General features: G+C 70.5%; 50 protein-coding genes, 1 tRNA gene and 1 pseudogene (2 of these 52 only partly in view). 33 read left to right on the top strand and 19 right to left on the bottom strand.

What is annotated here, in order from left to right; all coding sequences use genetic code 11:
* From pepN to AB0903_RS11485, 3 genes are all read left to right on the top strand, one after another.
* On the top strand, positions 1–244 hold the final stretch of the coding sequence (pepN, locus tag AB0903_RS11495; protein WP_366701423.1) for an aminopeptidase N. Its footprint begins 2,249 nt before the window's first position; the window shows 244 of its 2,493 coding nt (coding positions 2,250–2,493); its start codon lies off the left edge, out of view; it ends in the stop codon at positions 242–244.
* Between the two features lie 542 nt (positions 245–786).
* Entirely contained in the window at positions 787–2,163 is a 1,377-nt protein-coding gene (locus AB0903_RS11490) for a pyridoxal-dependent decarboxylase (protein ID WP_366701421.1), read from the top strand.
* Complete coding sequence (locus tag AB0903_RS11485; RefSeq protein WP_366701419.1) at positions 2,160–3,575, top strand: SidA/IucD/PvdA family monooxygenase; 1,416 nt, start codon at positions 2,160–2,162, stop codon at positions 3,573–3,575. Before AB0903_RS11490 ends, AB0903_RS11485 begins: the two co-directional genes overlap by 4 nt.
* A gap of 41 nt (positions 3,576–3,616) precedes the next feature.
* Here the strand turns inward: AB0903_RS11485 and AB0903_RS11480 are convergent, their stop codons facing one another.
* The gene (locus AB0903_RS11480) at positions 3,617–5,428 is read right to left on the bottom strand and encodes a 5'-nucleotidase C-terminal domain-containing protein (RefSeq protein WP_366701417.1); all 1,812 of its coding nucleotides are present in this window, start codon (positions 5,426–5,428) and stop codon (positions 3,617–3,619) included.
* Between the two features lie 156 nt (positions 5,429–5,584).
* Between AB0903_RS11480 and AB0903_RS11475 the strand changes: the two genes are divergently transcribed.
* Both AB0903_RS11475 and pyk read left to right on the top strand, forming a co-directional pair.
* On the top strand, positions 5,585–6,319 hold the full coding sequence (locus tag AB0903_RS11475; protein ID WP_366701415.1) for an SIMPL domain-containing protein: 735 nt from the start codon (positions 5,585–5,587) through the stop codon (positions 6,317–6,319).
* A 134-nt stretch (positions 6,320–6,453) separates the two neighbouring features.
* On the top strand, positions 6,454–7,881 hold the full coding sequence (gene pyk, locus AB0903_RS11470) for a pyruvate kinase (RefSeq protein WP_366701413.1): 1,428 nt from the start codon (positions 6,454–6,456) through the stop codon (positions 7,879–7,881).
* Positions 7,882–7,891: 10 nt separating this feature from the next.
* Here the strand turns inward: pyk and AB0903_RS11465 are convergent, their stop codons facing one another.
* A complete protein-coding gene (locus AB0903_RS11465) occupies positions 7,892–8,662 on the bottom strand; it encodes a transcriptional regulator (RefSeq protein ID WP_366701411.1) in 771 nt (256 codons plus the stop codon).
* Between the two features lie 109 nt (positions 8,663–8,771).
* Positions 8,772–8,846: transfer RNA gene (locus tag AB0903_RS11460), tRNA-Leu, on the bottom strand.
* Between the two features lie 96 nt (positions 8,847–8,942).
* Between AB0903_RS11460 and AB0903_RS11455 the strand changes: the two genes are divergently transcribed.
* The 6 genes from AB0903_RS11455 to AB0903_RS11430 all read left to right on the top strand — a co-directional run bounded on the left by AB0903_RS11455 (position 8,943) and on the right by AB0903_RS11430 (position 15,565).
* A complete protein-coding gene (locus AB0903_RS11455) occupies positions 8,943–9,599 on the top strand; it encodes a response regulator (RefSeq protein ID WP_366701409.1) in 657 nt (218 codons plus the stop codon).
* A gap of 531 nt (positions 9,600–10,130) precedes the next feature.
* Entirely contained in the window at positions 10,131–11,288 is a 1,158-nt protein-coding gene (locus AB0903_RS11450) for a branched-chain amino acid ABC transporter substrate-binding protein (protein WP_366701407.1), read from the top strand.
* A 134-nt stretch (positions 11,289–11,422) separates the two neighbouring features.
* Entirely contained in the window at positions 11,423–12,346 is a 924-nt protein-coding gene (locus AB0903_RS11445; protein ID WP_366701405.1) for a branched-chain amino acid ABC transporter permease, read from the top strand.
* Positions 12,343–13,701: a branched-chain amino acid ABC transporter permease gene (locus AB0903_RS11440; protein WP_366701403.1), complete on the top strand. Its 1,359-nt coding sequence runs from the start codon at positions 12,343–12,345 to the stop codon at positions 13,699–13,701. The genes AB0903_RS11445 and AB0903_RS11440 overlap by 4 nt, the downstream gene beginning before the upstream one ends.
* Positions 13,698–14,801, top strand: coding sequence for an ABC transporter ATP-binding protein (locus tag AB0903_RS11435; protein WP_366701401.1), 1,104 nt, complete (start codon positions 13,698–13,700; stop codon positions 14,799–14,801). Before AB0903_RS11440 ends, AB0903_RS11435 begins: the two co-directional genes overlap by 4 nt.
* The gene (locus tag AB0903_RS11430; RefSeq protein ID WP_366701399.1) at positions 14,798–15,565 is read left to right on the top strand and encodes an ABC transporter ATP-binding protein; all 768 of its coding nucleotides are present in this window, start codon (positions 14,798–14,800) and stop codon (positions 15,563–15,565) included. Before AB0903_RS11435 ends, AB0903_RS11430 begins: the two co-directional genes overlap by 4 nt.
* Positions 15,566–15,633: 68 nt before the next feature.
* On the opposite strand, the gene AB0903_RS11425 is transcribed toward AB0903_RS11430, so the two are convergent.
* Positions 15,634–16,095 carry a hotdog fold thioesterase gene (locus AB0903_RS11425; RefSeq protein ID WP_366701397.1) on the bottom strand — a complete coding sequence of 154 codons (462 nt, stop codon included), beginning with the start codon at positions 16,093–16,095 and terminating at the stop codon, positions 15,634–15,636.
* A gap of 72 nt (positions 16,096–16,167) precedes the next feature.
* Positions 16,168–18,447, bottom strand: a complete 2,280-nt coding sequence (locus AB0903_RS11420; protein WP_366701395.1) for an FdhF/YdeP family oxidoreductase — start codon at positions 18,445–18,447, stop codon at positions 16,168–16,170.
* 134 nt (positions 18,448–18,581) lie between these two features.
* On the opposite strand from AB0903_RS11420, the gene polA reads away from it, so the two are divergent.
* On the top strand, positions 18,582–21,290 hold the full coding sequence (gene polA / locus AB0903_RS11415) for a DNA polymerase I (RefSeq protein WP_366701393.1): 2,709 nt from the start codon (positions 18,582–18,584) through the stop codon (positions 21,288–21,290).
* A gap of 263 nt (positions 21,291–21,553) precedes the next feature.
* Here polA and AB0903_RS11410 read toward each other — a convergent pair whose 3' ends face one another.
* A complete protein-coding gene (locus AB0903_RS11410; protein ID WP_366701391.1) occupies positions 21,554–22,408 on the bottom strand; it encodes a DUF4184 family protein in 855 nt (284 codons plus the stop codon).
* Between the two features lie 210 nt (positions 22,409–22,618).
* Between AB0903_RS11410 and AB0903_RS11405 the strand changes: the two genes are divergently transcribed.
* The 3 genes from AB0903_RS11405 to AB0903_RS11395 all read left to right on the top strand — a co-directional run bounded on the left by AB0903_RS11405 (position 22,619) and on the right by AB0903_RS11395 (position 25,652).
* A complete protein-coding gene (locus tag AB0903_RS11405; protein ID WP_366701389.1) occupies positions 22,619–24,370 on the top strand; it encodes a lytic transglycosylase domain-containing protein in 1,752 nt (583 codons plus the stop codon).
* 142 nt (positions 24,371–24,512) lie between these two features.
* A complete protein-coding gene (locus AB0903_RS11400) occupies positions 24,513–24,650 on the top strand; it encodes an SPW_0924 family protein (RefSeq protein WP_366701387.1) in 138 nt (45 codons plus the stop codon).
* A 9-nt stretch (positions 24,651–24,659) separates the two neighbouring features.
* Positions 24,660–25,652 (top strand): DUF3068 domain-containing protein, encoded by a 993-nt coding sequence (locus tag AB0903_RS11395; protein ID WP_366701385.1) that lies wholly within the window; start codon positions 24,660–24,662, stop codon positions 25,650–25,652.
* A gap of 234 nt (positions 25,653–25,886) precedes the next feature.
* Here AB0903_RS11395 and hrpB read toward each other — a convergent pair whose 3' ends face one another.
* Both hrpB and AB0903_RS11385 read right to left on the bottom strand, forming a co-directional pair.
* The gene (hrpB, locus tag AB0903_RS11390) at positions 25,887–28,391 is read right to left on the bottom strand and encodes an ATP-dependent helicase HrpB (protein WP_366701383.1); all 2,505 of its coding nucleotides are present in this window, start codon (positions 28,389–28,391) and stop codon (positions 25,887–25,889) included.
* Positions 28,392–28,643: 252 nt separating this feature from the next.
* The gene (locus AB0903_RS11385; protein WP_366701381.1) at positions 28,644–29,483 is read right to left on the bottom strand and encodes a class I SAM-dependent methyltransferase; all 840 of its coding nucleotides are present in this window, start codon (positions 29,481–29,483) and stop codon (positions 28,644–28,646) included.
* Between the two features lie 365 nt (positions 29,484–29,848).
* On the opposite strand from AB0903_RS11385, the gene rpsA reads away from it, so the two are divergent.
* The 4 genes from rpsA (at position 29,849) to AB0903_RS11365 (ending at position 33,821) form a co-directional block, all read left to right on the top strand.
* Positions 29,849–31,351, top strand: coding sequence for a 30S ribosomal protein S1 (gene rpsA, locus AB0903_RS11380; protein WP_366701379.1), 1,503 nt, complete (start codon positions 29,849–29,851; stop codon positions 31,349–31,351).
* Positions 31,352–31,802: 451 nt separating this feature from the next.
* Positions 31,803–32,741, top strand: coding sequence for a PAC2 family protein (locus AB0903_RS11375; protein WP_366701377.1), 939 nt, complete (start codon positions 31,803–31,805; stop codon positions 32,739–32,741).
* Between the two features lie 47 nt (positions 32,742–32,788).
* Positions 32,789–33,406, top strand: coding sequence for a dephospho-CoA kinase (coaE, locus tag AB0903_RS11370; RefSeq protein ID WP_366701375.1), 618 nt, complete (start codon positions 32,789–32,791; stop codon positions 33,404–33,406).
* Between the two features lie 49 nt (positions 33,407–33,455).
* The gene (locus AB0903_RS11365) at positions 33,456–33,821 is read left to right on the top strand and encodes a tetratricopeptide repeat protein (RefSeq protein WP_366701373.1); all 366 of its coding nucleotides are present in this window, start codon (positions 33,456–33,458) and stop codon (positions 33,819–33,821) included.
* A gap of 35 nt (positions 33,822–33,856) precedes the next feature.
* On the opposite strand, the gene AB0903_RS11360 is transcribed toward AB0903_RS11365, so the two are convergent.
* Positions 33,857–34,117 (bottom strand): DUF6343 family protein, encoded by a 261-nt coding sequence (locus tag AB0903_RS11360; RefSeq protein WP_366701371.1) that lies wholly within the window; start codon positions 34,115–34,117, stop codon positions 33,857–33,859.
* Positions 34,118–34,383: 266 nt separating this feature from the next.
* Here AB0903_RS11360 and AB0903_RS11355 point away from each other — a divergent pair, with 266 nt between their 5' ends.
* The 4 genes from AB0903_RS11355 to AB0903_RS11340 all read left to right on the top strand — a co-directional run bounded on the left by AB0903_RS11355 (position 34,384) and on the right by AB0903_RS11340 (position 39,048).
* A complete protein-coding gene (locus AB0903_RS11355) occupies positions 34,384–34,638 on the top strand; it encodes a DoxX family protein (RefSeq protein WP_366701369.1) in 255 nt (84 codons plus the stop codon).
* Positions 34,635–34,784 carry a hypothetical protein gene (locus AB0903_RS11350; RefSeq protein WP_366701367.1) on the top strand — a complete coding sequence of 50 codons (150 nt, stop codon included), beginning with the start codon at positions 34,635–34,637 and terminating at the stop codon, positions 34,782–34,784. The genes AB0903_RS11355 and AB0903_RS11350 overlap by 4 nt, the downstream gene beginning before the upstream one ends.
* Before the next feature lie 152 nt (positions 34,785–34,936).
* Entirely contained in the window at positions 34,937–37,771 is a 2,835-nt protein-coding gene (locus tag AB0903_RS11345) for a DEAD/DEAH box helicase (protein WP_366701365.1), read from the top strand.
* Positions 37,768–39,048, top strand: a complete 1,281-nt coding sequence (locus tag AB0903_RS11340) for an SWIM zinc finger family protein (protein ID WP_366701363.1) — start codon at positions 37,768–37,770, stop codon at positions 39,046–39,048. The genes AB0903_RS11345 and AB0903_RS11340 overlap by 4 nt, the downstream gene beginning before the upstream one ends.
* A gap of 67 nt (positions 39,049–39,115) precedes the next feature.
* Here the strand turns inward: AB0903_RS11340 and AB0903_RS11335 are convergent, their stop codons facing one another.
* Positions 39,116–39,580 (bottom strand): DUF3574 domain-containing protein, encoded by a 465-nt coding sequence (locus AB0903_RS11335; RefSeq protein ID WP_366701361.1) that lies wholly within the window; start codon positions 39,578–39,580, stop codon positions 39,116–39,118.
* Positions 39,581–39,914: 334 nt separating this feature from the next.
* On the opposite strand from AB0903_RS11335, the gene AB0903_RS11330 reads away from it, so the two are divergent.
* A complete protein-coding gene (locus AB0903_RS11330; protein ID WP_366701359.1) occupies positions 39,915–40,274 on the top strand; it encodes a hypothetical protein in 360 nt (119 codons plus the stop codon).
* Positions 40,275–40,390: 116 nt separating this feature from the next.
* Positions 40,391–41,152: a chaplin gene (locus AB0903_RS11325; RefSeq protein WP_366701357.1), complete on the top strand. Its 762-nt coding sequence runs from the start codon at positions 40,391–40,393 to the stop codon at positions 41,150–41,152.
* Here AB0903_RS11325 and AB0903_RS11320 read toward each other — a convergent pair.
* Positions 41,149–41,811: a DUF2293 domain-containing protein gene (locus AB0903_RS11320; protein WP_366701355.1), complete on the bottom strand. Its 663-nt coding sequence runs from the start codon at positions 41,809–41,811 to the stop codon at positions 41,149–41,151. The two genes, AB0903_RS11325 and AB0903_RS11320, sit on opposite strands and share 4 nt — an antisense overlap.
* Positions 41,812–42,032: 221 nt before the next feature.
* On the opposite strand from AB0903_RS11320, the gene AB0903_RS11315 reads away from it, so the two are divergent.
* Both AB0903_RS11315 and AB0903_RS11310 read left to right on the top strand, forming a co-directional pair.
* On the top strand, positions 42,033–42,533 hold the full coding sequence (locus AB0903_RS11315; protein ID WP_366701353.1) for a cupin domain-containing protein: 501 nt from the start codon (positions 42,033–42,035) through the stop codon (positions 42,531–42,533).
* A gap of 7 nt (positions 42,534–42,540) precedes the next feature.
* Positions 42,541–43,179, top strand: a complete 639-nt coding sequence (locus AB0903_RS11310; protein ID WP_366701351.1) for a uridine kinase — start codon at positions 42,541–42,543, stop codon at positions 43,177–43,179.
* A gap of 60 nt (positions 43,180–43,239) precedes the next feature.
* Here the strand turns inward: AB0903_RS11310 and AB0903_RS11305 are convergent, their stop codons facing one another.
* The 5 genes from AB0903_RS11305 to AB0903_RS11285 form a co-directional block, all read right to left on the bottom strand.
* Positions 43,240–44,121, bottom strand: coding sequence for a PfkB family carbohydrate kinase (locus AB0903_RS11305; RefSeq protein ID WP_366701349.1), 882 nt, complete (start codon positions 44,119–44,121; stop codon positions 43,240–43,242).
* Complete coding sequence (locus AB0903_RS11300) at positions 44,118–45,029, bottom strand: pseudouridine-5'-phosphate glycosidase (RefSeq protein WP_366701347.1); 912 nt, start codon at positions 45,027–45,029, stop codon at positions 44,118–44,120. Before AB0903_RS11300 ends, AB0903_RS11305 begins: the two co-directional genes overlap by 4 nt.
* A 56-nt stretch (positions 45,030–45,085) precedes the next feature.
* Entirely contained in the window at positions 45,086–46,342 is a 1,257-nt protein-coding gene (locus AB0903_RS11295) for an MFS transporter (RefSeq protein WP_366701447.1), read from the bottom strand.
* Positions 46,343–46,409: 67 nt separating this feature from the next.
* Positions 46,410–46,940 carry a methylated-DNA--[protein]-cysteine S-methyltransferase gene (locus tag AB0903_RS11290; RefSeq protein WP_366701345.1) on the bottom strand — a complete coding sequence of 177 codons (531 nt, stop codon included), beginning with the start codon at positions 46,938–46,940 and terminating at the stop codon, positions 46,410–46,412.
* Between the two features lie 49 nt (positions 46,941–46,989).
* Entirely contained in the window at positions 46,990–47,808 is an 819-nt protein-coding gene (locus tag AB0903_RS11285; protein WP_366701445.1) for a glycerophosphodiester phosphodiesterase family protein, read from the bottom strand.
* A 353-nt stretch (positions 47,809–48,161) separates the two neighbouring features.
* Here AB0903_RS11285 and AB0903_RS11280 point away from each other — a divergent pair, with 353 nt between their 5' ends.
* The 6 genes from AB0903_RS11280 to AB0903_RS11255 all read left to right on the top strand — a co-directional run bounded on the left by AB0903_RS11280 (position 48,162) and on the right by AB0903_RS11255 (position 56,283).
* Positions 48,162–49,037 carry an MHYT domain-containing protein gene (locus AB0903_RS11280; protein ID WP_366701343.1) on the top strand — a complete coding sequence of 292 codons (876 nt, stop codon included), beginning with the start codon at positions 48,162–48,164 and terminating at the stop codon, positions 49,035–49,037.
* Positions 49,038–49,097: 60 nt separating this feature from the next.
* On the top strand, positions 49,098–51,224 hold the full coding sequence (uvrB, locus tag AB0903_RS11275) for an excinuclease ABC subunit UvrB (RefSeq protein ID WP_366701341.1): 2,127 nt from the start codon (positions 49,098–49,100) through the stop codon (positions 51,222–51,224).
* A gap of 153 nt (positions 51,225–51,377) precedes the next feature.
* Positions 51,378–51,956, top strand: coding sequence for a TerD family protein (locus AB0903_RS11270; protein WP_005318943.1), 579 nt, complete (start codon positions 51,378–51,380; stop codon positions 51,954–51,956).
* Between the two features lie 210 nt (positions 51,957–52,166).
* Positions 52,167–54,119 carry a TerD family protein gene (locus tag AB0903_RS11265; RefSeq protein ID WP_366701339.1) on the top strand — a complete coding sequence of 651 codons (1,953 nt, stop codon included), beginning with the start codon at positions 52,167–52,169 and terminating at the stop codon, positions 54,117–54,119.
* A gap of 250 nt (positions 54,120–54,369) precedes the next feature.
* Positions 54,370–55,359, top strand: a complete 990-nt coding sequence (locus tag AB0903_RS11260; RefSeq protein ID WP_366701443.1) for a TerC family protein — start codon at positions 54,370–54,372, stop codon at positions 55,357–55,359.
* Positions 55,360–55,572: 213 nt separating this feature from the next.
* On the top strand, positions 55,573–56,283 hold the full coding sequence (locus AB0903_RS11255; RefSeq protein WP_366701337.1) for an alpha/beta fold hydrolase: 711 nt from the start codon (positions 55,573–55,575) through the stop codon (positions 56,281–56,283).
* A gap of 15 nt (positions 56,284–56,298) precedes the next feature.
* Here AB0903_RS11255 and AB0903_RS11250 read toward each other — a convergent pair.
* The 3 genes and pseudogenes from AB0903_RS11250 to AB0903_RS11240 all read right to left on the bottom strand — a co-directional run.
* Positions 56,299–56,487: pseudogene (locus tag AB0903_RS11250) on the bottom strand (MBL fold metallo-hydrolase); the annotation flags it as partial.
* Positions 56,488–56,779: 292 nt separating this feature from the next.
* Entirely contained in the window at positions 56,780–57,079 is a 300-nt protein-coding gene (locus AB0903_RS11245; RefSeq protein ID WP_366701335.1) for a DUF6342 family protein, read from the bottom strand.
* A 415-nt stretch (positions 57,080–57,494) separates the two neighbouring features.
* Positions 57,495–57,671 carry the end of an MBL fold metallo-hydrolase gene (locus tag AB0903_RS11240; protein WP_366701333.1) on the bottom strand. It continues 477 nt past the right edge of the window, so 177 of the gene's 654 nt are visible here — the last part of the coding sequence; the start codon falls outside the window, past its right edge — the gene reads right to left on this strand; it ends in the stop codon at positions 57,495–57,497.

Genomic DNA, 57,671 nt, shown 5'->3' with positions numbered 1-57,671 from the left:
CGATCTCGTACGGGAATACGTGCCGCGCTTCTACCCCGAAGCGGTTGCCCTCGCCGCCCGCCGCGGCCCGGCCATCGCCGAAGCCTGCGGCCGCTACGCCTTCCCCGCTCACGCGGTCGACGCGGAGGCGCTCCAGCTGGGCGAGGCATGCCTCGCCCAGCCGGACATCCTCCCGGCACTCCGCCGCAAGCTCGCCGACCAGGTCGACGACCTGCGCAGGGCGCTGCGCGTCCGGGGGATGTGACGCGTCCCCAACCCCCGTCCCTTCCCGCCGTACCGAAACCTGTGACCCCGCCGCACGGCGGGGGAGGCCACAGACCCATGGACTCCCCGCACCCGGGCTCGGACCCGGATCCGGGCTCGGGCCCGGCGCCCCGCTTCGCGGGCGTGCGGGGTTCGCTCGGATCCCGGGACGGCCCAGCCGGGGCCGTCCCGGTGGACCGATACGCGCCTCCGCCGCGCGGGCGGATCACCCTGGGCCCGTAAGGCCGCCCCCGCGGCCGGTGCCCTGCTCCGCGGGCGCGCGGGGAGTCCCCCCGGCCGGGCAGCGCAGTTCGGGCGGTGCCGGGGTTGCACCCCGGACCCGCCCACCGTGCCCTGCGCGGTGACGCCTACCGGCGCAGCGGCCCCGGCCAACGCCACCCATACCGCACCGGCCCCTCCCAACCACCCCCTCCCGCAAGGCAATACCACTTTCGGGTTCCGATCGTTGAGATCTGCGGGCGCCCCACCGGGCCCCTCGTCACCGTTGGGTGACATCCCGCGCCTCGCCCAAGGACCCGACTCATGCCGCACACGCCGCCCCTCGCGGGAGGAATCACCGGCCCCGACGCCCTGCGACCTCTCCTCGCCCTCGTGCTGGACGCCCTCGGCGAGGGCGCCGTCGCGCGTGGCGGGCCGGTGCCCGCCGGCGGGCCGGGGGCCGTCGCCGCACGGGTGCGGCACGCCGCCGGCGACGTACTGCCCGAGCACGGCGACGGCGCCGTCCACGCCCTGCGCACCCTCGTCCGCGCCGTCGCCCACGGCGCCGCCGACCCCGCCGACCCCCTGTGCGCGGCGCACCTCCACACCCCGCCGCTCGCGCTCGCCGTCGCCGCCGACCTCGCCGCCTCCGCGCTCAATCCGTCCATGGACTCCTGGGACCAGGCACCCGCCGCCTCCGAACTGGAGGCGCAGGTCACCCGCGTCCTCGCCCACGAGGTGTACCCGCGGGGAGCCGCCCCCGACGCCCTCGTCACCACCGGCGGCACCGAGTCCAACCAGCTCGCCCTGCTCCTCGCCAGAGAGCGCCACGGACCGTTTCGAACCGTCTGCGGCAACACCGCGCACCACTCGGTCCGCCGCGCCGCCTGGCTCCTCGGCCTCCCCGAACCGGTCATCACCGACGTCCACGACCAGGCCGCACTCGACGCCACGCTCGCCGGCCTCACGGCCCACGCCGACAGCCCTCTTCTCGTCGTCGCCACGGCGGGCACCACCGACACCGGCCGTATCGACCCGCTCCCCGCGATCGCCGACACCGTCGGCCGGTACCGGGCCGAGCTGCACATCGACGCCTCCTACGGCGGGCCGCTCCTCTTCAGCGCCGACCGACGCCATCTCCTCACCGGCCTCGACCGCGCCGACTCCGTAACGCTCGACCTGCACAAACTCGGCTGGCAGCCGGTCGCCGCCGGTCTGCTCGCCGTACCCGACACGGCCCGCCTCGCACCGCTGGAGCACACCGCCGAATACCTCAACGCCGACGACGACACCGACGCCGGCCTGCCCGACCTCCTCGGCCGCTCGCTGCGCACCACCCGCCGGCCCGACATCCTCAAGATCGCCGTCACCCTCAGAGCCCTCGGCCGTACCGGACTCGGCGCCCTCGTCGACCGAACCTGCGCCGCCGCGCACGACCTCGCCGACCTCGTCGAGAAGCACCCACGGCTCGAACTGTACGAACGGCCCCCCCTCTCCACCGTCCTGTTCCGGCCCACCGGAGCCACCGACGACGAGACCGCCGAGATCCGCCGCAGCCTCCTCACCCAGGGCCGCGCCGTCCTCGGCCGCGCCCACGCCGACGGCAGGCTCTGGCTCAAGGCGACCCTGCTCAACCCCCACACCACCCCCGAGGTCCTCGAAACTCTGACCCGACTCGTGGAAGGCAGCACACCCCGATGACCGGCACGCCCCCGAACGAAGAACTCGACCGCCCCCACGACCTCGTGGGCATCGGCATCGGCCCGTTCAACCTGTCCCTCGCCGCCCTCGCCCACGGCGTCCCCGGCGGCCTCGCCGCCACCTTCTACGAACAGCGGCCCTCCTTCCGGTGGCACCCCGGCCTCCTCATCGACGGCGCCACCCTCCAGGTCCCCTTCCTCGCCGACCTCGTCACCCTCGCCGACCCGGCCAGCCCCTGGACGTTCCTCAACCATCTGCGCTCCCGCGACCGGCTCTTCCCCTTCTACTTCGCCGAGCGGTTCCACATCCAGCGCGCGGAGTACGACGCCTACTGCCGATGGGTCGCCGACGGTCTCCCCGGTCTCCACTTCGGCCATCAGGTCGACGCCGTCCGCTGGAACGCCGAACGAGATCTGTTCGAAGTCGACTTCACCCAGCTCGACGCCGACGGCGAGGCCGAGGCCCTCGGCCGCGCCTACACCCGCAACATCGCCCTCGGCGTCGGCACCGAGCCCTACGTCCCCGAGCCGCTGCGCCCCCTCGCCGACGCCGCCGCCGTCCCGGTCATCCACTCCGCCGACTACCTGGAACACCGCGACCGGCTCCTCGCCGCCGAACACGTCACCGTCATCGGTTCCGGCCAGTCCGGTGCCGAGGTCTTCCTCGACCTGCTGCGTGCCCGGCCCGCCGGAGCCGAGAAGCTCCACTGGCTGGCCCGCACCGAAGCCTTCGCACCCATGGAGTACTCCAAGCTCGGCCTGGAGCACTTCACGCCCGACTACACGCGCTACTTCCACGCCCTGCCGGAGAAGGTCCGCGGCGAGCTCGTCCCCCGCCAGTGGCAGCTCCACAAAGCCATCGACACCGACACCATCACCGCCATCCACGACGAGCTCTACCGGCGCAGCCTCCACGGAGGCTGGCCCGACGCCGTCCTCACACCCGGCGTCACCGTCCGCACCGCCGGCCGGGTCGCCACCACCCGGGTCGAGCTGCACCTCGAACACACCCAGCAGGGCACCCGCTCCCGGCTCACCACCGACGCCGTCGTCCTTGCCACCGGCTACCGCGAACGCCCGCTCGGCTCCCTCCTCGCCGGCCTCGACCCGTACATGCGCCGCGACGGCGCCGGACGGCACGCCGTCGACGCCGAGTTCCGGATGAAGCTCGATCCGGCCGTCACCGGCTCCGTGTACGTGCAGAACGCCGAACGGCACACCCATGGCGTCGGCGCACCCGACCTGGGCCTCGCCGCCTGGCGCAGCGCGAGCATCCTCAACTCCCTCACCGGAAAGGAGCCGTACCCGCTACCGCGCCGCACCGCCTTCACCAGCTTCGGCCTCGAACGGCGCGAGGCGCCCGGCATCCCCGGCCAGGCACCCGCACTCGTTCCTCTCGAATCGGAATGCTGACCGGCCCGGGAACCGGACCGGCTCCGCCCCGGTAACCGGCCCTAGAAGACGGGCACGCCGTCCCGCGTCAGCTTCCAGCCCACCGACGCGAACTCCGCCGGATCGACCGAGCCCTTCGCCTGCACCCAGCCGATGATCGTGTTCCGGATCTCCTCCGAGTTCGCCCACAACTGCTGGGCCGTGGCCACATGCGGGAAGTTCCCGCCACCACTCGCCCGGTAGTTGTTGACGGCCAGCACGAACCGCCCCGCCGGATCCACCGGCGCACCGTCGAACGACAGATTCACGATCCGGGAACCCGCCGGCTTCGCGATGTCGATGTCGTACGTCAGCCCGGACACCGCGTCATAGTTGTAGTCCGGCGTCCCGCCCGCGTTCGTCAGCTCCGACGTGTCGACCGGGGCCCCTGCCGCGGTCTGCACGTAGTACCGCGCGGAGAACTCCAGGTACTCCTTCAGCTGCGCACCCGTCATCAGCCGCGCCTCGAGGGTGTTCTCGAACGGGTAGAGCCCCGCCGCGTCCTTGAGCGTCACCTCGCCGGCCGGGATCACCGCCGAACGGGAGAAGCACGACGCCTGCGACAGCACCGGAAGCGCCGCGTGCTCACCGCCCGCCAGCGCCGCTCGCACCGTCTCGGCCTGGACATGGTTGATCAGGTCGATGATCGGCTCGTCCTTCCACGGCGCCCGGGCCGTGGACATCGAGACGGTGGACGTGCCGATGACCTGATTGACGTACGCGACGACCTTCGCGTGCTCGTCGCCGAGCAGTCGGGTGATCCGCGGGTCCTCCGCGACCGTGTTCGAGTTCAGAACCTCCGCCCCGACCCTCTCGACCGTCCAACGGCCCCTCTCCCACACCAGGTCGAAGTCGAACAGCGTCAGTCGCTGGCCCCACTTCAGCGGCTCGGAGAGCACGACCTGCTCGCCCGTCTCCTTGTTGGTGACGAAGTACTCCGGGATCTCGGTGTGCGCGTGACCGACCAGGATCGCGTCGATGCCCGGCACCTGCTCCGCCACCAGACCCGCCGCGTTCTCGACGTAGGGAAGCTGGTCACCGTACGACGACGTGCCACTCGAACCCGAGTGCGCCGACACGATCACCACGTCCGCGCCCATCGACCGCAGCCTCGGCACCCACTTCGCCGCCTGCTCCTCCAGCCCCGGGAACACCATCCTCCCGCTCACGTTCAGCTTGTCCCAGATCGCGATGCCCGGATTCGTCAGACCCAGGACCGCCACGCGCACGTCCCGGCCCAGCGGTGTCCGCAGCCGGTGCATGCTGTACGGCGGGAACGCCGGACGCAGCGTCTTCGCGTCCAGCGCGTTCGCGCCCAGCAACGGGAAGTCGCACTGCTCCTCGAACTTGCGCAGCACCGGAATGCCGTAGTTGAACTCGTGATTGCCGAGCGCCGCGGCGTCATAGCCGATCGCGTTCATCGCCTGCGCCATCGGATGCACCGGACCGCGCCGCGCCGTGATCGGATCGACCTTGGCGTAGTAGTACGACAGCTGCGTGCCCTGGATCGTGTCACCGGCGTCGATCAGCAGCGTGTTGCACCGGCCCCTCTCCTCACGCACCCGGTTCACCAGCGTCGAGATCTTCGCCAGACCGACGTCGTTGTGCGCCTTGTCGTCGAACTCCCGGTCGGTGAAATAGTCCCAGTTGAAGATATTTCCATGCAGATCGGTCGTGCCCATGACCGTGAACGAGTACCGCTTCCGCGGACGCCCGTGCCCATGGCCCTTGCCCTGCTCCTCTGCCGCCGCAGGCGCGGCAGCGGCACCCGCGACAGCGACACCCGCCCCGGCTGCGGCGGTCCGCTCCAGGAACGTCCTACGGTTCAGCGGCATTTCGTCTCCCTCGGTCAACCATGCACAACGCGCGTAGATTCTGACCCACGAGCCACTCCGGCAACACCCCTGCCAGGTTGCGATCGGATGTCCGGCGCGACTGTCGGACCCGGATGCGAGAGTGGAACGACCAGCCCTCGCCCCAGGGAGCCACCCATGACCGACGCCGCGCCCCCCACCCCCGCAACGGCCCCGTACACCACGGCCACCGCCCCGTACGCCACCCCCGAACAACCACGAGTCGCCGTACGAGGCGAGGCGCGCCTCGAATTCGATGCCGAGATCGCCCGCATCAGCATCACCGTCAGCGCCCGCGGCAAGGACCGCCGCGCGGCCCTCGAAGACCTCACCCGCCGCAACTCGGCCGCCCTCGAACTCGTCAAGTCGTACGGGCAGGCAGTCGAGAAGCTGGAGACCGGCGCCTTCTCCGTCACCCCCGAACTGACCAGGAACGGCCGCACCGAACGTGTCCACGCCTACCACGGCCGCGTCCACATCACCGCCGTCCTGGCCGACTTCACCGCCCTCGGCGAACTCACCACCCGCCTCGCCGACCTCGAACTCACCCATGTCACCGGCCCGTGGTGGTCACTGCGCCCTCACTCACCCGCCCACGGCGAGGCCCGGCGCCAAGCCGTCCGCGAAGCCGTCCAGCGCGCCCGCGAATACGCCGAGGCGATCGGCGGCAGACTCTCCGCGCTCGTCGAACTCGCCGACATCGGGGCCGAAGCACCCGCGCCCGCCTACCCGATGCCGGCCCCGCCGGGCGCCGTACGCGGCTTCGCCGGAGCCGCCGCGGAGGCGGCGCCCGCCCTCGACCTCGAACCGAAACGCCAGACCGTCTACGCCCAGGTCAACGCGCGCTTCACCATGACGCCGCCGCAGCTGTGACCGCATTCCGGCGGGTGCTCATCAGAGCACCTCCGCGCACAATTCAACACTTGTCAATAGCCCTTCATACAAAGGTTGTTGAGTAGTAACGCGCGACCAATTCTCTACCGGTCGGTAAGACTTAGGCTCGAAACATGCGCCGAGCGAAAATCGTCTGCACCCTGGGCCCCGCCACCGACACATACGACCAGATCAAGGCACTGGTCGAAGCCGGAATGGACATCGCCCGCTTCAACCTCAGCCACGGCATCTACGCCGACCACGAGGAGCGCTACCGGCACGTCCGCAAAGCGTCGGACGAAACCGGCCGCAGCGTCGGCATCCTCGCCGACCTTCAAGGTCCGAAGATCCGTCTCGGTCGCTTCCGAGAAGGACCCGTACTGCTTGAACGGGGCGACACCTTCACCATCACCACCGAGGACATGGAGGGCGACCGCCATATCTGCGGCACCACCTACCAGGGCCTCGCCGCCGATGTCACCCGCGGCGAGCGCATCCTCGTCGACGACGGCAAGGTCGCCCTCGAGGTCACCGGCATCGACGGCCCCCGTGTCCGCACCACCGTCGTCGAAGGCGGCATGGTCTCCGACCACAAGGGCCTCAACCTGCCCGGCGTCGCCGTCTCCGTCCCCGCCCTCTCCGAGAAGGACATCGAAGACCTCCGCTGGGCCCTCGGCATCGGCGCCGACGTCATCGCCCTCTCCTTCGTCAGAAGCGGCCGCGACATCGAGGACGTCCACCGCGTCATGGACGCCGGAGGCCGCCGCCTCCCCGTCATCGCCAAGGTCGAAAAGCCCCAGGCCGTCGACAACATCGACGACATCGTCGCCGCATTCGACGGCATCATGGTCGCCCGCGGCGACCTCGGCGTCGAAATGCCCCTCGAACAGGTCCCCCTCGTCCAGAAGCGCGCCATCAAGCTCGCCAGACGCAACGCCAAGCCGGTCATCGTCGCCACCCAGATGCTCGACTCGATGATCGACAACTCCCGCCCCACGCGCGCCGAGGCATCCGACGTCGCCAACGCCGTCATCGACGGCACCGATGCCGTGATGCTCTCCGGCGAGACCAGCGTCGGCAAATACCCCGTCGAAACCGTCCGCACCATGGCCCGTATCGTCACCGCCGCGGAAGCCGACGTCCTCGCCAAGGGCCTGCCCCCACTGACCGAACGCAACAAGCCCCGCACCCAGGGCGGCGCCGTCGCCCGCGCGGCCGCCGAGATGGGCGACTTCCTCGGCGCCAAGTTCCTCGTCGCCTTCACCCAGTCCGGCGACACCGTCAAACGCCTCTCCCGCTACCGCTCCCCGATCCCCCTCCTCGCCTTCACCCCCGACCCCGCCACCCGCTCCCAGCTCAACCTCACCTGGGGCGTCGAGACCTTCCTCGGCCCCCACGTGGAGTCGACCGACGCGATGATCGCCCAGGTCGACGAGGAACTGCTCCGTATCGGCCGCTGCCGCCCCGGCGACATCGTGATCATCACCGCCGGCTCACCCCCCGGCGTCCCCGGCTCGACCAACCTGGTCCACGTCCACCACATCGGCGAGAGCCTGAAGTAACGGGCGGCATTCAGTACTTGGCCCCGACGTGCGCGTCCATGAGCGCGACGGACGCGCGGCGGGCCACGGAGATGTTGACGCCGCCGCGTGGGCGGCTGGTGGACTTCCACGCCACACCCACCAGGTCGAGCGCACCGGTGAAGAGGCCGACGATGTCCAGGGATACGTTGGTGAGGAAGTACCGGGGGTACTCGTAGCGCTTCTGAACGCCGCCGACCAGCCGTGTCGTCCAGTTGGTGATCCGGCAGCCATCAGAGTGGATCAGCCCGCGGACGAAATCCCACGGGCGCGTTTCCACGATCTCCTGCTGCCACGGTTCGAGTGAGATCTCGCGCTGGTGCTTTCTCCCGGTGCCGTGCTGCGGGAACTGACATGGCCAGTGCTTGCTGGCCACTGTCACGTACTGGCAGCCCTGGCTCTGGACGTGGAACACCTTGTTGTCGGGCCTGATGATCCGCATCGCTTCGGCACAGGCATCGATGAGCCCCGGCCAGTCATCGGCGCAAGCAATACGTAGGACATCAACGCCCCGGCGGGAGGAGCTGATGCAGCCATCACCCAAGTAGAGGCCGAGCAGGTAGCTGTACGCGGCGAGGTCCTCCGGCAGACGCGGGGAGGCTTCGCAGCGGAGGCATGGAGTGCCTCTTCCGAGCGGTTCGAGTCGCGATTGCCACGAGCGTATCGCTGCTCGAGAGACGCCGGTCTCCTGACTCACGGAGTTTGGGCTGCGGCCTTGGCCGACGAGTGCGAGCGCGCGTTTCCGAGTGTCGAGGTCGTACATGCTGTCGAGCATGTTTCACTCGGGACCCTGGGGGAGTCGCTATTCGACTCGATCACCCGATCGCCTGAACTCCGCGACCCGACATGTGACCTTGGAATCGAAGGTGAAGTGCCCCGGGTCGGACTCGAACCGACACTGTATGGGTTTTGAATCCATTGCCTGCTGCCAATTGGGCTACCGGGGCTTGCGAAATCGAAGGTTGTCCTTGATCGGCTGAGCACTACCTTACCGCAGCTGGGTAGGCTCAGGGGTAGCACCCCGCATTGGAACAAGGAGCCCCGTGACCGCCCCCGAGTCGCCCCAGCCCACCCCCGAAGACGACGACCAGTCGCATGTCCCGCCGCTGACGACCCGTGTCGTCATCGCCGAGGACGAGGCCCTGATCAGGCTCGATCTCAAAGAAATGCTCGAGGAGGAGGGCTACTCGGTCGTCGGTGAGGCGGGCGACGGACAGCGGGCGGTGGAGCTGGCGCGGGAGCACCGGCCGGACCTCGTGATCCTGGACGTGAAGATGCCCGTGCTCGACGGGATCTCCGCGGCGGAGAAGATCGCCGAGGAGTCGATCGCGCCGGTTCTGATGCTCACCGCCTTCTCGCAGCGCGATCTCGTGGAGCGGGCGCGGGACGCCGGGGCCATGGCGTATCTGGTGAAGCCCTTCAGCAAGAGCGATGTCGTGCCGGCGATCGAGATGGCCGTGTCGCGGTTCACGGAGCTGAAGGCGCTGGAGAAGGAGGTCGCTGATCTTTCGCAGCGGCTGGAGACGCGCAAGCTGGTGGACCGGGCGAAGAGCATTCTGCAGACGCAGTACGGGCTGACGGAGCCGGCGGCGTTCCGGTGGATCCAGAAGACGTCGATGGACCGGAGGCTGTCGATGCAGCAGGTCGCGGAGGCGGTCATCGAGGACGCCGAGGAGAAGAAGGCCGCGAAGGGGCAGTAGCGGCGAGCGGACTCGGGCAGGGCCCTCGGTCACAGGGTGGCCGGGGGCCCTGTGAGGTTCCGGGGGATGTTGTGAAGGTCGTTTTCGATTCGGGCGTGTGGCGGTTGGTCGCGCGCTACGGTGTCGCGTCCCGGCACGATGGGGTTGTCAGGTGAGACGCCGGAGCCGTTCCCGAGGTGTGGGGCGGGGTGCGCAGGGGCATGGTGAAAGCGGTTCGTCCGGGTGGCAGCGGCCGGAGATTGCCTGCTCAGGGCCTTGTCGGCGGCTCGAGGAGCGTGGCGGTGAAGATCACGTAAGGGTATGTCGGGAAGTTCTGGATCATTGCTGAGATGTCCGGTCGCCGGTAAGGAGTGTTCTGTTTCCGGCGCATGACTCAGGTCACAGGGCGATCACACATCGTTCGGTCACCTATCCGTGTGCCCGAACGCGCGATTACATTCCCCGCACACCGCACCGATTGGCGGTGTCCTGCGAGGGAAGGGCAACTTCCTCCGCAGACAAGATCGTTCGGGCGGCTCCAAGGGGTTCGTAGTGCTGAACAAGAACATCGTCAGGCTTGCCATACCGCTGGCAGTGGGCGCTCTGGCGCTCACCGGTTGCGCGAGTGACTCCGGCGGCAGCGGCGACACGCTGAAGATCGCCTTCCAGGGCCCGCTCTCCGGTGACAACGTCGCGCTGGGCCAGAACATGGAGCGCGGCATCCAGCTTGCCATCGAGCAGGCCAACGCCAAGGGCGACCTCGGCGTGAAGCTCGAGTACTTTGCCGCCGATGACCAGGGGCTGCCTGAGAAGGCGACGGCCGCGGCGCAGAAGGCGATCGATGACCCGGATGTCATCGCGCTGGTGGGTCCGGCGTTCTCCGGTCCCACGAACTCGGCGGCTCCGCTGCTGGGTGACGCGGGTCTGACGGCGATTTCCCCGTCGGCGACCAACCCGGGCCTCACCGACCAGGGCTTCAAGACGTTCCTGCGTGGTGTGCCCAACGACAGCGCGCAGGGCGCCGGCATGGCGGACTACTACGCCAAGAAGCTGAAGGCCAAGAAGGTCTACGTGGTCGACGACAAGTCCGACTACGGCGTGGGCCTGGCCGAGGTGGCGAATGAGAAGCTGACGGCGGCCGGTATCGAGGTCGTCAAGAAGTCCGTTCCGGCGAAGACCCCGGACTACAGCGCCACCGCCAAGGACGTCGTCAACTCCAAGGCCGACGCGCTGATCTACGCGGGCTACTACCAGGACGCGGCTCCGTTCGCGGTGAAGCTCGCCGAGGCCGGTTACAAGGGCGCGGCGATCTCCGGTGACGGTACGAACGACATGAAGTTCGTCGAGCTCGCCGGCAAGGCGGCGGAGAACTGGTTCCTGACCTGCCCGTGCACGGACGCCACGGTGGAGGCGAGCACCAAGCAGTTCACCGCGGACTACAAGAAGAAGTTCAAGGTCGACCCGGGTACCTACTCGGCGGAGGCGTACGACCTGACCAACTACGTCGTCCAGGAGCTGAAGAAGCTGGGTGACAAGGCGGACCGTGCGAGCGTCTACGACGCGCTGGCGAAGGGCTCGTACAAGGGTCTGACGAAGGAGTTCTCCTTCGACGACAAGGGCGAGCTGAAGATCTCGAACATCTACCTGTACCAGATCAAGAGCGGCAAGATCGGGTACCAGGGGTCGATCCAGGAGCTGGCCGGCAGCTGATCCGGGTGCCGGGCCGCGTCCACTCTCCGTAGGACGCGGCCCGGTGCCGTCCCCGCACACATGGCGCGGGTCCCAGTCGTGTGCCGATCGCACCGCCGGCCCGCCCGCACAGCTCCCACAAGGAAGTACGTTCGATGTCCCTTGTTGAATTCTGGGACTATCTGGTCCTAGGGGTGGTGCTCGGCTCCATCTATGCCGTCATCGCCATCGGTTACACCCTCGTCTACGGTGTGCTCCAGCTGATCAACTTCGCGCACAGCGAGGTGTTCATGCTGGGTGCCTACGGCGGTCTCATCGCTCTCACCGTAGTGGCGCCGGGGGAATCTCCCTCGGGTCTTGCCTCGGCCGGATTCGTGGTGCTCGGCCTTGTGGCCGGCGCGGCGTTCGGTGCTCTTACCGCGTACGGCCTGGAGAAGGCCGCCTATCGGCCGCTGCGTCGCAGAGGCGCTCCACGGCTCATCTTCCTGATCACCGCGATCGGTGCCTCCTTCTTCCTCTACAACCTCGCGGGCAAGCTCTTCGGCCGCGACCCGCTGCCGATGCCCGCGGCGTACGAGAACAAGAAGGTTCTCTCGGTCTTCGGTGCCGATCTGAATGTGACGCAGCTGCTGCTGCTCGCGTCGGCCGTGGTCATGATGGTCGGTCTCGACCTGGTGGTGAACCGTACGAAGCTCGGTTCCGGTATCCGGGCGGTGTCGCAGGACGCCGAGGTCGCCGGTCTGATGGGCGTGGACATCGACAAGGTGGTCTCGCGTACGTTCGTCATCGGTGGTCTGCTCGGTGGCGCGGCGGGTTTCCTGTACGGCACGTTCACGCAGGTCAAGTTCGACATGGGCTTCATTCCCGGCATCACCGCGTTCGCGGCGGCGGTTGTCGGGGGTATCGGCAACATCCGCGGTGCCATGCTCGGTGGTCTGATGCTGGGCATCGTGGAGACTCTGACGGTGCCGATCTTCGGCGGTGAATGGCGCCACGTCGGTGCGTTCGTCGTGCTGATCGCCGTTCTGATGTTCCGGCCGACCGGCATTCTCGGCGAGCGTGTGGGGAGGACGGCATGAGCGCGAACACGTCGGTGAAGTCGCCGTCCGCGGCGGCGAAGCTGCGCAGGACCGCGTGGTACCAGCAGCCCCGGTTCCAGCGGCTGGGTGCCTTGTTGGCGCTGGGTGTGGTGCTCACCTTGATGGTGGGCGAGCAGGGCAACACCCGTGATCTGTTCTACTCCGTGAGGACCAGCTTCACCGGGGTGAACCTCTGGGTCTGCCTGGGTATCGCCGTGGCCGTCTGGTGCGTGCGGGAGTTCGGCTCCCGGTATGTGTCGAAGGCGGCGGGAGGTGCCAAGGCGGCGGCCGGCTGGGGCCCGTGGGTGCAGGCGCGGAACGCCGTGCGTACCCAGCCGAAGGCCAAGTGGGCGGCGATGATCGCGCTGCTGCTCGCGGTGCTGTTCGTCCCCGGTCAGCTGACCGGTTTCTGGCAGACGGTGCTGATCGACCAGATCGCCACCTACGCGCTGCTGGCGATCGGCCTGAACGTGGTGATCGGCTGGGCGGGCCTTCTGGACCTCGGTTTTGTGGCGTTCTTCGCGGTCGGCGCGTACAGCGCGGCGTTCTGGACGGGCAGTCTTCCGGTGGAGCCGCCGATCGTTCTGAACAACTTCCTGATCATTCCGGTGGCCGTGGTCACCTGTCTGCTCGCGGGTGTGCTGCTGGGTGCGCCGACGCTGCGGCTGCGCGGTGACTATCTGGCGATCGTGACGCTGGGCTTCCACGAGATCGTGTACCTGGTGGCGAAGAACGCCGACGGGATCACGGGTGGTCCGGCCGGTGCGCGGCAGGTGCCGAAGTTCTCCGCCTTCGGGTACGAGTGGACGCTCGAGAAGATGCCGTACTGGTATCTGCTGGTCACGTTGATCGTCATCCTGATCATCGTCTTCGCACGGCTGGAGCACTCCCGGGTGGGCCGTGCGTGGACGGCGATCCGTGAGGACGAGGTGGCCGCTGCGGCCAACGGTGTCGACACGGTCCGCTTCAAGCTGATGGCGTTCGCGATCGGTGCGTCGACCTCGGGTGTCGCCGGTGTCGTCTACGCCAGCAAGGTGGGGTACTTCAACCCGGAGAACTTCATCATCCTGAACTCCATTCTGGTGCTGTCCTACGTCATCTTCGGTGGCATGGGATCGATCCCGGGTGTCCTGTTGGGTGCGGCGATCCTGGTGTGGCTGCCGGAGGTGCTCCGCGACTATGTGGACCCGGCCGACCGCTACATGTACCTGGGTGCGCTGCTGGTGGTCATGATGATCTACCGGCCGCAGGGTGTGTGGCCTTCCCGGCGCCGTCAACGCGAGTTGAAGAATGTGCAGGAAGGCGTCGGTGATGCCGATGCGATGACGGAGCCGGCGGGAGGTGCGGTCCGATGACGACGGATGTGACGAAGGGCGTGGTCACTGAGGCCGGCGGCTCCGGCGCGGGTCAGGACAATGTCCTGGAGGCGTCGGGGGTGACGCTCCGGTTCGGTGGTCTGACATGTCTGGACAACGTGGAGCTGGGGATGCGCCGCGGCGAGGTTCTCGCCGTGATCGGTCCCAACGGTGCGGGTAAGACGTCGCTGTTCAACTCGCTGACCGGTGTGTACAAGCCGCAGGAGGGGCGGATCGCGTTCCGTCCCAAGGACGGTGGCGAGAAGCAGCTGCTCGGCAGCAAGCCGCACCTCGTCAACCGGCTGGGTCTGGCGCGTACGTTCCAGAACATCCGGCTGTTCTCCGCGCTGACGGCACTGGAGAACGTGAAGATCGCGGCGGAGACCCGGCAGAAGGTCGGGCCGGTGTCGATCATGCTCGGTCTTCCGAACGCCCGTAGGGCCGAGCGTGAGAGCGACGAGAAGGCTCACCGGCTGCTGAAGTTCGTCGGGCTGGAGAGCAAGCTCAACGAGATCGCGGGCAGCCTCTCGTACGGTGACCAGCGCAGTCTGGAGATCGCCAGGGCCCTTGCCACCGATCCGCAGGTGCTGCTGCTCGACGAGCCGGCCGCAGGTACGAACCCGACGGAGAAGCTGGAGCTGGAGCAGCTGATCCGCCGGATCAACGTGGAGCTGGGCGTCAGTGTGCTGCTGATCGAGCACGACATGCGTCTGGTGATGTCGGTGGCGGACCGGGTGATGGTTCTCAACTTCGGCAAGAAGATCGCCGAGGGGTCGCCCAGTGAGGTGCAGCAGCATCCGGCGGTGATCGAGGCGTATCTGGGTGCGTCGGCGGAGACTGTGGCCGAGGCCGGGGCTGAGGCGGTCGTGGCTCAGGCGGTGATCGCGGAGCAGCGTGGGCCGGTGGACGAGTCCGATGAGGTGGTGGCTGCGGCCGGTGCTTCTGTCGAGGAGCCGGTCGCCGAGGATTTTGTCGCCGGGGAGCCGGAGGAGTCCGGTTCGGGCGAGCAGTCCGGTTCGGACGAGCAGTCCTCGGACCAGTCCGCGTCGGACGAGACGGTGTCGGGCGGGTCCGCGCCGGACGAGGAGAGCGGCAAGTGAGCACGACGACCGAACTCGAGAAGGACGCCGGCGGCGCCGGTGCTTCGCAGGACACGCTGCTTGAACTCAGGGGTGTCCGGGTGTTCTACGGCGCCATCGAGGCGATCAAGGGCATCGACCTGACGGTCCGCAAGGGCGAGATCGTGGCCCTGCTCGGCGGCAACGGCGCCGGGAAGACGACCACGCTGCGTACGATCTCCGGCATGCTCCAGCCCCGCCACGGCGAGGTGCGGCTGCACGACGAGCGCATCGACGGCATCAAGTCGCACGAGCTGGTGCAGTTCGGCATCGGGCATGTGCCGGAGGGCCGCAGGGTCTTCTCGCGGATGACGGTGCGTGAAAACCTGGAGATGGGCGCCTACCGGTTCAAGTCGCCGGATTCGGCCGAGATGGACCGGGTGTACACACTCTTCCCGCGGCTGGCGGAGCGGCGTTCGCAGCTCGCCGGCACCCTGTCGGGCGGTGAGCAGCAGATGCTGGCGATCGGCCGCGCCCTGATGGGCAAGCCGGAGCTGCTGCTGCTGGACGAGCCGTCGATGGGTCTGGCGCCGTTGATCGTGCAGCAGATCTTCGACATCGTCGAGGAGATCAACAAGCAGGGCACGACGGTGCTGCTCGTGGAGCAGAACGCCACTCAGGCTCTGGGGCTGGCCAACCGCGGCTATGTCCTGGAGACGGGGGCGGTCGCGATGTCGGGTCCGGCGACGGAGCTGTTGGCGGACTCCAGGATCCGGGAGGCGTACCTCGGCGAGGGTGCGGCCTGACGGTTTGTGAGTCGAGCGGGGCCGGGAAGCCTTCGGGCTTGCCGGCCCTGTGCCGTCGTGCCGGTGGCTCAGCCCTGGGGGGCGTCGCGCAGCAGGCAGGTGAGGCGTGCCGAGCAGACCCGCTTGTCGTGCTCGTCGGTGATCACGATCTCGTAGGTGGCCGTGGAGCGGCCGCGGTGGACGGGGGTGGCGATCCCGGTGACGATGCCGGAGCGGGCGCCGCGGTGGTGGGTGCAGTTGAGGTCCACGCCGACGGCGATCTTCGAAGGGCCGCCGTGGAGCATGGAGCCGATGGAGCCGAGGGTCTCGGCCAGCACGGCGGAGGCGCCGCCGTGCAGCAGTCCGTAGGGCTGGGTGTTGCCCTCGACGGGCATGGTGCCGATGACGCGGTCCGCGGATGCCTCGACGATCTGGACGCCCATGCGGTCGCCCAGGTTTCCAGCGGAGAACAGTGCGGGGAGGTCCACGCCGAGCTCTGCGTACTCCTCGATGACCCCTTGCGGGAACTTCACGGTGGTCTGCTCGCCCATGGGGCCGGCTCCGATCGTCGTGGCGTCTGGTCCTGGTGATGGTCCGCTCATCCTGCTTGCCTGAGCGAACGCTTAGACGGACGGTGATTGTTCCAGACGTACGATCACGGACTTGCTGGCGGGGGTGTTGCTGGTGTCCGCGGTGGAATCCAGCGGGACCAGCACATTGGTCTCGGGGTAGTACGCGGCGGCGCAGCCGCGGGCCGTGGGGTAGTGGACGACGCGGAAGCCGGGGGCGCGGCGCTCGACGCCGTCCTTCCACTCGCCGACGAGGTCGACGTACGAGCCGTCGGCCAGGCCGAGTCCGCGGGCGTCCTCGGGATTGACCAGGACGACCCTGCGGCCGCCCTTGATGCCGCGGTAGCGGTCGTCGAGGCCGTAGATCGTGGTGTTGTACTGGTCGTGCGAGCGGAGCGTCTGCAGCAGCAGCCGGCCCTCGGGGATCTTCGGGTACTCGACGGGTGCGGCGGTGAAGTTGGCCTTGCCCGTGGCTGTGGGGAAGCGGCGCTCGTCGCGCGGGGCGTGCGGCAGGGTGAAGCCGCCGGGGCGGGCGATCTTCGCGTTGAAGTCCTCGAAGCCGGGTACTACACGCGCGATGCGGTCACGGATCGTGCGGTAGTCCTGCTCGAACTCCTCCCAGGGCGTCGCGGAGGCGGGGCCGAGTACCGCACGGGCCATCCGCGCGACGATCGCGGGCTCCGACAGGAGATGCGGGCTCGCCGGCGGCAGGTTGCCGCGGGAGGCGTGGACCATGCCCATCGAGTCCTCGACGGTCACCACCTGCCGGCCGCCGGCCTGGACGTCCTTGTCGGTGCGGCCGAGGGTGGGCAGAATGAGCGCCCGCCGGCCGGTGACGGTGTGCGAGCGGTTCAGCTTGGTGGACACGTGCACGGTCAGCCGGGCATGGCGCATCGCGGCCTCGGTGACCGCGGTGTCCGGGCTCGCCGACACGAAGTTGCCTCCCATCGCGAAGAACACCTTCGCCTTCCCGTCGCGCAGTGCCTCGATGGACCGGACGACGTCCAGGCCGTGGCGGCGGGGCGGGGCGAAGCCGAACTCCTTCTCCAGGGCGTCGAGGAAGGCGGGGGAGGGCCGCTCGAAGATGCCCATGGTCCGGTCGCCCTGGACGTTGGAGTGGCCACGCACGGGGCAGACGCCGGAGCCGGGGCGGCCGATGTCGCCGCGGAGCAGGAGGAAGTTGACCACCTCGCGGATGGTGGCGACGGAATGCTTGTGCTGGGTGAGGCCCATCGCCCAGCAGACGATGGTCCGGCGCGAGTCCAGCACCATCCGCAGAGCCTGCTCGATCTCGCCTCGGCAAAGGCCGGTCGCGGCGAGCGTGGTGTCCCAGTCGGCGGCCCGCGCCGCGGCGGCGAAGTCCGCGAAGCCATGGGTGTGTTCGCGGACGAACTGCTCGTCGACCGCGCCCTCGGTCTCGAGGATCAGCTTGCCCAGGAGTCGGAACATTGCCTGGTCGCCGCCGATGCGGATCTGGAGGAACAGGTCGTTCAGCGCGGTGCCCTTGAGCAGGCCGCGGGCGGTCTGCGGGTTCTTGAACCGTTCCAGGCCCGCCTCGGGCAGCGGATTCACCGAAATGATCCGGGCGCCTGCGGCCTTGGCCTTCTCCAGGGCACTGAGCATGCGCGGGTGGTTGGTGCCCGGATTCTGTCCGGCGACGATGATGAGGTCCGCCTGGTGCAGGTCCTCGAGCGAGACGCTGCCCTTGCCGATGCCGATCGTCTCCGTGAGCGCGGAGCCGGAGGACTCGTGGCACATGTTGGAGCAGTCGGGCAGATTGTTCGTACCGAACTCGCGGGCGAACAGCTGGAGCAGGAACGCCGCCTCGTTGCTGGTGCGGCCGGAGGTGTAGAACAGCGCCTCGTCGGGGGAGCCGAGCGCGCCCAGCTCCTCCGCGATGATCGCGAAAGCACGCTCCCAGCTCACGGGTTCGTACCGGTCGGCGCCCTCCGGGAGATACATGGGCCGGGTGATCCGGCCTTGCTGGCCCAGCCAGTAGCCGCTGCGGCTCGCGAGGTCGGGCAGCGGGTGTGCCGCGAAGAACTCGGGCGTCACCCGGCGCAGCGTCGCCTCCTCGGCGACGGCCTTCGCACCGTTCTCGCAGAACTCCGCGACGTGGCGGTCCTCGCCCTCGGGCCAGGCGCAGCCGGGACAGTCGAAGCCGTCCTTCTGGTTCACCTTCAGCAGGGTGCGCGCGGTGCGGACCGCCCCCATCTGCTGCTGCGCGACCCGCAGCGTGTGGCCGACGCCGGGCAGGCCGGCCGCCGCCTGCTGTGGGGCTGTGACCTGCGGGGCGTCCTGGACCGGGTCCCCTGCGGGCGGCTTGCTGGCCATCGCGCTCTCCTTTGAGCCGTGCCTGAGCTGGTACGTCCGATGCTGTGTCTCCGATCCTGTCACGGCCCTGTGACAGCCGATGCCGTCAGGTCGGGCGGTCGGGAATGTCAGTGGTGCATGGCAGGATCGGGGGCGTGGCTGAGACGGCATCGAAGAAGACGGCAGACAACCGACCGCGCCTGCTCCTCATGGACGGGCACTCCCTGGCGTACCGGGCGTTCTTCGCGCTGCCCGCGGAGAATTTCACGAGCGCGAGCGGCCAGACGACCAATGCCGTCTACGGCTTCGCGTCGATGCTCGCGAACACTCTGCGTGACGAGGCGCCCACGCATTTCGCGGTGGCGTTCGACGTCTCCCGCAAGACCTGGCGGTCCGCCGACTTCCCGGAGTACAAGGCGAACCGCTCCAAGACCCCGGACGAGTTCAAGGGGCAGGTCGAGCTGATCGGCGAGCTGCTCGACACGATGAACGCCCACCGGTTCGCCGTCGACGGCTTCGAGGCGGACGACGTCATCGCGACCCTCGCCACCCAGGCGGAGGCCGCGGGTTTCGAGGTGCTGATCGTCACCGGCGACCGGGACTCCTTCCAGCTGGTCAGCGAGCACACCACGGTGCTGTATCCCACCAAGGGCGTCTCCGAGCTCACCCGCTTCACCCCGGCGAAGGTCGAGGAGAAGTACGGCCTCACCCCGCAGCAGTACCCGGACTTCGCCGCGCTGCGCGGCGACCCGTCGGACAATCTGCCCGGCATCCCCGGTGTGGGCGAGAAGACGGCGACGAAGTGGATCAACCAGTTCGGTTCGTTCGCGGCGCTCGTCGAGCGCGCGGAGGAGGTCAAGGGCAAGGTCGGGCAGGCGCTGCGCGACCACCTGGAGGCCGTCAAACTCAACCGCCACCTGACCGAGCTGGTGCGTGACGTGGAGCTGCCCCGGTCCGTCGCCGACCTCGAGCGCGCGCCGTACGACAGGACGGCGCTGAAGGGCTTCCTCGAGGTCCTCGAGATCCGTAACCCGAGCCTGCGTGAGCGGCTGCTCTCCGTCGACCCGGGCGCCGCGGAGGACGAGCCGGCGGCCCCCGAAGCCGGTGTGGAGCTCGACGGCAGTGTGCTGGGCGCCGGGGAGGTGGCCCACTGGCTGGAGCAGCACGGCCGGCAGCCGCTCGGTGTGGCCACCGTGTCGGCGTGGGCCCTTGGCGTGGGCAACGTCAGCGAGGTGGCGCTGGCCGCCGCGGACGGCAAGGCGGCCTGGTTCGACACGACCCAGCTCGACGAGTCCGACGAGCGGGCCTTCGCCGCCTGGATCTCCGACCCGGCCCGGCCGAAGGTCATGCACAGCGCCAAGGACGCACTGCGGGTCTTCCCCGAGCACGGCTGGCAGATCGCCGGCATCACCATGGACACGGCCCTCGCGGCCTATCTGGTCAAGCCCGGGCGCCGGTCCTTCGCGCTGGACGCCCTGTCGGTGGAGTACCTGCACCGCGAGCTGGCCCCGGCCGCTGCGGACGGCCAGCTGGCCTTCGGCGCCGACGAGCAGGCCGAGGCCGACGCACTGATGGCCCAGGCCCGCGCGGTGCTCGACCTGGGCGAGGCGCTCGGCGAGAGACTGAAGGAGGTCGGCGCGGCCGAGCTGCTGCACGACGTGGAACTGCCCACCTCGCTGCTGCTGGCCCGGATGGAGCGCAGCGGCATCGCCGCCGACCGCGCCCACCTCGAAGCGATGGAGCAGCAGTTCGCGGGCGCCGTGCAGCAGGCGGTGAAGGAGGCGCACGCGGCCGTGGGACACGAGTTCAACCTGGGGTCCCCCAAGCAGCTCCAGGAGGTCTTCTTCGGCGAGCTGAACCTGCCGAAGACCAAGAAGACCAAGACCGGCTACACCACCGACGCGGACGCGCTCGCGTGGCTGGCCGCCCAGACCGAGCACGAGCTGCCGGTCATCATGCTGCGCCATCGTGAGCAGGCCCGGCTGCGCTCGACGGTCGAGGGGCTGATCAAGACCATCGCGGCCGACGGCCGGATCCACACCACGTTCAGCCAGACGGTCGCCGCGACGGGTCGGCTGTCCTCCACCGACCCGAACCTGCAGAACGTGCCGGTCCGCACCGACGAGGGCCGCGCGATCCGCCGCGGGTTCGTGGTGGGCGAGGGCTTCGAGTCCCTGATGACCGCGGACTACAGCCAGATCGAACTGCGGGTGATGGCCCATCTCTCGGAGGACGAGGGCCTCCTGGAGGCGTTCACCTCGGGGGAGGACCTGCACACGACCGTCGCCTCCCAGGTGTTCTCCGTGGAGCGCTCGGCCGTCGACGCGGAGATGCGGCGCAAGATCAAGGCCATGTCGTACGGGCTGGCGTACGGCCTCTCCGCGTTCGGCCTCTCCCAGCAGCTGAACATCGAGCCGGCCGAGGCACGGGTCCTGATGGACACGTACTTCGAGCGGTTCGGCGGAGTGCGGGACTATCTGCGGCGGGTCGTGGACGAGGCCCGGGCGACGGGGTACACGGCGACCATGCTCGGCCGTCGACGCTACCTGCCCGACCTCACCAGCGACAACCGGCAGCGGCGGGAGGCCGCGGAGAGGATGGCGCTCAACGCCCCGATCCAGGGCACGGCGGCGGACATCGTGAAGGTCGCCATGCTGAACGTGGACCGCGCGCTGTCGGAGGCGAAGCTGTCGTCCCGTCTGCTGCTCCAGGTCCACGACGAAATCGTGCTCGAGGTGTCTCCCGGGGAGCGCGCGGAGGTCGAGGCACTGGTACGCCACGAGATGGCGTCGGCGGTGTCGCTGCGGGCGCCGCTGGACGTCTCGGTGGGCTCGGGACCCGACTGGGAGTCGGCGGCGCACTGACGGGGGTGCGACCCGGGCCTGGCGGGAACCGCGGCCCGGGGGCATGCTCGCGGACGCCGGTGGTCCACGACCGGGCCGGGTGGGTGCGTGGCGGGCGGACGCGGTGAGCGCGGACGCGGCGCCCCGGGGCCGGGTGGTCGAGGGACCGGCGCCACCGGGCGATCCCGCCGGGCGCCGCGTCGAGACATGGTGCACACGGGCGCGTGCCGCCCGGTGCGTGCTTTCCGCTCCGGGCCACGGACCCGGTGGTGAACGGCGTCTGCCTAGGCGACGCCCGCGCGGTCCGGTTCGGCGGTGCCCGGCGTCTCCGCGCCGGGCGGGCGGCCGCGCTCCCGAAGGCGTACCGCGGTCGCGTACAGGACCAGGCCCACCGCAAGCCCCGCCCCCGCGCCGAAGCACGCCGTCGGGATGATGTCGAGCGGCGTGTCGATACCGCTCCAGTACCGGTACCAGCGCACACAACGGTGCACGATGCCCGCCGCCACGCACCCCCCGATCAGCCCGGCCGCCAGCAGACGGGCCGGGCGGCCGAGTGCCGGGACGGGCGCCGCCGGTGAAACCGGTGCCCGGCGCAGCGCGGTGGCCACGAACCACACCAGCGCGACGAGCGCAGCCGCCGAACTGCCGTACTGCGTGTACGTGTAGAGGGGAAAGCCGGCCACGGGCTCCGCGAGCACCGGCACCACCCGCACACCCCATCGGTCGAAGTGGGTGAACGCGTCCCACACCACATGCGTACTCGCTCCGATCACCGCCGACACGTAGAACCACAGCCCGGTCGCCAGCGGCGGCCGGCCGGTCGCGGACCGGCCCCGCAGCAGCGCGTGCGCCCGCCCCTGCCATGCGGTCGGCAGCAGCGCCACCAACGGGTCACGCACCAGCAGCCAGAGAGCTACGAGCGCCGCCGTGATGGCGACATCGACCGTCAGCACGCCGAGAGGTCCGTGCGTCACCGACCCGAACTCCATCGCACCGGGAAGGACGCTGGCCGCGAAGTAGGTCATGTCCGGTGAGAACGAACCCAGGACGAGCGCCGAGGCGACCAGTGGCCCACGGGCGGTCCCGTCTCTCCGGAGACCCGGTAGTACCGCAGCGGCGTGGCTGAGTGTGAACGGCATGATGATGCCCCCTGTGGCCGTTTTGATCAGTGCCGATCAGTATGCGTGATGCCCTGGCGGGACCCCGGGTTCGCAATCCGGGACGTGCGGGTGATGGCGAAGTGGTGAAAACGGGTCAGTGCGCGGTGTTCCGATGTCTCACCGTGCATTAGGGTCACGTGGGTCCGCGCTGGGGAGCGCGAACAGCCGCCGACGGGGAGGGAACGACGTATGGCAGCGCAATTCGGCCGCCGACTGCGCAGGGGAGCGACGACGACGGCCGTGGCCGCCGCTGCGGTGGCCGCCCTGTCCGCCTCACAGGCACCCGGCGTCACGTCCGCCGCCTCGGGCACCGGACACGAGGCGTCGGACGTCACCCTGCCACCCGGCACTCCGGTCACCGGCAACTCCCCGTACTACACGGAACTCCCCCCGCTGAACACACCCGACGATTCCGCCACTTCGGTCGAACCGGCTCTTGGCGCGGGTGAAGCCGGGATACCCGCCTCCGTCCTCGCCGCGTACAAGCAGGCCGAGCAGGCCATCGCCGCGTCCGACCCGGCGTGCCGGCTTCCCTGGCAGCTGCTCGCCGCGATCGGCAAGGTCGAGTCCGGCCAGGCGCGCGGCGGCCGGGTGGACGCCGACGGCACGACCCTCTCCCCGATCCTGGGTCCCGTGCTCAACGGTGTGGGCTTCGCGAACATCCCGGACAGCGACGACGGCGCCTACGACGACGACCCGGTGTACGACCGCGCCGTCGGGCCGATGCAGTTCATCCCGCAGACCTGGCAGACCTGGGGCCAGGACGCCAACGGCGACGGCCGCAGGGACCCCAACAACATCTACGACGCGGCGCTCGCCGCGGGACGCTATCTCTGTGCCGGGGGCCGGGACCTCGGCAACAAGGCCGACCTCGACAGGGCGATCCTCGGCTACAACCACTCGCGGGAGTACCTGCGTACGGTGCTGTCGTGGTTCGAGTACTACCAGCGCGGCACGCACGTGATCCCCGACGGCCAGGGTCCCCTGCCGGTGGGCGAGGGTCCTGACAGCTCGGGCCCGCTCCCGACTCCGACCCCCACGCCGTCGCCGAGCCCGTCGAAGCCTGCGGCGAAGCCGAAGCCGAAGCCCGACTCGTCGCCGCGTCCGTCCGAGCCGACCCCCACGCCCACACCGACGCCGGCCCCGACCCCCACGCCGACCCCGCCTCCCACCACGCCGCCGGCGGTCGCGCCCGTGACACGGATCGAGGACGCCGGCACCGGGCCGCTGACAGCCGTGGCCGGCCGCGATTTCGCCGAGCGGCCCACGGTCCGCGCAGAGAACGCCAAGGGCCGGCCCGTCGCCAAGGTCGCGGTCCGGTTCATGGTCGTCGGGGAGACCGACACCCGGTTCACCGGTGGCCGCACGAGTGTTGTGGCGGCAACCGGAGCCGACGGCACGGTCAGAGCCCCGATGCTGATCGCCGGTGAGCGGACCGGTGACTTCACGGTGCGGGCCACGGTCGTCGAGCGTCCCCTGCCCGGCATCGAGTTCACCGCCACCGTCACCGAGCGGGAGGCGGACACCCTCGTCCGGACCGAGACCACGGCACTCGAGACCACCGCGGGCGGCGAGTTCGCCGACGTCATCCGGGTCAGGGCCGCATGTGACGGCGTGGCCGCATCCGGTGTCGCCGTCACCGCCACGATGATCGTCTCCAGGGACGATGCGGTGGAGAACGCCGAGGGCCCGTACTTCAAGGGCGTCGACGAGGAAGTCGTTCGCACCCTGACCGGGCTCAGGACCGGCGCCGACGGTGTCCTCGAACTGCCCGACGTCTTCGCCGACGACACAGAGGGCACCTTTGTGCTCCGGCTCACGGCACCTGGCGGCGGCAGCTTGGACATCGAGCTGAAGGTGACGGCACCGCCGACGGAAACCCCCGCCCCCGCCCCTTCTCCCTCCTCGTCCCCGTCTCCTTCGCCTTCGCCGACGGCCTGATCGAGCGTGCCCCGCGCCGCCCTGCCCCGTGCCCCCCGGGCGCCGGGAGCGGGGCGGTGCTTTGTGTTCTCTTCTCCCGGCCGGGTTGTTACGGTGCCCAGACCTGACGGCCTATCAGTTCTGTGTCTCCGGGAGGCAGAGCATGCGCGCGCTCGTCGCTGCCGCGATCGGACTGGTCGCCGCCCTCGCTCTCGTGCTGACCGTCACGGCGATCGGCGCGCCCGCCGGTCAGACGTCGCCCGAGCCGTTACTGACCACCGTCCCCGGCTTGAAGAAGTAGGGGGAAACCGTGCGCCGCAGAGCATGCCTCGTACTCGTCGCCCTCGCCGTCTTCTTCGCCGCCCTCGCGCCTCTGTTGCGCTGGTACGCCTTCCCACGGCTCGCCAAGGTCCCGGCAGGCCAATACCAGGAGATGGTGCTCGAGGCGAAACCTGCCGTCCTTCTCGACTACGGCACCCTCCAGTCGAAGCGGGTAGAGAAGCTCACCATCGTGCAGACCCTCAAGGGCAACGTCGAGGAATCGGAAAGAATCGAGCAGACCGCGGGGCGAGACGTCGTCGTGTGGGACTGCCTTTCCTACGTTCAGGGACCCGACGGCAGGATGGTCTCCCAGATTCCCGAGCGCTACATCTTCGACGCGCACACCCAGGAGCCCGTGCACGCCACCGGCGAGTCGGTCGACGGCGACCCCGTGCGGCGCGAGGGCATCGAGTTCAAGTGGCCGTTCCTCACCGAGAAGCGGGACTACGTGTACTTCGACGCTCAGGCCCGCACCTCCGCCCCCATCCACTACAAGGGAACCCGGCAGTTCCGCGGTCTGGAGGTCTACTACTTCGAGCAGACCATCCCCTGGACCAAAGTGCCGTTTCCGAAGAAGATGCCCTTCCCGGGCATCGACGCGGCCGCGCTGGAGAAGCAGACCGGCACCACGCGCTGGTACACCACCAAGCGGATGTTCTGGGTCGAACCCGTCACCGGAGCCCCCGTCAACGGCGAGGAGATCCACAAGGAGGAGCTGCGCGGCGGGTCCCTGCTCAGCGGCCGGGAGAAGGTCACAGCGTTCGCCGGGCACGTGAAGATGCGGCCCGACTACGTCGACTCCACCGTCGAACTGGTCACCTCACAACGCCGTCTGGTGCTTCTGCTGGCTTCGTACCTGCCATGGGGTTTCCTGTCCCTCGGCGGCAGTTTCCTCGGGCTCGCCCTGTGGCTCGAGGCACGCGTGCATCGCCGGCCCGGCGCCCCGGCGGAACAGCCCTCTCCCCAGCCTGCCCCGGTCTGAGCCTGCCCTGGCCCGGGCCTGGCCCGGGCCTGCCCCGGTCTGAGCCGGTCCGAGCCCGGTCCGACCCCGACCTGGCCCGACCGGGCCCGAGCCCCGTCCGAGCCTGCTCCGGCCTCGGTTTCGGATACGGCCTTGGTCGTGCAGGGCCCCCCGTGCAGGGCCCCCAGCCGGTCGCGTCGGAGCCGGTCGGCCTGAGCAGGGCAGGGCTCACGGCCCGGCAGGGCCTTGAGCAGCTCAGGGTCTGAGCCGAGCCTTGGTGAACCGGGTCGGTTCAGCTGCGGCAGGGTCCTCGGGCCATGGGTGCTTCGGGTAGCGTCCTCTCAGCTCCGCCCGCACCGCCAGGTACCCCTCCCGCCAGAACGAGGCCAGATCCGCGGTGACCGCCGCGGGCCGCCCGGCGGGCGAGAGTAGATGCACCAGCACCGGTACACCGTCAACCTGGGGCGTCTCGCGCAGCCCGAACAGCTCCTGGAGCTTCACCGCGAGTACCGGCTGCTCCCCGCTGTAGTCGACCCTTATCCGGGACCCGCTCGGTACCTCGATCCGCTCCGGCGCGAGGTCGTCCAGCCTCGCCGCGTCGCCGGTCGCCCACGGCAGGAGCCGCCGCAGCGCCTGACCCGCCTGGATACGCCCCAGATCCGCCCGCCGCCGGGCACGCGAGAGCTCCGGTTCCAGCCATTCGCCGGCCGCCTCGAGCAACTCGGCGTCCGACACCCCCGGCCACGGCGGGCCGGACACCCGGTGCAGGAACGCCAGCCGTTCGCGCAGGCCGCGTGCTTCAGGCGTCCAGTGCAGCAGCCCGAGCCCGTCCCGTCGCAGGCCCTCCAGCAGGGCGGCGCGGACGAGCGCCGCATCGGGGTTGCTCAGCGGCCGTACGGAGAGCTCGACGGCGCCGAGCCGCTCCACGCGCCGGGCGGTGACGTCTCCGTCCTCCCAGTGGACCTCCTCGTCGTCGGTCAGCAGATGCGAGGCGGCATCGCGGGCGCCGTCCTCGTCGAGCACGGCGGCCAGCCGGATGCGCGCGGACGCGGCTGTGGCGGGGCGGTCGGCGACGGCGACCGCCAACCAGGGGGCCTGACGCAGCGCCGACCCCGTGCCGAGGTCGCCGCCGGTGCCGGAGGCCATCAGGAATGCCCCGTCGCCGCGCCGTCGGGCCACCCGCTCGGGGAAGGCGAGGGCGGTGACCAGACCGGCGACGGCGTCGTCCCCGGCCGGCGGCACCTGCTTCCCTGGCGGCACCCGCCCGGGTCCCACGTCGCCGAGTGACGACTCCAGTCGGCGCACCTCCGCCCGCCACCTGGCCCCGTATGCGTCGCCGCCCCGCCGGGCCGCGCGCCAGGCGCCGGTCAGGTCGTCCCCGTATTCCCGCGGTGGCTCCTCGCTCAGCAGCGCGACCACCTCGGCAGCCTGCCGTCCTCCCACTTGCAGGGCGCCGTCCAGGAGTGCGCGGGCCAGCCGTGGATGCAGGCCCAGTCGTGACATCCGGGTGCCACGGTCGGTGGTCCGCCCTTCCGCGTCGACCGCGCCGATAGCGGACAGTACGGAGCGCGCGGCGGCCATCGCGCCAGGCGGGGGAGGATCCAGCAGCGCGAGACCGGTCGCCGCCGGGTCGCCCCAGCATGCGGTGTGCAGGGCGAAGGACGTCAGGTCCGCGACCTTGATCTCCGGTGCGGGGAAGCGTGGCAGACGGTTGTCCTCCGCCTCCGTCCAGCAGCGGTACACCGCTCCGGGCGCTTCACGCCCGGCGCGGCCGGCTCGCTGCCGGCCGGTGGCCTGCGAGGCCCGTACCGTCGTCAGGGCGCTCAGGCCGCGCGTGTGGTCGGTACGTGGCTCACGCGCCAGACCCGAGTCGACGACGACCCGCACGCCCGGCACGGTCAGTGACGACTCCGCGACCGAGGTCGCCAGGATCACTCGCCGGCCGTCCCCGCCGGCGAGCACGGCGTCCTGAACCGCGGCCGGCGCCCGGCCGTGCACCTGGAGGATCTCCGCGTCCACCCCGGACAACCGGCTCGCGACCCGGCCGATCTCCCCCACGCCGGGCAGGAAGCAGAGCACGTCACCTTCGCGCTCCGCGAGCGCCCTGCGCACCACCGACGCCACGTGCGCCAACAGCGCCGGGTCGACCCGCATCCCGTGCGGCGGCCGTACCGGGCGGGCCGGAGGGGCCCAGACCACCTCGACCGGGTGCGCGATGCCTTCGGCCCGCACCACCGGTGCGTCGCCGAGCAGCCGCGCCCAGCCCTCGGCGTCCGTCGTGGCCGAAGCAGCCAGGAGCCTCAGCTCCGGGCGCAGGGTGGCCCGTACGTCCAGCAGGAAGGCGGCGACAGTGTCGGCGTCCAAATGGCGTTCATGACATTCGTCGAGCATCACGACGTCGACGCCGGCCAGCTCCTGATCACGCTGCAGCCGCTGCAGCAGCACTCCCGTGGTGACGACCTCCACGACGGTCCCGCGACCGACCGCGCGCTCACCGCGCACGGTGAAGCCGACACGGCCGCCGGCCTTCTCGCCCAGCAGCCACGCCATGCGCCGCGCCGCCGCGCGCGCCGCTATCCGCCGCGGCTCGGCGACCACGACTCGGGCGCCGGCCTCGGCCAGCACCAGCGGCACCAGCGTGGTCTTGCCGGTGCCCGGCGGCGCGCACAGCACTGCCGTGCCGTGCGCGTCGAGCGCGGCCAGCAGCTCCTCGACGGCATGACGGACGGGGAGACGATCGGTTGCGTCGTTTCTGATCACGGGCTCAGTCTCGTACGTCCCGGCGGACAGCCGGCTCGGCTGTCCACAACCTCAATAGGCTCGTATGACCATCATGTCGGCCGATCGCCACCGCCCGATCGCCACCGCCCGATCGCCACCGCCCGATCGGCGGCGATCGTCCGGCCGGCCCGCCATCGCGGGGCGGATGTCGCGGGGATTCCGCCCGGTGGTTCCTACCCGCCCTTCCGGGCACCGCGCGGTACGTGCGCTCCGCAGGTCCCGTCCGCCCTGTCAGTCGCTCCCGACGTTTTCGGCCGGGGGGACCGCCTCTCTTCGCTCGCAGACGAAGATCGCCGTGCCCGGGATCATATTGCCGCGCAGCGGGGACCAGCCGCCCCACTCCTGGCTGTTCCAGGCGGGCCACTCCGGCTCGACCAGGTCGACCAGGTGGAAGCCGCCGGCCACCACGTCCCGCACACGATCACCGATCGTCCTGTGGTGCTCCACGTAGACGGCGTGGCCCTCCTCGTCCTGCTCCACGTACGGAGTGCGGTCGAAATAGGAGGCGGCCACCGACAGGCCCTCGGGCCCGGGTTCGTCGGGGAAGGCCCAGCGGACCGGGTGCGTGACGGAGAAGACCCATCGCCCGCCCGGCCGCAGTACCCGCCTGATCTCCCGGAAGACCCGGACCGGGTCCGCTACGAAGGGGACGGCGCCGTACGCCGAGCACGCAAGGTCGAAGGAGCCGTCCCGGAACGGCAGTGCCCCCGCGTCCGCCTCCACCAGCGGTACGCCGCCGCCGATCCGCAGCGCGTGCTGCAACTGGCGGTGGGAGAGGTCCAGCGCCACGGGCCGGGCGCCCTGCGCGGCGAGCCAGCGCGAGCATTGGGCGGCGCCCGCGCCGATCTCCAGGACGTCCAGGCCCTTCAGGGACACGGCGGGGCCCAGCAGCGCGGCATCGGCCTCGTCGAGTCCTTCGGGTCCCCAGACGAAGCGGTCGTCGCCAAGGAAGGGGCCGTGCTCGCTCTGGTAATCGTCGGCGTTCCCGTCCCACCAGCGGCGGCTGGCCCGGCTGCTCTCCGCGTCCCCCGCGTCACGGCGGGTGGCTTCCGGTTCGAAATCTTGGCTCATCGTCACCGTCGTTGTAGTTTGCGTTCCAGCGCGCCGATGCCACGTCCTCGAAAGAGGCCATCGTGGCCTCGGCCAACAAGAGTTGTGCCGGAATCGCGGCCTTCTGTGCCGGGTGCGCGCCTTCGCGCATTGACCGTGTCCGGCTGCCCCCGTATGCTACAAGTTGCGCTGCGGGCCTGCGTGCCTCGGACCGAGCAGGCCGCGCTCGCATCTGTATGTGTCCCTCGGTTCACGAGGCGCCTCCAGGATCCGTCGGATCCCATGTGTGGTGCTTCTGAGGCTGTCCGGCTTCTGCAGCTGCGATACAAGGCTCTCGGCGTAGCAGTACCTACGACTTCAATGTCCGCACCGGAGCCCTTTCCCACATGACGAGCAGCACCGAGACCACCGCCACCACCCCGCAGGTTGCGGTCAACGACATCGGTAACGAGGAAGCCTTCCTCGCCGCGATCGACGAGACGATCAAGTACTTCAACGACGGCGACATCGTCGACGGCGTCATCGTGAAGGTCGACCGGGACGAGGTCCTGCTCGACATCGGTTACAAGACCGAAGGTGTCATCCCGAGCCGCGAGCTCTCGATCAAGCACGACGTCGACCCGAACGAGGTCGTCAAGGTCGGCGACGAGATCGAGGCCCTTGTCCTTCAGAAGGAGGACAAGGAAGGCCGCCTGATCCTCTCGAAGAAGCGTGCCCAGTACGAGCGTGCCTGGGGCACCATCGAGAAGATCAAGGAAGAGGACGGCATCGTCACCGGCACCGTCATCGAGGTTGTCAAGGGTGGTCTCATCCTCGACATCGGCCTCCGTGGCTTCCTGCCGGCTTCCCTCGTCGAGATGCGCCGTGTCCGCGACCTCCAGCCCTACGTGGGCAAGGAGCTCGAGGCGAAGATCATCGAGCTGGACAAGAACCGCAACAACGTGGTCCTGTCCCGCCGCGCCTGGCTCGAGCAGACCCAGTCCGAGGTGCGCCAGACGTTCCTCACCACCCTGCAGAAGGGCCAGGTCCGCTCCGGCGTCGTCTCCTCGATCGTCAACTTCGGTGCGTTCGTGGACCTGGGTGGCGTCGACGGCCTCGTGCACGTGTCCGAGCTGTCCTGGAAGCACATCGACCACCCGTCCGAGGTCGTCGAGGTCGGCCAGGAGGTCACCGTCGAGGTTCTCGACGTGGACATGGACCGCGAGCGTGTCTCCCTGTCGCTGAAGGCGACGCAGGAAGACCCGTGGCAGCAGTTCGCCCGGACCCACCAGATCGGTCAGGTCGTCCCGGGTAAGGTCACCAAGCTCGTTCCGTTCGGTGCGTTCGTCCGCGTCGACGAGGGCATCGAGGGTCTGGTTCACATCTCCGAGCTGGCCGAGCGCCACGTGGAGATCCCGGAGCAGGTCGTCCAGGTCAACGACGAGATCTTCGTCAAGGTCATCGACATCGACCTCGAGCGCCGTCGCATCAGCCTCTCGCTGAAGCAGGCCAACGAGTCCTTCGGTGCCGACCCGGCCTCGGTCGAGTTCGACCCGACCCTGTACGGCATGGCCGCGTCCTACGACGACCAGGGCAACTACATCTACCCCGAGGGCTTCGACCCGGAGACCAACGACTGGCTGCCGGGCTTCGAGTCCCAGCGCGAGGCGTGGGAGACCCAGTACGCCGAGGCGCAGTCGCGCTTCGAGCAGCACCAGGCTCAGGTCATCAAGTCCCGCGAGGCCGACGAGGCCGCCGCTGCCGAGGGTGGCACCGCTGCCCCGGCCGGTGCCCCCGCGGGTGCCACCGGTGGCTCCTACTCCTCGGAGTCGGATGACAACTCCGGCGCCCTGGCGTCGGACGAGGCGCTTGCCGCCCTGCGCGAGAAGCTGGCCGGCGGCCAGAGCTGACGCTCTGCTCCTGGCGGCTGAACAGCTGAAGTAAGGCCCGCTCCCTTCGGGGGGCGGGCCTTACCGCGTTCAGAGGCCGCGCCCGCCGCCGACACAGCGCGCATGGAGCTGACCTGAGAAGCGCGCCCGTCGCTGGACCTGGAAAGGGCAGCGGCCCGTACGCACGGATCTGCGCGCACGCACGGCGCGGGTGCGCGCACGAACCGCCGGGGTGCGAGACCCGGCCGCAGACCGCCCCTGCCCCGCACGAACTGCCCGGACCGCACGAACTGCCCGGACCGCACGAACTGCTTGGACTGCACGAACGACGTGTACTGCACGAACTGCCTGGACTCTTCCGGCCGTTCGGCACCGACGGACGCCGGAACAGGGACGCCGGAACACGAGAGAGCGGGAATGCACACGCGCTGCCGCACGTTCTTGTCTTCGAACATGAGGAGGAGCGGTAATCGTGCTTGATCCGCAGGGTTTGTACGAGTGGGAGCCGAAGGGTCTCGCGGTCGTCGACATGGCGCTCGCGCAGGAGTCGGCCGGCCTGGTCATGCTGTACCACTTCGACGGCTACATCGACGCGGGAGAGACCGGCGAGCAGATCGTCGGCAATCTGCTGGAGACTCTTCCCCACCAGGTGGTGGCGCGATTCGACCACGACCGGCTCGTGGACTACCGGGCCCGTCGGCCACTGCTGACCTTCCGGCGCGACCGCTGGGCAGGATACGAGACCCCCTCGCTGGAGGTGCGCCTCGTTCAGGACGCCACCGGCGCACCCTTCCTGCTGCTGTCCGGACCGGAACCGGACGTCGAGTGGGAGCGCTTCGCCGCGGCGGTCGGCCAGATCGTCGAGCGGCTCGGAGTGCGCCTCGCGGTGAACTTCCACGGCATCCCGATGGGTGTCCCGCACACCCGCCCCGTGGGCATCACGCCGCACGGCAACCGTACGGATCTCACACCCGGCCACCGCAGCCCCTTCGACGAGGCCCAGGTGCCGGGCAGCGCCGAGGCGCTCGTCGAGTACCGCCTGATGCAGGCCGGTCACGACGTGCTCGGCGTCGCCGCCCATGTGCCGCACTATGTGGCCCGCTCCTCGTATCCGGACGCCGCGCTGACCGTGCTGGAGACCATCACAGCCGCCACGGGGCTCGTTCTGCCGGGAGTGGCGCACACGCTGCGTACGGAAGCGCACCGCACCCAGACCGAGATCGAGCGGCAGATCGGCGAGGGCGACGAAGAGCTGGTGGCCTTGGTGCAGGGCCTTGAGCACCAGTACGACGCGATGGCGGGTGCGGAGACACGTGGCAGTCTCGTCGCCGAGACCGTGGACCTGCCGTCGGCGGACGAGCTCGGCCGGGAGTTCGAGCGCTTCCTCGCGGAACGTGAGGGCGATGCCTAGGAAGGCCGGCAGACGGGCCCCGTGAGTGCTCGCGTAGGCTGCGGCGCATGCTGACAGTGGGCCTGACCGGCGGTATCGGTGCCGGAAAGAGTGAAGTGTCCCGGCGGCTCGTCTCGTACGGTGCGGTCCTCGTCGACGCCGACAGGATCGCCCGCGAGGTGGTCGAGCCCGGAACTCCCGGGCTCGCGGCCGTCGTCGAGTCATTCGGACCGGAAATCCTGGACTCCGACGGCGCCTTGGACCGTCCCAAGCTCGGTTCGATCGTGTTCGCCGACCCCGGGCGCCTCGCCACCCTGAACAGCATCGTGCATCCCCTGGTCGGCGCCCGGTCCCGGGAGCTGGAACAAGCGGCGGGACCGGACGACGTGGTCGTCCACGACGTGCCACTGCTCACGGAGAACAACCTCCAGTCGCTCTACGACCTGGTGATCGTGGTGGACGCATCGCCGGAGACACAGCTGGACCGACTCGTGCGAATGCGCGGGATGACGGAGAGCGAGGCGCGCTCCCGGATGGCGGCACAGGCGACGCGTGAGCAGCGGCGGGCCGTCGCCGACATCGTCATCGACAACGACGGACCGTTGGAGAAGCTGGAGCCCCAGGTCCGCGCGGTGTGGAACGAGCTGACCCGGCGTGCCGCGCGGGGGCGCCGGTCGACGGAATAGCGCCGGGGCGTCCTGTGTTGGAACGGGGCAGCCAGGGAAGGATGCGAGCGTGTCGAACAGCAACCCGAAGACCCACGTCATCGACTTCCGCGCCGCCGAACAGCTGCTGGCCGCGCGGGATCCGCGCGGGGCCGTCAAGCTGCTGGACTCCGTGATCGCGGACCATCCGGAGAACACCGCGGCCCGCCTGCTGCGCGCACGCGCGTTCTTCGCCGCGGCCCAACTGCGTCCCGCCGAACTCGAATTCGAGCTCGTTCTCGAGCGTGAGCCGGACAACGCGTTCGCCCACTTCGCCCTTGCCCGCACGTTCGAGCGGGCGGGCAGGCCGGAGCAGGCCAAGCGCCACTTCCGCCTGGCGGCGGCCCTGGACCCGAACCCCGAGTACCTGAAGGCAGCCCGTTTCGACCTGGAGTGACGGAGGGGACCGTCACCGTTCCGCCGAGGCTGAAGTCAGTCGCGACCGGGTGGTTCGTACGGTGGCACATCCCGGCCCGGCTGGTAGTGCGGGCCCTGGCGGATGTGGCGCACGACCAATGACAGGTCAACGGCCACGACGAGGAAGAGCACACCGCACACGACGGACCAGCCGAGCCGTTCGGCGAACGCGAAGGCGACCGTCCCTCCCGCCGTCCAGATCAGGCCCCACACGCCCAGCCAGAAGCGCATCCGCAGCGGGCTGCGTGCGGTGACCGGTTCATTGCCAGTGCGCATGGAATCGCATCTCCCCCTTCAGGATGCACCCGTCCCCCGGTGTGCGCCCATCTCCGGGCGCCTGCCCAAGGCTCCGGAAACGCTGCCGATTCCCCGGCCCGGTGCGACGACTTCGGCAGCGCACGGCGGTCCGACCGTGTGAAAGCGCCATGGAACCGTGTGCAGCGCCATGGAACGCCGAGGCCTTCGCCCCCTCACCGCTCACGTCCGAGGAGACATCCACGACCGGCACCGCTTCCTCTGCTTCGTGCGCCGATGCCGCTCCGATGAGCACCACCGGGCCTGGACGGCGCGCAGACCTTGCCGTCCGAACGCTGCAGATCTTCCTCGCCCTGTTCTTCGCGGTCACCGGCGCGGGCCCGAAGCTCATGGCGCACTCCTCCGCGAGGGAGGGGGCCGACGGAATCGGTTGCGGCCACCGGTACGTGTACCTGGTGGGCGGCCTGGAGCCGGCCGGCGCGATCGCCCTGGTCATCCCGGTCCTGGCCGGGGTCTCGGCCATCGCCCTGATGGGCTGGTGATCGGTGCGCTCGTCACGCAGCTGACTGTGTTCGACGGGCGGAACGCACTCACCCGGGTCGTCTTCTTCGTGCTGCCGGCGGTCGTCGCCGTAATCCGCAGGCGGCGCACGGCGCAGCTCGTCGACCTGGCGCGCCATCGCGGCTGAGACCAGAGGGGCGAGGGTAAAAGGCCAGGTCACAGGCCACCACGCCGTCAATGTCAGACCTCGCCCGTAAGGTCGTTCATGCGCAGTGCCACTTCCGGGTACACACGCATCCGCACGTCCGTGCACGCACCCGCGGGGGAGGAGATGACGCCATGACCTCGGAGCCGGACACGACAGCCGTCCGCGCCGCAGCAGCAGTCTTCCTGCCCGCCGCCCTGCCGCGCGAGGGCCGGATCGCCTTCTGGTCCCCTGGCGGGCATCCACTGCCCGGTGCGAGCGACGAGATCACCGTCGTCGGCCCGCACCGGGACGGGGACACGTCGTCCGTCCGCAGCGTCACCGTCCCCGCCGTCGTCATGTCCGTCGCGGCGGCCGCGCCGCTGCTGATCGCGGCCCGGCGGGACCCTGCCGCACATCCCGCCGCGGCCTGCTGGGGCGCGGCCGTGCTGCACGCGCTGCATCTCGTCGCCCGCGGCCGGCTGCTGCCCGGACTGACCCCCTCCGACCACGACGCCTGGCGCGCCGGACCGCTCGACGCCGATGACGTCGCTCAGCTGCGCGCCATCGCCGCCGCCATGCCCTACGAGGCGCACGCCGCCCCGGTGGACGGGGCCGGGCCGCTGCGGCTTCCGGAGCCCGAGTCACTGGTGCGCGTCTTCTTCGACGCGGTGGCCGACAGTCTGCCGCGTACCCCCGCCGCCGCTTCCGCCGTGGGCGCGCCGTTCGCGGCGGCCGAGCCGCAGCACCTCCCCGGGGCCCGTGACTGGGCGGCCGAGGCGGCGGCCGGGATGGACGCGGGCGTCCGGGTCTCCTTGCGTCTCGACCTGTCCGCGTACGAGCTCTTCGACGTCTCCGCGGACGGTGGTGCCGAGCGCAACGCGGGAGCAGCCGTGGTCCAGGTACACAGCCTTGCCGACCCGACCCTTGTCATGGACGCCGCGCGGCTCTGGACGGGAGACGGCGACGAGCACTTCGGGCCGCGGGCCCGAATCGACACGGTGCTGGCGCTGCGCCGTGCCGCGCGAGCCTGGCAGCCGCTCGCCCGGCTGTTGGAGCGAAACGTGCCGGACGTACTGCCGCTGACCGAGGACGAGCTGTACGAGCTGCTGGGGCCGGGCACCACCCGCCTCGGCGCGGCGGGAGTGAGCGTCCACTGGCCGAAGGAACTCGCGCGTACGCTCACAGCCGCCGCCGTCGTGCGCTCCGCACCCGGTTCCGCCACCGACGGCACACCCTTCTTCGACAGCGCGGACCTGCTCAGGTTCGACTGGCAGCTGGCACTCGACGGCGATCCGCTGACGGAGGGCGAGATGGACGCGCTCGCCGAGTCGCACCGTCCCATCGTGCGGCTGCGTGACCGCTGGGTCGTCGTCGACCCCGACCTGGTGCGCAAGGCGCGCAAGCGGGAGCTCGGCCTCCTGGAGCCGGTCGACGCCCTGGCGGTGGCGCTGACCGGTACGGCGGAGGTCGACGGCGAGACGGTGGAGGCCGTGCCGACGGGCGCGCTGGCCGCTCTGCGCGACCGCCTCACGGCCACCACCGCCCCTGCCGAGGCGCCCGACGGACTGCACGCCACCCTGCGGGACTACCAACTGCGGGGCCTGGCGTGGCTGGACCTCATGACGTCGCTCGGTCTCGGCGGCTGCCTGGCCGACGACATGGGCCTCGGCAAGACCGTCACCGTGATCGCCCTGCACCTGCGCCGTGCGCGCAGCGCCCCGACGCTGGTCGTGTGCCCGGCGTCGCTGCTCGGCAACTGGCAGCGCGAGATCGCCCGATTCGCCCCCGGCGTACCCGTACGGCGGTTCCACGGCACCGGCCGCAGCCTCGACACACCGGACGGTGGCTTCGTGCTGACCACGTACGGCACCATGCGCAGCAGTGCGGAGGAACTGGCGGCGCGTACCTGGGGAATGGTCGTCGCCGACGAGGCCCAGCACGTGAAGAACCCGTTCTCCGCCACCGCCAAGGCGCTGCGCACCATCCCCACCTTCGCCCGCGTCGCCCTCACCGGCACCCCGGTGGAGAACAACCTCTCCGAGCTTTGGGCGCTGCTGGACTGGACGACTCCCGGGCTGCTCGGCCCGCTCAAGGCGTTCCGCTCGCGCCACGCCCGCCTGGTGGAGAACGGCGAGGACGACGACGCCGTGGAGCGGCTCGCGCGGCTCGTCCGCCCGTTCCTGCTGCGTCGGAAGAAGTCCGACCCCGGCATCGTCCCCGAGCTGCCGCCCAAGACGGAGTCCGACCATCCGGTGCCGCTCACACGCGAGCAGGCGTCCCTCTACGAAGCCGTGGTGCGGGAGACGATGGCGGCCATCGAGGCGGCGGACGGCATCGCGCGCCGCGGCCTGGTGATGAAACTGCTGACGGCCCTCAAGCAGATCTGCAACCACCCCGCCCAGTACCTCAAGGAGTACGGCACCGACCAGGGGATCGGCGCCATCGCCCGGCTCGCGGGCCGCTCAGGAAAGCTCGCACTGCTCGACGAACTGCTCGAGACGATCCTTTCCGAGGACGGCTCCGTGCTCGTCTTCACCCAGTACGTTTCCATGGCCCGGTTGCTCTCCGCCCACCTCTCGTCCCGTGCGATCCCGAGCCAGCTGTTGCACGGCGGGACCCCCGTGGCGGAGCGCGAGCGGATGGTCGACCGCTTCCAGTCCGGCGAGGTGCCGGTGTTCATCCTCTCGCTGAAGGCGGCGGGCACCGGTCTGAACCTCACCAGAGCGGGCCATGTCGTGCACTACGACCGCTGGTGGAACCCGGCGGTCGAGGAGCAGGCGACCGACCGCGCCTACCGCATCGGCCAGACACAGCCCGTGCAGGTCCACCGCCTCGTCGCCGAGGGCACGGTCGAGGACCGCATCGCCGACATGCTCGCCTCCAAGCGCGCACTGGCGGACGCGGTCCTGGGCTCCGGTGAGACGGCGCTGACGGAGCTCACCGACCGGGAGCTGGCCGACCTCGTCTCGCTGCGGAGGCCCTCGTGACCCCTCGCGCGTACAGCGGCACACGACCCGGCTCACCGGCGGCGCCGCACCACGACGACCAGCGCCGGACCTTCCCCGCGCTCGAGCCGCTGGCCGGGCAGGAGACCGCCACGACCTGGTGGGGCAACGCCTGGGTGGAGGCCCTCGAGGACACCGCCCTCGACCCGGCGCGCCTGGTGCGCGGTCGCGCCTACGCCGCACGCGGCCATGTCACCGCGATCACGGTGACGCCCGGCCGTGTCATGGCGTACGTGCAGGGCAGCCGCCCCCGTCCGTACCGTACGGAGATCCGCCTGCGCACCCTCGGCGACGACGACTGGGACGCCTTCCTGGCCGCGGCGGCCGCCCGCCCCGACCACATCGCGGCCCTCCTCGACAAGGACGTCCCGCAGGCCCTGGCGAGCGCCGCCGAGTTGCTGCCGACACCGGGCGATCTGATCCCCGACTGCTCCTGCCCGGACGACGGCTACCCCTGCAAGCACGCCGCGGCACTCAGCTACCAGACTGCCAGGCTGCTCGACGAGGACCCGTTCGTCCTGTTCCTGATGCGCGGCCGCGGCGAACGGGAGATCCTCTCCGCGCTCTCCCGCCGCAACGCGACGCGATCCGCGGCCGAGCACACCGCTGCCGCGTCCGCGGCCACCCTGGCGACGGTTCCGGCGGGTGATGCCATCGCCGCGCTGACCGGGCTGCCGCCCCTGCCGCCGCCTTTCGACGCCCCGCAGCGACCGGGCCGCCCCCCGGCGTATCCCCACGTACCCGGCGCTCCCGATCCACTGGCCCTGGACTTCCTGGCCGGTGAGGCCGCCGGGCGGGCCCACGTCCTGCTGACCACGGGCCGCGACCCGGTCGCCGGCCTGACCGGCTGGCAGGACACCGTCCGGCTCGCCGCCGCCCATCCGGGCTCCGGCCTGACCGCCTCCACCCGCGCCCTGTACCGGGACCTTGCCGCAGCGGCCGACCGCACGCCCACCGACCTGGCCCGTGCCGTCGCGGCATGGCGGCAGGGCGGTCCGGAGGCCCTGTCCGTGCTGGAGGAGCCGTGGGACCCGCCCGCCGGACCCTTCGACCGGGCGCGGCCGGCACTGGCCGCCGCGGACTTCCCCGGGTTCCGGCCCTGGCGCAACCACCTCTCGGGGCGTTCACTCCAGCTCCGGCTCGGGCGCAACGGCCTCTGGTACGGGTACGAATCGGACCCCGACAGGGAGGACTGGTGGCCGCGCGGCATACCCGACACCGACCCGGTCGGGGCGCTCGCCGCGCTTCTCGGGAGGTGACGGCCGCTGCGGGAGGATGTCAGAAATCGACGCTCGTCGCTTCGTCGAGCCGTACCACCGACTCCTGTCAATACGCCTCGGCGTACGCGTCGCGGATCCGCTCGATCCGCGCATCGCGGGCACGGGACTCGGCGGCGGGATACAGCAGGATCAGCTCGTACGAACGTTCCCGTTCGATGACGCCGTTGGAGTCGCGCCACTGACCGCGGCCTTCCTGGACGGTCAAGCCCTCCGGGAAGTCCGGCGTGACCATCCGGTCGATGAACGCGGTGAACTGGGCGCCCGTCACATCGGGCCCGCCGTCGGGCCGTCGCGTACCGAAGAAGAGGCGCGTCTCGATGTAGGCATCACCCCGCGACGCCACCGCGGCCGGTGCCACAGCAGCGCTCCGCCTGTCGTGCAGGGTCGCCTGCGCGGTCGGTGCGCCGACCGCCAGGACGGCCACTGCCGCTCCGACGACTGCCAGCAGGGTGCGCTGTCGTACCGACAGGGGCTTCACCGGTCGGCGGAGAGACCGCATCGAGATCGGCACGGGCAGTGTTCCCTTCCTTCGGAGCGCGCGGGCCGGCGGTCCGGCCCGCGCCCACTCCTACCGCTCAGACACGCTCGCAATCCGCCGGACACCAGCACCGGCCGGAATCCATCCGCACGAGCGCGTCGCGCAGCGCATCCCGCAGTGCTGTTGGAGCGAGCCGGGCAGGACGGGACACGGATCCGGCGATCCCTACAAAGAGTGCCGGACAGAGTGCCGGACAGAGCGCCGACAAGTAGGGCCGACAAGGAGTTACGGATGAGCGCAAGGGAAGCGCGGACGGTCGGCTTTCCCACAACCGGCCACCCGGCACGCTCCACCACGCCACCGCACAGTGCGCGCGGGCGAGCAGGCCCTGGCGACCGGATCGGGTCCGGGCACTGAACTCGGCCGCCTCGCCGAGCTGATCCCGGTGGACCTCACCGGCTCGCGCGCTTTGCCGGTGCACGAGCTGGCCGCGATCCTCGTGCACCGTGCTCGACGGTCGGACGTCCGCACAGCGGTCGTGGACGGCACGGTCCTCACGGGGATCGCCGGCTGCTCACGCTGGACGTGCCCTGCTGCAGCCGCCGAACCCGCCCGGGAGCTGACCGCCGTGAGCCGCCGACGCGGCGGGCGGCGCATCCAGGGACACGGTACGCAGTACGACACGCAAGAGGAGGCCCGGTTCGGCCAGGGGTGCGAGCGCCGTTGAAACCTGACACACCCGAACGAGTGAATGCTGTGCTCCGCAGAACCGATGTGGTTCTGCGGCGTTAATTTCCGTGCGGGCAAATGTTCCGCGGAATTCCTTCTGAAGGCAGGCAACCCATGAGGCAGGTTCACCGAAAGGGCCTGGCGACCGTGATGCTCACGGGCGGCGCACTGGCCATGGCGACGGGTTATGCCCAGGCGGACTCGGGTGCGCACGGTTCCGCCGTCGGCTCTCCCGGCGTGCTGTCCGGCAATGGCGTCCAGCTTCCCGTGCACGTCCCGGTGAACGTGTGCGGCAACACGGTCAACGTCGTCGGACTGCTCAACCCGGCCGTGGGCAACAGCTGCGCCAATGTGTCGCAGGGCGGCAGCGGTGAGAACGGCAGCAGCGGCGGGAGCGGTGAGAACGGCGGCAGCGGCGGCAGTGGTGGGAACGGCGGCGGGACGCACGGGGGCGGCTCCCAGGGTTCGCAGGACGGCGCAGGGTCCCACAACGGCGGCGGTGCCCACGCCGACGGCGAAACGGCCCAGTCCCCCGGCGTGCTGTCGGGCAACGGCCTGCAGCTCCCCGTGGATCTTCCGGTCAACGTCAGCGGCAACTCCGTGAACGTCGTCGGCATCGGCAACCCGGCCATCGGCAACACGTCGGTGAACGACTCGGGCAGGCCGCCCGTCGAGGAGAAGCCGGCCACCCCACCCGAGGTCAAGCCCGAGCAGCCCGCCGAGCAGGACGAGGAGGCCCCGGCCCCGAAGCCCGCCGGAGCGTCGCTCGCCCACACCGGGTCCGACGAACTCGCGTTCGCGGTACCCGCCGGTGCGACGATGATCCTCGGCGGCCTCGTGCTGTACCGCCGGTTCCGCCCCTCCCGGGAGTCCTAGGCCGGGTCCACGGGCCGCCGCCAGGACGCCAGCACCGTATCGATCTCCCGAGCGACGCGGGCGCGTGCCTGGTGGCGGGCCACGCCTGCCATCAACAGGGCGTCGTATGCGGTGTCGAGGTGCCGCACGGACGCGCGCACCGCGGCCGTGACGGCTCCCTCCTCGAGCGAGCGGCCCGCCGCGGTTCGGCCCACGCGCCCACTGCCGCGGACGGACGAGTGCGAGGCGATGCGGGCGGCACGCTCCTCGGGACAGTCGGGGAACAGCTTCCGGATCACCGCTGTCAGTTCCGCGGTGAACCGCACGTCCTCGATAGCCCGGCGCGCCGCGTCCCGAGCGCGGCGGCGGGCCCGGGAATCCGTGTCCGCCAGGCAGGCGGACTCCGCGCGGGCAAGCGCGGGTTCCTCGATGAGCAGCCCTTGGCGCTCGTAGCGCCCGTGCCGCCGGTTGAGGCGGACCACCACCGCCCACAGCGAACTCGCCTCCCGTGCCCGCCTTGTCAGAGCGGCATCGCCCCGCGGCAGGTACACGAGGTGGCCGAGGTCGGCGCAGTCCAGACAGACCGGCGCGCCGGATTCGACGAGATGCATCGGAAGCGGGCCCCTGCGGCACTCCGAGCAGTGCCTTCCTTTGAGCGGCCGGATCACCACCAGGTCCATGCGGGGTAGGTACCCGGCGGGTGCCCTCCGCTCCCCTGGCCCTCAAGTGCGCGATTGCCGACGATCGTCGGCGAGCGGCCCAGGACAAGGATGGGGAGCGGCCCACGACAAAGGCGGCGAGCGCGGCACGTTGTCTCCCGCAGTGCCCAATCCCCTCTCCTCGCCCGGCTGTTCGATATCTTGGGGCGGTTTGCTCGGGAAATGAATCCAAAGGGAGGGCCATGCGCGGCTTCACGGTCTGCGGTCAGCGATTCGACCTACGGACGGTGCTGGTGCTGACGGCTTGTCTGGTAGCGCTTGCGGTCGTCCCGTCGGCCGCGAACGCGACGCCCGGCAGCGGGGTGAGCGGCACGGTCCTCGCGCAGGGCCGCGCGGAAGGCACCGTGCACATCACGGCCAAGGGCCGCACCGACGTGGTCGTACGCACCCTCACCATCGAACCGGGCGGCTCGACGGGCTGGCACCACCACCCCGGCCAGGTCCTCGCCGTCGTTCGGTCGGGCACCCTGACCCGGACTCTCGACGACTGCTCTCTCGAGGTCACGAAACGGGGCGGCGTCATCCTTGAACCTGCCGGCGCGCGCCACCGCCACGTCGGACGCAACCTCGGCACCGAGCCGGTCGTCCTGTACGTGACGTACTTCATGCCCGCCGGCAGCCCGCTCTCCGTCGACGAGGAGGCACCGGACTGCAAGGACGGCGCCGCAGCGGCGGGGCGATGACGGGCCCGTGCGACTCGAGGCGATCACCTGGGAGCGGCTGACCGAGTACTTGACCGACCAGGCCCTGCGGACCACCGCCGACGACGGCAGCCCCTGGCTGCGCATCGGCGTCGACGGTGCTCCCGCCGCGCGGCCCGGCGTGCTCGCGGAGCGGCTCGCCGAAGCGCTGCGGGTGCGGGGGAGAGGAGCCGTCGTGGTGGGGACGGGCGGGTTTCTCCAGCCGGCGTCGCTGCGGTTCGAGTACGGGCGCGAGGACCCCGACACGTACTACAGCGGCTGGTTCGACACCGGCGGCCTCCGGCGGGAGGTGTTCGGCCCGCTGGAGGCGGGCGGAACCGGCCGGGTCCTGCCCGACCTGTGGGACCCGGGGACCGACCGGGCCACCCGCAGCCCGCACGTCGCACTGCCCTTCGGCGGCGTGCTGCTGCTGCACGGGCCGTTCCTGCTCGGACACCGGTTCCCCTTCGACCTGACCGTGCACCTACGGCTCTCACCGGGGGCGCTGGAGCGCCGCACGGACGAGACCGAACAGTGGACCCTCCCGGCGTACGCACGGTACGAGGACGAGGTCGCCCCGGGCGGCGCGGCCGATGTGCTCGTGCGGGCCGACGACCCGCGCCGTCCGGCCTGGTCCCGCACCGGCTGACGGGCCCGTACCGGCGGACGGTCGGCGTCGTCGGCCTGGACGGTGCCGAGCCGACGTGGCTCAGGGCCGGCCGCCGGCTCTTCCCACCGCCTCGGCTCCGGCCCGGCAGCCCTCCGCCGCCGCCGTACGGGCATCCGCACCAGCCAGCCGCGCCGCGAGGAACGCCCCGGTGAAGGCGTCGCCCGCGCCCGTCGTGTCCAACGCCTCTGCACGGCACGGCGGCAGACGGGCCGTGACCTTGCCGTTCTCGGCGATCAGCGCCCCCCTTGCCCCCAGTGTCACCACCGTCAGCGGCACCAGGCGGCTCAGTTCCGCGGCGGCTTCGGCCGGGTCGGGCAGATCGGTCAGGAGCCGTGCCTCGTCCTCGTTCGGCAGCAGGACGTCCACGCCGCCGAGGACCGACAGCAGGCGCTCGACACCCAGTTCGGCGATGAAACCCGTGGAGGCGGGGTCCAGGCTCACCGGCACGCCCCTGCCCCGTGCCGCCGCCATGGCGCTCAGTGCGGCGGCCCGGCTGGTGTCCGAGAAGAACAGATAGCCGGACAGATGGAGATGGCCGACGCCGTCGAGCATCGACTCGGCCCAGTCCGCCGGGCACAGTCGCAGCACCGCGCCACTGTCGGTGAGGAACGTCCGCTCGGCGGTGGCGTCGACGAGCGCGACGACCGTCGCGGTCGCGACCTCGCCGTCGGGCACGAGCAGCGGCACCACCCCCGCCGCGCGCAGCCGTTCCGCGTGCCACTCCAGATCGGCGACGCCCGCCCGGGCGAGCAGCCGCACCTCGCGGCATCCGTGATGCGCCGCCCAGCACGCCACGTTGGAGCCTGCGCCGCCGGGCAGGACGCGGATGCTCGCGGCGGTGTCCGTGCCGGGGGCGAGCGGTGCGCTGTACCGGGCGACGACATCGGTGACGACCTCGCCCACGACGAGGAGTCCCCTCATGCGTACGCCGCTGCGATCATCGCCGCCAGCCGCACATTGCCGCGCACCGCCGCCAGGTTGGCCTCGAGCGACGCGCCGTCGGTGTACCGCATCAGCCGTTCGAGGAGGAACGGTGTGACAGCCTGACCCGTGACGCCCTCCTTCCGCGCCTCGTCGAGCGACCGCGCCAGCACCCGGTCGTGCAGCGCCGGGTCAAGCTGCTCGGCCACCGGGACGGGGTTGGCCACGACCAGTGAGGAGTACGGCTCGCCGACCGTGTCCTGGGCGCGCATCACGGCGGCGACCTCGGCGGGCGAGCGGACGGTCCAGTCGACGGGTTCGCCGGAGGACGCCAGATAGAAGCCGGGGAACCGGTCCGTGCCGTATCCGATCACCGTCACGCCGAGCGTTTCCAGCCGCTGCAGCGTGGCCGGGACGTCCAGGATCGACTTGACGCCCGCGCAGACCACGGTCACGCCCACCTGGGCGAGCAGCCGCAGGTCCGCCGACTCGTCCTGGATCTCGGTCCAGCCCCGGTGCACGCCGCCGAGCCCACCGGTCGCGAAGACCCGGACACCGGCCCGGTCGGCGAGGAACGCCGTGGCGGAGACGGTCGTCGCGCCGCTCGCGCCCGTCGCGAGGGCGGGGGCGAGATCGCGGTGGCCCAGCTTGCGCAGGTCCGGATCGCCGGCGACCCGCTCCAGATCGGCCTTGGTGAGGCCGACACGGGCTCTTCCGTCGAGCACGGCGATCGTCGCGGGCACGGCACCGCCGGAGCGGACGAGCGCTTCCAGTTCCTCCGCGACGGTCAGATTGCGCGGACGCGGCAGCCCGTGCGCGATGATCGTCGACTCCAGGGCCACGACGGGAGCGCCGGCGTCCAGCGCTTCCCGTACCTCTTCGGACACTATGACTGCGGTCTGGGACATGTCCCATCCCTGGCGCGGCGGAGCCGGCCGCAAACATCGGGGCCCGGCACCCCGGCCTACTTCGGGGCGAGCGCCCGCCGCATCGCCAGTCCCGCCATCGGCAGCAGCAGCAGTGCGCCGATCGCGTTCAGCCACCCGTACCCCGCCTGTGCCACCACCAGCCCGGCCGCCGCGCCGCCGATGCCCGCCGCCGCGTTCATCGTCAGATCGGACAGGCCCTGGGCCGCCGCCCTCGTGGGCTGGGGGACGGACTCGGTGAGCAGTGTGGAGCCGGCGACGAGCCCTGCCGACCACCCGAGTCCGAGGACGAACAGCCCGGCCGCGGTCTGACCGTGGCTCGCGCCCGCCGTCCCGGCCAGCAGCGCGGCCGTGCAGAGAAGCCCCGCCGCGAGGCCGATCACCGCGAGCCGTCCGAAGCGGTCCGTGAGCCGGCCCATCACCGGGGAGAAGGCGTACATGCCCGCGATATGGCCACTGATCACCAGGCCGATCAGCTCGATCCCGGCGCCGTGGTGGCTGAGTGCGACCGGGGTCATCGACATGATCGACACCATGGCGGTGTGTGAGACGGCCACGGTCACCAGGGCCAGCCTGGCCATGGGTGATTCGCGTACGGCCAGCAGTCCGGCCTTGAGCGACCGGCCCTTCGGAGAACTGTCCGCCGGTGACATCGCCCGGGCGGTGAGCAGCGGATCGGGCCGCAGCAGTACGAGGACGAGCACCGCGGAGGCGAGGAACACTCCGGCCGCCCAGAGGAACGGTCCTGCGGCCGCCGGGATGCCGAGCCCGGTCACACTCCGGCCGGCGGGGGAGGCGATGTTGGGTCCGAGGACCGCGCCAATCGTCGTCGCCCACACGACGGTGGAGATGGCCCGCCCGCGCCGCTCGGGCTCGGCGAGGTCGGCGGCGGCGAAACGGGCCTGCAGATTCGCGGACGACGCGCCGCCGAAACCGGCCATGCCGACGAGCAGCAGCGGGAAGCTGTCGATGACGGCGGCCAGGACGACCACTCCCGCGCCCAGCGCGCCGATCAGATAGGCGAGGACCAGCCCGGGGCGGCGGCCTCGCGAGGTCATCAGCGCGGCCAGCGGTACGGACAGCAACGCGGTCCCGGCGACGGTGGCTGTCGGAGCGAGCCCCGACAGCGCCTCTGTACCGCTGACCTCCTGTGCGAGCACCGCGGCCAGCGCGATTCCGGTGGCGACCCCGAGACCGCCGAGGATCTGGCTCGCGATCAGCACCGCGTTGATGCGCCGGCGTATGGAGGGCAGGTCGGCGGCGGCCGGTGCCGCGGCCTTGGGCGCCTCGGGTATGCCGGCAGCGTCGGGGGTCGTGGTCACTGACGCAGTGTGCCAGACCGGACATCCGGCGACCGGCGTGTCAGAACAACGGCTGCGGCAGTACGCCCTCGAGTGCGAGCAGCTGCCGCTTGGTCTCCAGTCCTGCCCCGAAGCCACCGAGCCCGCCGTCGGTCTCGACCACCCGATGGCACGGCACCACGATCGGCAGCGGATTGGACCCCATCGCGGCGCCCACGGCCTGCGCCGCACCCGGCTGCCCGACACGGGCGGCGAGGTCCCCGTAGGCGACGACCGTCCCGTACTCCACGCCGGACAGCAGCTCCCGCAACACCTGCCGGTTGAAACCGGTCGAGAGGGACCAGTCCAGCGGCAGCGCGAAGTCGTGCAGCGTGCCCGCGAAATAGGCATCGAGCTCGCGTATCGGCTCGGCGAGCCGGCCCGTCGCGTCTTCGACGGGCTCGGACCCGAGGCGGCCCGCCAGCTGCCCCACTACGCGGTCCCGCACGGTCGGTGAGGCGTGGAAGGCCACGCTGACCAGGCCCACTTCTGTGGCGGCGAGGAACAGCGGACCGACGTCCGTGCCGATCACGGTCCACTCGAAGGTCTTCATGCGGACCACGGTACGGCCGGCCACCGACCGGCGGGGCCGGTTGCGGTTCTTACCCCACCGCGTTCCGTACGACGTCGGGGTAGTCGGTGATGATCCCGTCCACGCCGAGGCCGGCCACCCGCTCGGCGGCGGCCGTGTCGTTCACGGTCCAGGTGTTGACCCGCAGCGGCTTCCCGTGGGCGCCCTTGAGCGCGTGCACCGCGGCCACGTACTCGGCGGTGAGGGACGTGTGCGAGGGATTGATCCGGTCGGTGAACGCCGCGTACGCGGGCAGGTCCGCCACCGCGGGTCTGCCGAGGACGCCGGTCGTGATGTCCGGGCGCTGCTCGTGCACGGCCCGGACGCTGTCCGCGCCGAAGCTCTGGATGACGAGCCTGCCGCGCACATGGCTCCGGTCGAGCCAGCCTTCCTCGCCGAGCACCCGCAGCGTGTCCCGCTCGATGCCCGGGTAGAGCTCGGGCTTCTTGATCTCCAGGAGAAGCTTCTGCCGGTTCTCGTCCACCCGGTTCAGGTACTGCTTCAGTGTGGGCACCCGGGCGCCGGCCCACTCGGCGCCGCGCCAGCTGCCCGCGTCCAGGGCGGCGATCTCCGCGGCGGTGAAGTCCTTCACCTTCCACGGCGCGCGGGTGGGGAACCTCTGCTCCACGTCGGTGGTCCGGGCCAGTGAGTCGTCATGGACGACCACGAGTTCGCCGTCCTTGGTCCGCTGGACGTCGTTCTCCACCCATGTGCAGCCCATGGCGTCGGCGAGGTCGACCGCCGCCAGAGTGTTCTCCGGCGCGTAGGCGGAGGCGCCGCGGTGTGCGATCACCTGTGGGCCGTCCGTGGCGGCGGCCGACTGCTCGGTACCTGACGCGGAACCGGGCAGGGCCGGCGAGGTGAGTCCCAGAGCCGTGGCGGCCAGTGCGGCGACGGGGCGTGCGTACACGGGTTCTTCCCTCACGTCGGTCGGATCACGGACGGGCCGGGAGTGACAGTCCCCGGCCAACGAGGCACAGGCGAAGTATGGCCGGAGAATGAACGTATCCGCCTGCGGAGCCTCCTCCGCCGGAGCGGGGCAGGCACGGCGGAAGGGACACCCCGCGGGGCCGACGGATCTCCGCCGAGACATGTGCATACACTTCCGCGAGCCGTACCCTCGCCCATAACCGGACGTTCCATCAGAGACCGCGGGGATCGTAGAGCGGCGGGGGATCATGCGGGACGAAGGGTGCGTAACGGATGCAGGGCACGGTGGACGGATTCGGCTACGGCCTCGTCACCCCGGTGGCGGCCTATCTGATGGCATGCCTCGGGGGTGCCCTGGGGCTGCGATGCACCACCAGATCCCTGGGGGACCGTGGCTCGTACCGGCCGGGCTGGCTGTTGCTCGGCGCGACCGCCATCGGCTCCGGCATATGGAGCATGCACTTCATCGCCATGATGGGGTTCACCGTCGAGGAGACCCCCATCGGCTACGACAGGGCGACGACCTTCGCCAGCCTGGCCGTGGGCATCGTGATGGTCGGTATCGGGATCTTCATCGTCGGACACCGGGGCGCCACCCGGATGTCGCTGGTCACGGGTGGGACGATCACCGGACTGGGCGTGGCGTCCATGCACTACCTCGGCATGGCGGGCATGCGGCTGCGGGGCAGCCTCGAGTACGACACCCTCACCGTCGCCCTCTCCGTGGTGATCGCCGTGGTCGCGGCGACCACGGCCCTGTGGACGGCCGTCGCGGTGCACGGGTTCCTGGCGAGCCTGGGTGCCGCCCTCGTGATGGGCCTCGCGGTGAGCGGGATGCACTACACCGGCATGGCCGCCGTCAGCGTCCACGTCCACGAGGCCGTAGAGGCGGTCGACGCCGCCGTCGCCGGTGATCCGCCCGCCGTGCTCCTCGGCCCCATGCTCGTCGGGCCCGCGGTGTTCCTGCTGCTCGCCGGGGCCGTCGTGATGGTCGACCCGCTCCTGGTGTCGGGCGGCGAGCAGCACGGGCAGGCGTACGGCGGGAAGGCCCCCGCGTACGGCATACCGACGAGAACCCTCCGACGCCCCGCCGGCCGGACCGCGGAGCGGGACCCCGGACGCGGTCGCCCCCGCGCGGAACGCTATTGAGCCTGCCGGTCCGCCGGGGTTCGGGGCCCGAGTGTCAGTGGGGGGCCGTACGGTTGTTGCATGCGGCCCGTTTCCAAGATCGAACGTACGGTGGCGCCTTTCGAGGTCGTCAGCCCCTTCCGGCCCAGCGGCGACCAGCCGACGGCCATCGCCGAGCTGGAGCGACGTATCCGTGCAGGTGAGAAGGATGTCGTCCTGCTCGGCGCGACCGGCACGGGCAAGTCGGCGACCACGGCCTGGATGATCGAGAAGCTCCAGCGTCCCACCCTGGTCATGGCTCCGAACAAGACCCTGGCCGCCCAGCTGGCGAACGAGTTCCGTGAGCTCCTCCCGAACAACGCGGTGGAGTACTTCGTCTCGTACTACGACTACTACCAGCCCGAGGCTTACGTCCCGCAGTCGGACACCTACATCGAGAAGGACTCCTCGATCAACGAGGAAGTGGAGCGGCTGCGCCACTCCGCGACCAATTCGCTCATCACCCGGCGCGACGTCGTCGTGGTCGCCTCCGTCTCCTGCATCTACGGCCTCGGCACCCCGCAGGAGTACGTGGACCGGATGGTGCAGCTCAGGGTCGGTGACGAGATCGACCGCGACCAGCTGCTGCGCCGCTTCGTCGACATCCAGTACACGCGCAACGACACGGCGTTCCAGCGGGGGACGTTCCGGGTCCGCGGTGACACCATCGAGATCTTCCCGGTCTACGAGGAGCTCGCCGTCCGCATCGAGATGTTCGGCGACGAGATCGAGGCCCTGTCCACCCTCCATCCGCTGACCGGCGAGATCCTCAGCGAGGACCAGTCGCTGTACGTGTTCCCCGCCAGCCACTACGTGGCGGGTCCGGAACGCATGGAGAAGGCGGTCAACGGCATCGAGGCGGAACTGGAACAGCGCCTGGCCGAGCTGGACAAGCAGGGCAAGCTGCTCGAGTCCCAGCGGCTGCGCATGCGCACCACGTACGACATCGAGATGATGCGCCAGATCGGCTCCTGCTCCGGCATCGAGAACTACTCGATGCACTTCGACGACCGCGAGCCCGGCTCCCCGCCGAACACCCTCCTCGACTACTTCCCGGAGGACTTCCTCCTCGTCATCGACGAGTCGCACGTCACCGTCCCGCAGATCGGCGCGATGTACGAGGGTGACGCCTCCCGCAAGCGTACGCTCGTCGACCACGGCTTCCGGCTGCCGTCCGCTCTGGACAACCGCCCGTTGAAGTGGGAGGAGTTCAAGGAGCGTATCGGCCAGACCGTCTATCTCTCGGCCACTCCGGGCACTTACGAACTCTCCCGGGGCGACGGTTTCGTCGAGCAGATCATCCGGCCCACCGGCCTCGTCGACCCCCAGGTCGTCGTCAAGCCCACGGAGGGACAGATCGACGACCTGGTGCACGAGATCCGCGAGCGCACCGAGAAGGACGAGAGGGTCCTGGTCACGACACTGACCAAGAAGATGGCCGAGGACCTGACGGAGTACTTCCTCGAGCTGGGCATCCAGGTCCGCTATCTGCACAGCGACGTCGACACGCTGCGCCGCGTCGAGCTGCTCCGTGAGCTGCGCGCCGGTGAGTACGACGTCCTGGTCGGTATCAACCTCCTGCGCGAGGGGCTCGACCTGCCCGAGGTCTCGCTGGTCGCCATCCTCGACGCCGACAAGGAGGGCTTCCTGCGCTCCGGCACCTCCCTGATCCAGACCATCGGCCGCGCGGCACGCAACGTGTCCGGCCAGGTCCATATGTACGCGGACAAGATCACCCCGGCGATGGAGAGGGCCATCGAGGAGACCAACCGCCGCCGGGAGAAGCAGATCGCGTACAACACGGAGAACGGCATCGACCCGCAGCCGCTCCGCAAGAAGATCAACGACATCGTGGCGACCATCGCACGCGAGGAGGTCGACACCGAGCAGCTGCTGGGCACCGGTTACCGGCAGATGCAGGCCGACAAGCCGGGCAAGGGTGCCAAGGCGCCGGTCCCGTCGCTCGGGTCCGGCGCGGGAGCGGGCCGCAAGGGCGAGATCCTCACCGACCGGCCGGCCGCCGAACTGGCCGGAATCATCGAGGAGATGACCGACCGGATGCGAGCGGCCGCCGCGGAGCTCCAGTTCGAGGTCGCGGCCCGCCTGCGTGACGAGGTGAGCGAACTGAAGAAGGAACTACGCCAGATGAAGGAGGCAGGGCTCGCGTGAGCCCGCTGCGGCGGACGTGACGGCCGGACACGCCCGTGTGTTGCAAGACCGACACAAAATCCGACGGCCCCGCCGCGCTGTCGGTGCGACTGCGTAGGGTACTTGGACAACCGCACACATGGGCGGTGGCAATTCGCGAGAAGGGGACAGCGCGTGACGGTCAATATGACCAAGGGCCAGGCCATCAGCCTGCAGAAGAGTGACGGGGGGACCCTCACGGCGGTGCGGATGGGCCTCGGCTGGCAGGCGGCACCCCGCCGCGGTCTGTTCGGCTCGCGTACGCGTGAGGTCGACCTGGACGCCTCCGCGGTGCTGTTCGCCGACAAGCAGCCGGTCGACGTGGTGTTCTTCCGCCACCTCGTCAGCGACGACGGCTCCGTCAAGCACACCGGCGACAACCTCGTCGGCGGCGCCGGTTCCGGCGGCGACGACGAGGCGATCCTCGTCGACCTGCAGCGCGTACCGGTCCACATCGACCAGATCGTCTTCACGGTGAACTCGTTCACCGGCCAGACGTTCCAGGAGGTGCAGAACGCCTTCTGCCGCATCGTGGACGAGACCAACGGCCAGGAGCTCGCCCGGTACACGCTCGACGGCGGCGGCCAGTACACCGCCCAGATCATGGCGAAGGTGCACCGCGCCGGCGCCGGCTGGCAGATGACGGCCCTCGGCAACCCGGCCAACGGCCGTACGTTCCAGGACCTGATGCCCGCCATCCTGCCGCACCTGTAGACCCGGCTGGGCCGAGTCGCACCGCAGCTCCCGGAGGCACGGCCGCCGGGGGCTGCCCGCATAGGACCGGACCGCGTACACGGACAGGGACCGCGGGCACGCGTATCCGGACCGCACGACGCGCACCGACCGCACGACGCGCACCGACCGCACGACGCGCACCGACCGCACACAGCAGAGCGCTGAGCAGAGCACTGAGGGGACAGAGCCATGACGGCCGAGCTGGTCCGGGGGCAGAATCACCCCCTGCCCGACACCCGACTCGAGATCCGGGTGTCGGCAGGCCATCCGGTCGTCGCCTGCGCCACCTGCTCCGGCGAGCAGGGCACGGTCCGCGAGGAGTGGGTGGCCCACCCCGGCGTACCGGCCCTGCCCGGTGTCGAGGTGCCGGGGCGCGCCGAGCAGTCGCCCCGCTTCGCCGTCGACCTTGCCGCGGTGCCGGGGGAGGTGCAGCAGGTCAATGTGCTGCTCGCGCTCCCCGAGGGCACCGGCGGCCCCGACCGCTTCGGCACCACCGCGGCGCCGTTCGTCGCGGTCATGAGTCAGGACGGTGCCGAGCTCGCCAGCTTCACCATCACCGGCCTGGACAGCGAGAGAGCGGTCGTCGCGGTCGAGCTGTACCGCCGCCAGGGCGCGTGGAAGGTCCGCGCGGTCGGCCAGGGCTACGCGGGAGGGCTGGCCCAGCTCCTGGCCGACCAGGGCATGGAGGGCGCCGCACGGACGGCGGCGGCGATCCAGGAGGCCGCTGTGCCGCGTACCCAGCGCGCCGAGCCCGCCCGGGTGAGCACGCCCATCGCGGAGGCCGCGGCGCCGGCGTCCGGCCCGGACCGCCCGTCCCCCGCGGACGGTGCGCCGGCCGACGGGCGCACCGGGCATCCGGGCCCGGCGATCGCCCCTCCGCAGCAGATGCCTGTGCCCGAAGCCGTCCCGCAGATGCCGACCGGGCCCATCGACTACGCGCATCCACGCCGGCAGTCCGCACCGCCCCCGCCGGCTCCCGCCGCCGGGCCGGCGGAGCCCGGCCGTCCGGCCGCACCGGTGGCGGGCGATGCCGGCGGCTGGTCCATGGAGGAGCGCCTCTACAACCAGGTCTGGGGCATGTTCGAGGACCTTGCCCGGACCGTCGCCGCGTACCGCAGCGCCGTCGAGTTCGCCGAGTCCCGGATGGACAAGGAGCTCGACCACGTCCTGTCCGACCCGCGCAGCCGCATCGGCAGCACGGGGGACGCCGCCAGGGCCGCGGCGCGTGCGAAGTGCGAGCAGCTGACCGACCGGGCGCGCCAAGTACTCGACCGGGACCTGGCCCAGCTTGCCGCCGAGTCGGAGGTCGTCGAGCCGGCGCTGCCGCCCGCGTTCGCCCGCTGGGACAACCCGTGCTGGCACGCCTACCGCGTCCCGATGGAGGTCCCCATGGCGCTGCGCCTCGGCGACCTCCACCTTCCCGAGAGCCCCGAACTGCGCATTCCGTGCCTGGTAAGGCTGCCGCTCGAGCGTGGCCTGTGGGTGGACAGCGGGCGCGCGAGCTCCGACGCCGCGATGGCGACGGACGAGGCGCAACTGCGGCGACTGGCCACCGACTCGGCGGTGGCGCTCGCCGCTCGCCTTCTCGCGGTGTATCCGCCCGGCGAGTTCACCGTGCACGCGATCGATCCGGCGGGCACTGCGGCGGCGTCGCTGGGGCCACTGGTCGACTCGGGGACCCTCGCGGGGCCGCCGGCCGCCGGAGCGCAGGGAGTGAGCGCCGTCCTCACCAAGCTCACCGAACGGGTCGACCTGGTGGGGATGGCGGTGCGCGGCGGCGCCGCCGACGCGCTCCCGCCCGACCTCGACACCGGTGAACAGCTACTGATCGTCAACGACTTCCCCCACGGCTTCGACGACCGCGCGGTCAATCAGCTGCGCTACCTGGCGGACGAGGGGCCGGCCGTAGGGGTCCATCTGCTGATGGTGGCGGACCGCGAGGACGCCACCGCCTACGGTCCCGTCCTCGACCCGCTGTGGAGCTCACTGCTGCGGGTCACCCCGGTCCCCGACGACCATCTCGCCGACCCGTGGGTGCGCCATGCGTGGACGTACGAGCCGCTGACGGTGCCGTCCGGCAGTGATGTGCTGCGCCAGGTGCTGTCCCGGGTGGCGGAAGCCCGCCGGTCCTGGGGCCGCTGATCCGTCGGCCTCTCCTCCACCCGTGCCGAACGGGTGACCTGAGTCTCACGCATCTCCGGCTTTACCTTTCCTTGTACTTTCATGTACCTTCCTTTACGCGGAGGGGAGTACTCCCAACTCGCGGCGTGCCCGTCAGTACGGACAGACAGAGATGTCCCGGGGCGCCGGCCCGTGGCGGGAGACTGCCCGGGTGGAGGAGACCTCCGGCAGCGACAACGCTGATCAGTTGCCGTACGACGCCGGAGGCGCAGTGGACGTTTCTATGACCCTCTGGGTGCTGACCATTCTCGGTCTCAGTGCCCTCATCGCGGTCGACTTCTTCATCGGGCGCAAGCCCCACGACGTATCGATAAAGGAAGCCGGCACCTGGACCGTCGTCTGGATCGTGCTGGCGGCACTCTTCGGCTTCGGTCTGTTCTTCGCCGGTGAGAGCCAGGCATCGGGTGAGTTCTTCGCGGGCTTCATCACGGAGAAGTCGCTGAGCGTCGACAACCTCTTCGTCTTCGTCCTGATCATGGCGAAGTTCTCGGTACCGTCACACCTCCAGCAGCGGGTCCTGCTCTTCGGTGTGCTGATCGCACTGGTACTGCGCGCCATTTTCATCGCCGCCGGTGCGGCCATCATCGCCAGTTTCTCCTGGGTGTTCTACATCTTCGGCGCGTTCCTGATCTACACCGCCTGGAAGCTCATCCAGGAGGCGCGCTCCGACGACGAGGAGGAGGAGTTCGAGGAGAACAGGCTCCTCAGGTCGATCGAGCACCGCTTCGGCGTCGCCGACAAGTACCACGGCACCAAGCTCTTCATCCGTGACAACGGCAAGCGCATCCTGACGCCGCTCATGGTGGTCATGCTCGCCATCGGCACCACCGATGTGCTCTTCGCGCTGGACTCCATCCCCGCGATCTTCGGCCTCACGCAGGACCCGTACATCGTCTTCACCGCCAACGCCTTCGCGCTGATGGGTCTGCGGCAGCTGTACTTCCTCATCGGCGGGCTTCTGAAGAAGCTGGTCCACCTCAGCTACGGCCTGTCGGTGATCCTCGGCTTCATCGGTGTGAAGCTGGTGCTGCACGCTCTGCACGAGAACGGGGTGCACGTCCCGGAGATCTCCATCCCGGTTTCGCTGGCCGTCATCTGCGGTGTCCTCGTCACCACGACGATCACCAGCCTGATCGCCTCGAAGAAGCAGGCGGAGCGGGAAGCGGCGAACGCCGCGGAGAAGGAGAGCGTCGAAACCTGACGGCGAGCGGCCTGCGGCCCCGAGCCCGAGCGACGCACAACAGCACTCCACCGGCGGGTGCGGACGGCAGGCCCGTCCGCACCCGCCGGTGCGCTTCACCGCCTGGATCGCACCGGCCCCCACGGCCTCGGCCTCGCATACCGTGACACGGGAGGCGACTGCCGGACGAAGCAGTTCGAGCCCCGACATCCGCAACCGCAGACCGAGGAAGTGATGGCCATCCTCATCCGCAGAGGCACGAAGGACACCGGGACCGCCGGCAGCGCGGCACTGCGCCTGGAGCGGTTCGCGACGCCACCGGAGGCCGCCGTCCTGCTGCTGCACGGCGGCCGCGCCGACGCGTTGGAGCCGCCGCCGGCGCTGAACCTGCCCGGTGCGCGGATGCGGCCCTTCGCCCGGTCTCTGGCCCGCGCCACCGCGGGGCACGGCGTCGCGCTGGGCCGGGTCCGCTACGCGTACCGCGGCTGGAACGGCTCGCGCGCCGACGCCGGCCGTGACGCGCTGCGAGCGCTGGACGAACTCGCGACAGCCCTCGGGCCCGTACCCACCGTCCTGGTGGGCCACTCGATGGGCGGCCGCGCCGCCCTGCACGCCGCCGGCCATCCCCTGGTGTCGGCGGTGGTGGGACTCGCTCCGTGGTGTCCCGCCGGCGAGCCCGTGGAACATCTGACCGGCAAACGGCTCGTGTTGCTGCACGGCGACCGCGACCGCGTCACCGGCCCCGAGGAAACCTGGGCCTTCGCCGCACGGGCCCGGGCCGCGGGCGCGGAGGTCCACACGCTGTCGATGCCCGGCGGCGACCACGCGATGCTGCGTGGCGCCGCCGACTGGCACACGGCGACCACCGGGACGGTCACCGGACTGCTGGGCCTCGGGCCGTTTCCGCCGCCCGGCGGGAACGGCTTCACGCCCGCGGCCGGCTGACGGCCGCGGCGCGACCTACCAGCCGCGTGCGCGCCACTGTGCGAGGTGCGGCCGCTCGTCGCCCAGGATGGTGTCCTTGCCGTGCCCCGGGTAGATCCAGGTCTCGTCCGGCAGTACGGCGAAGAGCTTCTCCTCCACGCCGTCCAGCAGGCTGGTGAACGCCTGCGGGTCCTTGTGGGTGTTACCCACACCGCCCGGGAACAAGCGCTTCCGCGTCAACCTCCACCCGAGGCAGCACGGCGGGGCCGCAATGGCTGGCTGAGCTGGGCCCGCCCTGCCCGGACCAATCGGTCCACGGGCGCCGGCCTCGGAGGCCGCAGAGTGGAAGTGACCGCCGGGCCTTCTGTCATGCAGGCCATGACTGATCTCCGGACACGAAAAGGGCCCGCGCGACCAGTCTCGGGGTCTTGCGGGCCCTTGCGCTGTGCGGGTGGGAGACGAGCCGGCTCACCTGGGGGCGCGGCCTCGTCGCCCGCCGCAGGGGAGAGGGCAGCCGCTAATAGCGGAGGTCCTTCTGCTCGGTGATCAGGCGCCCGGCAATGTGCAGGTTGCCGTCGGAGTCGAGCACCGCGATGATCTTCTTCGTCGAGCCGTGATGGGTCGTGAAGTAGATCTTGTCCGCCTCCTGCGAGGTGGAGTAGTTCGAGTTCACGGACAGCTCGATGCTCACAGGGGAGCTGATGAGCACGTCCTTCTTGGGCGAGTTCGGGTAGACCTGGTTCTGCCGCAGCTTGACGCGGCCGTGAGTGTCCCCCTCGTCCCAATCTGTCGCCACTCCGAGATCGATGTCGGCCATGCGACTTCCCCCTTCAGAACCGGTGAATGAGTCTTCGGCTTGGGCCGCTGTGGAGCTCCCGAACCACGGCTGAATCTATGCGGATAGCTCATGTTCCGTCACTGGGAGTTCTCTGCCTGGCTGGATTTCTGCCCAAACGGTCTGGAATCAGCGTTCAGGCCACCCACGGGCAGAAACGCCCGGAAATCGCAGTGACAGCCGAGGACCCGCCGACCTGTGCGGCCGTGCGGGCCTCGGCTGTGCCGGGGCTGCGGCCGACCCTCGGGGAGTCGCCGATCGAGGGTTGCTGGGACGCGCAGGGAGGCTTTGCCGCGCGGCCCCCACGTCGGACAGGTGAGGGGGATACCGGCTGCGCCGACGTTCTCCCGGACGCCGACGCGCACGGGTGCGGTCAGCTGCGCAGGATGTGCCGTGGCTACCAGCCTCGGGCGCGCCACTCCGCCAGGTGGGGGCGCTCGGCGCCGAGCGTGGTGTCGTTGCCGTGGCCGGGGTAGACCCAGGTCTCATCCGGTAGGACGCCGAAGAGCTTGGCCTCCAGGCCATCCATGAGGCTGTTGAACTCGTCGGGCTGTGTTGTCCGGCCAGGGCCGCC

The organism is Streptomyces sp. NPDC048389 (genome assembly GCF_040706335.1).
Taxonomy (GTDB): Bacteria; Actinomycetota; Actinomycetes; order Streptomycetales; family Streptomycetaceae; genus Streptomyces.
This window is presented reverse-complemented; position numbering and strand designations above follow the sequence as displayed.

Bases quoted from the DNA above. Each gene is read 5' to 3' on its own strand.
- AB0903_RS11305 (WP_366701349.1), bottom strand. From the start codon at position 44,121: ATGAGGGGACTCCTCGTCGTGGGCGAGGTCGTCACCGATGTCGTCGCC.
- pyk (WP_366701413.1), top strand. From the start codon at position 6,454: ATGCGCCGAGCGAAAATCGTCTGCACCCTGGGCCCCGCCACCGACACA.
- AB0903_RS11360 (WP_366701371.1), bottom strand. From the start codon at position 34,117: ATGCGCACTGGCAATGAACCGGTCACCGCACGCAGCCCGCTGCGGATG.
- AB0903_RS11425 (WP_366701397.1), bottom strand. From the start codon at position 16,095: ATGGGCGAGCAGACCACCGTGAAGTTCCCGCAAGGGGTCATCGAGGAG.
- AB0903_RS11480 (WP_366701417.1), bottom strand. From the start codon at position 5,428: ATGCCGCTGAACCGTAGGACGTTCCTGGAGCGGACCGCCGCAGCCGGG.
- AB0903_RS11255 (WP_366701337.1), top strand. From the start codon at position 55,573: ATGGCCATCCTCATCCGCAGAGGCACGAAGGACACCGGGACCGCCGGC.
- AB0903_RS11475 (WP_366701415.1), top strand. From the start codon at position 5,585: ATGACCGACGCCGCGCCCCCCACCCCCGCAACGGCCCCGTACACCACG.
- coaE (WP_366701375.1), top strand. From the start codon at position 32,789: ATGCTGACAGTGGGCCTGACCGGCGGTATCGGTGCCGGAAAGAGTGAA.
- uvrB (WP_366701341.1), top strand. From the start codon at position 49,098: ATGCGGCCCGTTTCCAAGATCGAACGTACGGTGGCGCCTTTCGAGGTC.
- AB0903_RS11420 (WP_366701395.1), bottom strand. From the start codon at position 18,447: ATGGCCAGCAAGCCGCCCGCAGGGGACCCGGTCCAGGACGCCCCGCAG.
- AB0903_RS11435 (WP_366701401.1), top strand. From the start codon at position 13,698: ATGACGACGGATGTGACGAAGGGCGTGGTCACTGAGGCCGGCGGCTCC.
- AB0903_RS11315 (WP_366701353.1), top strand. From the start codon at position 42,033: ATGCGCGGCTTCACGGTCTGCGGTCAGCGATTCGACCTACGGACGGTG.
- AB0903_RS11300 (WP_366701347.1), bottom strand. From the start codon at position 45,029: ATGTCCCAGACCGCAGTCATAGTGTCCGAAGAGGTACGGGAAGCGCTG.
- AB0903_RS11400 (WP_366701387.1), top strand. From the start codon at position 24,513: ATGCGCGCGCTCGTCGCTGCCGCGATCGGACTGGTCGCCGCCCTCGCT.
- AB0903_RS11325 (WP_366701357.1), top strand. From the start codon at position 40,391: ATGAGGCAGGTTCACCGAAAGGGCCTGGCGACCGTGATGCTCACGGGC.
- AB0903_RS11385 (WP_366701381.1), bottom strand. From the start codon at position 29,483: ATGAGCCAAGATTTCGAACCGGAAGCCACCCGCCGTGACGCGGGGGAC.
- rpsA (WP_366701379.1), top strand. From the start codon at position 29,849: ATGACGAGCAGCACCGAGACCACCGCCACCACCCCGCAGGTTGCGGTC.
- AB0903_RS11280 (WP_366701343.1), top strand. From the start codon at position 48,162: ATGCAGGGCACGGTGGACGGATTCGGCTACGGCCTCGTCACCCCGGTG.
- AB0903_RS11355 (WP_366701369.1), top strand. From the start codon at position 34,384: ATGAGCACCACCGGGCCTGGACGGCGCGCAGACCTTGCCGTCCGAACG.
- AB0903_RS11440 (WP_366701403.1), top strand. From the start codon at position 12,343: ATGAGCGCGAACACGTCGGTGAAGTCGCCGTCCGCGGCGGCGAAGCTG.
- AB0903_RS11245 (WP_366701335.1), bottom strand. From the start codon at position 57,079: ATGGCCGACATCGATCTCGGAGTGGCGACAGATTGGGACGAGGGGGAC.
- AB0903_RS11485 (WP_366701419.1), top strand. From the start codon at position 2,160: ATGACCGGCACGCCCCCGAACGAAGAACTCGACCGCCCCCACGACCTC.
- AB0903_RS11465 (WP_366701411.1), bottom strand. From the start codon at position 8,662: ATGTACGACCTCGACACTCGGAAACGCGCGCTCGCACTCGTCGGCCAA.
- AB0903_RS11320 (WP_366701355.1), bottom strand. From the start codon at position 41,811: ATGGACCTGGTGGTGATCCGGCCGCTCAAAGGAAGGCACTGCTCGGAG.
- AB0903_RS11265 (WP_366701339.1), top strand. From the start codon at position 52,167: ATGACGGCCGAGCTGGTCCGGGGGCAGAATCACCCCCTGCCCGACACC.
- AB0903_RS11445 (WP_366701405.1), top strand. From the start codon at position 11,423: ATGTCCCTTGTTGAATTCTGGGACTATCTGGTCCTAGGGGTGGTGCTC.
- AB0903_RS11410 (WP_366701391.1), bottom strand. From the start codon at position 22,408: ATGCCGTTCACACTCAGCCACGCCGCTGCGGTACTACCGGGTCTCCGG.
- AB0903_RS11290 (WP_366701345.1), bottom strand. From the start codon at position 46,940: ATGAAGACCTTCGAGTGGACCGTGATCGGCACGGACGTCGGTCCGCTG.
- AB0903_RS11345 (WP_366701365.1), top strand. From the start codon at position 34,937: ATGACCTCGGAGCCGGACACGACAGCCGTCCGCGCCGCAGCAGCAGTC.
- AB0903_RS11405 (WP_366701389.1), top strand. From the start codon at position 22,619: ATGGCAGCGCAATTCGGCCGCCGACTGCGCAGGGGAGCGACGACGACG.
- AB0903_RS11490 (WP_366701421.1), top strand. From the start codon at position 787: ATGCCGCACACGCCGCCCCTCGCGGGAGGAATCACCGGCCCCGACGCC.